The sequence below is a fragment of the Halanaerobium saccharolyticum genome (assembly GCF_004362045.1).
Classification (GTDB): domain Bacteria; phylum Bacillota; class Halanaerobiia; order Halanaerobiales; family Halanaerobiaceae; genus Halanaerobium; species Halanaerobium saccharolyticum_C.
On record NZ_SNWX01000002.1, the window covers coordinates 57672 to 115342 of the forward strand.

A 57671-nucleotide genomic window follows, 5' to 3' on the forward strand; every position below is an offset into this window, starting at 1 on the left:
AGGAGTTAGCAGTAAAATCAAAAGATTTTGAAGATGAAAATGAAGAAAGTATTGACTTAAAGGTAAATGTGCCTCTGAAAATAGAAAAGGGAAATTATGGTTTTGCTTTAACGGCAAAAAGCGAAAATGGCGAAGTGTTTAAGCTGCCCTTAGAAGTTAAAATAGCCGAAAGAGGGGTTTTCGAAACTGAGTTTACCGTTGATCAGAATAATATGGAAGGATATTCTGATTCAACCTTTACTTATGATACAACTTTAAGAAATAGAACTGCAGAGAAACAGCATTATGCCTTAAAGGCTGATGCACCCCGGGGTTGGGATGTGAGATTTAGAGAAGCAGGATCCTATGTTACTTCAGTTACAATTAAGTCCGGGGAAAGTAAAACAATTTCAGTCAAAGTTGATCCAGCAGTTAATGTCAAGGCTGGTACTTATAAATTCTCAGTTGAGGCAAACTCCGGTTCTACTTCTAAAAAAATAACGCTGGAGACAGTTATTAAAGGTAAATATGGATTGAATCTATCAACTCCTTCGGGTAGGTTAAGTAGAGAAATTGTCGCAGGAGAAAATAAGAGTATTGATTTAGAAATTAAGAATACAGGGACAATAACCTTAAGAGATATTAAATTGAGTGCCACTACTCCTTCTGGCTGGTCGGTGGACTTTGAAAAAGACGAGATTTCAAAACTAGAAGCAGGGGAGACAGCAGCTATAACTGCAGATGTAAAAGCCAGTGATCAGGCAATTGCTGGAGATTACCAGCTTACTTTAAAAGCCAATACACCTGAAGCTAGTTCTCAGGCTAACTTTAGAATTACAGTAAAAACCTCCATGATCTGGGGTTGGGCTGGAATTGTGATTATTCTGGCAGTAATTGCAGTTATCTTCTATTTTGTTAGAAGATATGGGAGGAGATAATAATGGCTGAAACAATTATCTCTACCCGTGAACTAACCAAAAAATATGGTGATTTAAAGGCCGTAAATGGGCTGGATTTAAATATTAAAAAGGGTGAGATTTATGGCCTGCTGGGGCCAAATGGAGCCGGTAAAACAACAACAATTTTAATGCTCCTGGGTTTGACTGAACCCAGCTCCGGTTCAGCAGAGATTAAAGGACTAAATACTACCCGGGATTCAATTGAGGTCAAAAAATTTACGGGTTATCTACCAGATCAGGTAGGATTTTATAATGACAGCAGTGGAAAAGAGAATTTAATTTATACTGCAAAGTTAAATGGACTTGATGCTGCAGCTGCAGCACAAAAAGCAGAAAAAATGATTAAGATGGTGGGTCTGGATAAGGTAATGAATGATAAAGTCGCTACCTATTCTAAAGGCATGAGACAGCGGCTGGGGCTGGCTGATGTTCTCATTAAAGATCCTGAAATAATTATTCTCGATGAGCCAACTATTGGGATTGACCCCACCGGGATTAATGAATTCTTAGATTTAATCTACAGATTGAGTAAAGAAAATGGAATTACTGTTCTGCTTTCTTCTCACCTTTTAAATCAAGTGCAGAAAATTTGTGATCGGGTTGGTATTTTTGTTAAAGGAGAGCTGCTGGCGGAAGGAAGCATCAAAGATCTGGCAGAACAGCTGCTGGAAGAGAAAGAAATCAATCTCAATGTTAAAATCAAAGATTATTCAGAACAGGCTGTTGAAAAGATTGCCGAACTGGATGAAGTTCTAGAAATCAAAGAACAGGAAAATCTTCTAGATGAAATTTATCAGAATTACTTTAAGGGAGGTGAGGTTGATGCCCGGTTATAATAATTCCTTTAGAGTGATGGTCAATAAAGAAATTTCAGATCACGTTAAAAGCTGGAAGTTCATTATAATTGTAGCTTTAATTCTGCTGACGACTTTTGCCTCTATTTATTCGATCTTAAATCTTATTAAAAATAATGCTGGGGCAATTAATCAGGGAAATAATTTTCTCTTTTTAAAGCTTTTTACGGCTACAACTGGCAGTATGCCGAATTTTATGACCCTGATCAGTTTTCTGGGTCCTATTCTGGGAATTGCACTCGGTTTTGATCTGGTAAATTCCGAGCAAAATAAGGGTACAATCAGTCGCGTATTAGCCCAACCAATTCCACGCGATTATTTTATTACAAGTAAATTTGTGGCAGCTATTTCGCTTGTCTTTTTGCTGATATTTTCAATCGGATTTCTGGTCATGGGAGCAGGTCTAATTTCTATTGGACTGCCGCCTACCCTGGGAGAATTTTTGAGGATATTTATCTTTTTGTTTCTAAGTGGAGTCTATATTGCATTCTGGCTTAATCTGGGCATTCTATTTTCAATTATTTTTAAGCAGTCTGCAACTTCAGCCCTGGCAAGTCTTGCTGTCTGGCTTTTCTTTACAGTATTTTATTCAATGCTGGTTAATATTACTGCCAGAGCGATAGCAGCAAATCCATTTGCATTAAGAAGTTTAACAGCAGCGCTTTCAAGGCTTTCTCCCAACTATTTATATAATGAATTAACAACTATTTTATTAACACCTTCAATTAGATCTCTGGGAGGCCTCAGCTTTGAGCAGCTGCAGGGAGCAATTCCCTCAACTTTATCTCTTGATCAGAGTCTAATTTTAGTCTGGCCTCATTTTACAGCTCTAATTGCAGCCTCTTTAATCTGTTTTGCAGTTTCTTATCTATCATTTATGAGAAAAGAGGTTAGAGCTTAAAATAAATTTAATAGAAGCACAAAAAATCCCACTTCTAAATTTAATTAGGAAGTGGGATTTGCATATTCAATTAGAAATAAAAAAAATAGAAATAAAAAAACCGCCTCGGGAAAAAGGCGGTTAAAACAAGGAGAAAAGTATCTATTACTTTATCTATGCTTAAAGCTGTCCTCTGCAACAGCTTCAAAAAGGGGATAACAAATCTCTATCTCTTTGCTACAATTATATAATATCAGTGAATTATTAAAAAAACTTTAAATAAAGATTAGAAAAAGATTAAAAAAGCTTTAAATTAGTAAATAAATTAATTTGATTTCAGCTGCTGTTTGCTGTTGAAAATAACTCAGTGAAATAGAAGAACTTTACAGGATTAATAATGCATAACAGCTATTAGTAATAATTATTAATAGCTGAATTGGCGGGGATCACAGGGATATTTTTTTAATTTTAATCTTGACAAAACAAATCAGTTTAGTTATAATTGAACTCGAACGAAATTGAGAATCATTTTCAAAAACAAAAAAATCTAGGAGGAATTAGGATGAGAAAATTAATTGTATTAACGGTTTTAATAGGTTTGGTTTTTAGTTTAGGAACTTCTGTGCTGGCAGCAGAAGAGGTGAATCTCTACACAAATCGTCATTATGATACAGATGAGGAGATTTTGGATCGTTTTACAGAAGAAACAGGAATCGAAGTCAATGTACTTAAAGGAGATTCTGATCAGTTAATTGAAAGAATTGCCAGAGAGGGAGAAAATACTCCTGCTGATCTTTTAATAACAGCTGATGCAGGTAGATTACATAGAGCCAAAACTCGTGGTATTCTGCAGTCCGTGAAAACTGAAACCCTGACTCAAAATGTACCAGTTAATTTAAAAGATCAGGATAACTACTGGTATGGTCTGACAATGAGAGGTAGAGTAATTGTTTATGCTAAAGATCGAGTTGATCCATCAGATTTAGCTGGCTATGCTGATTTAACATCAGATCAGTGGCAGGATGAAATTTTAGTAAGATCTTCAGCAAATATTTATAATCAATCTCTTTTAGCTTCACTAGTTTCGATTTATGGAGAAAAGTGGGCTGAAGAATGGGCCGCCGGAATAGTTGATAATATGGCCCGAAAGCCACAGGGTAATGATAGAGCACAGGCGACAGCTGTTGCTGCTGGTGAAGGAGATCTGGCGATTATAAACACTTATTATCTGGGTAAAATGATTAATTCTGATAATCCTGCCGAAGTAGAAGTAGCAAAAAGTCTCGGCATCCACTTTCCTGAAGGGAAATATGGAACCCATGTTAATGTCAGTGGAGCAGGTGTTACAAAATATGCTCCTAATAAAAAGAACGCAGTTAAATTACTGGAATACCTAAGTTCAGCTTCAGCTCAGAAGTACTTTGCTTCGGCAAATTATGAATATCCGGTTAATCCAGATGTAGAAGCATCAGAACTTCTGCAGTCCTGGGGAGACTTTAAGGCACAGGGCATTAACTTAACTGAACTTGGAGTTCATAATGAGGCAGCTGTTAAGATCTTTAACCGGGTTGGCTGGCAGTAAGCTTAAATGTTATTCTAATTGGATAAAATATTATGGATAAGCTTGAAGTTTAAATATGACTTAAGATTAAGGTTGGGATAATTATGCAGCTATTAAAAAAAATAAAGCAGGGTTCCCCGGGCTGGTTTCTGCTGACAGCAGGGATTATTCTCCTGCTTTTAATTCCAAATCTAAATATTATCATCAATTTATTTGGAAAAGCGGGTGAGAACTGGGAACATGTAAGAGATTATCTGCTTATTAACTACTTCCAAAACTCTCTGATATTAGTACTTGCTTCCGGTCTGCTGGCTGCTTTTTTAGGAGCAGGGCTGGCCTGGATAATAGCTGCCTATGATTTTCCGGGAAGAAATTTTTTGAGCTGGGGGCTAATTCTGCCTCTGGCCATCCCACCTTATATAGGAGCCTACGTTTATCAGGGTATGTTTAGCTATACCGGACCATTACAGACATTTTTAAGGAATGATTTTCAGCTGCAGCTTTCACAGCAGTATTTTGATTTTATGAACATCAGAGGTGCCATCTTTATCTATACAATTTTTCTTTTTCCCTATGTTTTTTTAATGACTAAGGCCTTTCTGTCCAGACAGTCAGCATCTCTGCTGGAAAGCTCAAGGCTTTTAGGTAAAAATGACAGCACTATCTTTTTCAAAATAATTCTCCCACTTTCCCGGGGGGCAGTAGTTGCCGGCAGCAGTCTGGTAATGATGGAAGTTTTAAATGATTATGGTGTAGTAAAATATTTTGGGATTAGCACTTTTACTACGGCAATTTTTAAAACCTGGTTTGGTATGGGAGATCTGGCAACTGCAGTCAGGCTGGCAGTGATGGCAATGCTGGTTATTTTTGTGCTTCTCTTTTTAGAAAAGCTGCTCAGAGGTGGCAGGAAATACAGCTATTCTACTTCCAATATCAGACCTTTAAGCAGGAGAAAATTGAAGGGCAGCAAAAAAGTTTTAGCTCAGTTTTTTTGCTATGGAGTTTTCTTTTTTGGTTTTTTACTCCCAACTATTCAGCTTTTATACTGGAGCTTTTTAAGTCGGGGAGGGGAGCTGCTGGGAACTCTAAACTTTGCCCTCACTTCCTTTTTAACCGGTGGTGGAGCCGCAGTTTTAATCTTAACAGGAGCGGTAATAGTTGCCACAACAGCCCGGATGAGTTCCAGTTTCATTTCTAATCTCCTGGCAAGAATTACAATTCTCGGTTATTCTATACCCGGGGCTGTAATTGCAGTTGGAGTTTTATTATTTATGCTGCAGCTTGACCAGATTTTTCTTTTTCTGCAGACAGGTTTTGGCATAGAGATTAATCTTGTTTTAAGCAGTACCTTAGTGATGCTAATTTTTGCCTATGCAGTTCGTTTTATGGGGATTGCTTTTAATTCCGTCAACAGCGGCTATCAAAAAATAGGAGAAAGTTATTTCGAAGCCTCACGAACTCTGGGTAAGGGAGTTACAGAAACATTTTTTAAGATTGACCTGCCAATGTTGAAACCGGCCTTAATGAGTGGATTTTTACTTATCTTTATAGAAATAATGAAAGAATTACCGCTGACCATGATTTTAAGACCCTTTAATTTTGACACTCTGGCAACTAAAGCCTTTGAATATGCTTCTGATGAAATGATTTATCGTGCAGCTGATCTATCACTGGTTCTAATTTTCTTTTCGACAGCTGCTATTTATTTAATTACTCATCACCGAAGGAGGAAAAATAATGCAGTTGAAAATTGATAATTTAACTTTTGCCTATAATAAAAAAGAAGGAAATATAGTCGAAAATTTTAACCTGGAAGTGCAAAAAGGTGAAGTTGTAGCTCTGGTCGGTGTCAGCGGAAGTGGTAAAAGTACAGTGCTGCGTTTAACTGCCGGTCTGGAAATACCTGACAGTGGAAAGATTTCAATTGCCGGCCAGACTGCAGCTGGAGACCATAAATTTAAAGCAGCAGAAAAAAGAAAAGTGGGAATGGTTTTTCAGGATTATGCACTTTTTCCTCATTTAAGTGTGGAAAAAAATATTGCATTTGGTATTGATCATTTAAGCAAAGCTAACAGAAAAGCCAGAGTCAGGAGGCTTTTAGAACTTGTCAACTTAGAAGGATTTGAAAAAAGATATCCCCATCAATTATCAGGAGGACAGCAGCAGCGAATTGCTCTGGCCAGAACCTTAGCTCCCGGCCCAGAACTATTACTTTTAGATGAACCTTTCAGCAATCTAGATGCTGAGTTAAAAGATAAAATCAGAAGAGATTTGAATGAAATTATTAAAGATGTTGGAGTTACAACTATTTTAGTTTCACATGATAGAGAAGATGCAGAATTTATGCAGGCCAGAGAGGTTTTGATGAGTTAGATAGTAATCTACTCCTTATTAATAATAGTTACTGATTATTGAGATGGCAGGAACGATAAAGCATTTTTTTAAAAAATATCTTGACAAAAACGATATACTTATATATAATTTTAATTGAAGTTGAGAACCGTTTTCAATTAAATACGGAGACAAATTATTTTTTTTGATATAATTTTAGGTTAACCTAAAAAATATAAATTTCATTCTACATAAGGAGGAATTTGGAAAATGACTTTAGCTGAAGTTCAGAAAGGTCAGAAGTTTATTATCAGTGATATAAGTGATGATAATATTAGAGTTCAGGCTTTAAGATTTGGTATTAGTGAGGATGCAGGTTTATTTTGTGAAGAAAAAATACCGGGAGGACCGGTTATTATTAAAAGACAGTATCAGGAAATTGCGATTGGAAGAAATCTAGCTAAAAACATAAAAGTGGAGTTGAGTCAATAAAATGGAATGCTGTGATATTAGTCATCAAATAGATATTCCTTCTGGGAGTCAGAAAATAGTTCTGGCAGGTAATCCAAATGTAGGAAAATCTATTTTCTTTAACAAATTCACTGGAATCTATGTAGCTGTTTCAAATTATCCTGGCACTACTCTTGATATTAGTTCAGGTATGTTTAATCCGGAAAATAAAGATAATGATTATGTTGTTCTCGATACTCCTGGAGTTTATGGAGTGTCTTCATTTAATGACGAAGAAGCAGTAGCACGTGATGTAATACTTGCTGCAGATGCAGTTGTCAATATAGTTGATGCGGTTCACTTAGAAAGAGATCTATTCTTAACCCAGCAGATTATTGATATGGGTATTCCGGTTATTGTAGCCTTGAATATGATGGATGAAGCTGAAAGAAATGGACTTAAAATTGATATTGACGAACTTAGTTCTGAACTTGGGGTACCTGTTATAACAACTACTGCTATTAAAGGTGAGGGACTGGAAGAGGTAAAGAACTCTGTAGATAAATCTAAAGTTGGTAATACTATTTTCAACAGTGATTTTTTAAAAGAGGAACTAGATTCACTGGCTGAAAAGATTAATAGTCGTGCTGAAGCCCTTTTAATAATGGAGGGGGATCCCAATGTTGCTGAAAAAAATAATAGGCAGGCTCTGCCGCATCGAGAAAAAATATATAAGAAACGCAGACATAGAATAAACAATATTATTGATAGTGTTATAAGTGAGAATGGAGAAAACAGCAGTCTGGGCAGCAAAATAGGACATTTAATGCTCAAACCACTTACAGGAATTCCGATGCTGCTGGCAACACTCTATCTTTTATATGAACTGGTAGGAGTATTTGTGGCTCAGACAGTTGTTGGGATCACAGAAGAAACTTTCTTTTTAGAAATATATGAACCCTTTATAAGAGGAATAGTGACTCCGATAATACCAATTGAATCATTTTTTGGTCAGCTTTTTGTGGGAGAATTTGGGCTATTTACAATGACTGTGACCTATACTTTTGGTTTGCTGCTGCCTCTTGTAGCTGGATTTTATTTCTTTCTGGCTATTTTAGAAGATTCGGGTTATATGCCGAGAATAGCTGCTCTTGTTGATAGGCTGCTGACTTCAATTGGTCTTAATGGAAGAGCAATTATTCCAATGTTATTAGGTTTTGGTTGTGTGACTATGGCCACAATTACTACCCGTTTGTTGGGCTCAAAAAGAGAAAGGATAATTGCTACTTTCCTGCTTGGTCTTGCTATTCCCTGTTCGGCTCAGCTTGGTGTAATTGCAGGCTTAATAGCCCCACTTGGGTTTGAATATTTTGCAATCTATGTTTTAACTATTTTTGTGGTATATGTTCTGGCAGGAACTATTTTAAATAAAGTTCTGCCTGGAAAATCGACTGATTTATTAATCGATATTCCACCATTAAGAATGCCCCGTTTGAGTAATGTCTTGCAGAAGACATATATGAAGTCAAAATCCTTTATTAAAGAAGCTGGACCGATCTTTGCTATTGGTGCTCTCATAATTACTGTTATGCAGGAAACTGGTATGCTGACAGCTATTCAGAATAGTTTAATTCCTTTAACAGTAGGCTGGCTGCAGTTACCTAAAGAAACAGCTACAGTATTTATTATGGGAATTATTAGAAGGGATTTTGGAGCAGCAGGTTTAAATTCTCTATCGCTGACAGCTATTCAAACAACAGTTTCTTTAGTTGTTATAACTTTATTTGTACCCTGTATAGCTGCTATGATGACTATGTTTAGAGAACGCAATTGGAAAGAAGCTTTATTTATCTGGTTTGGAAGTTGGTTTACTGCTTTTGGAGTGGGAGGTATTCTTGCCTATTTACTATAAGAACAGAGCTCTTCTGGTTATGAAATGATAGAAGTAAATTATAATTTATTTTTGCTAAGGGAAATGTTCTGAATGTGATAAATGTAGTTTTGTTTCGAAAAAAGCATAACTTTGTCTGCAGTATTAATTATTTATAAATATATCTTTCTTTTGTTTTCAGGTGAGACTAAAAAAATTGGGGGAATTAATTTGGAAGCTAAAATTACTTTATCAGAATCAATGGAAGATTATCTGGAAGCTATTTTCAATTTAATCAAAAAAAATGGCTCGGCCAGGGTAACAGATATCGCAAATTCACTGGGGATTGCAGCTTCTTCTGTCAATCAGGGTTTGAAAAAACTAAATCAGCAGGGGTTAATTAAACAGCAGAAATATGGTCCGATCAAATTAACACAAAGTGGTGTGCAGGCGGCAGAGAAAGTCAACTGCAAACATCAGATTTTATATCTTTTTTTACACAAAACTCTTGGAGTTAAGCCGGAAACCGCTGATCAGGATGCCTGCAGTATTGAACATGTCTTAAGTCAGGAAAGTTTCGAAAAAATGGTTGATTATCTAATCAAAAATAATTATATAGAAGAACAGAGTTGTGCTTTTAAATTCATGGAGAACGAGGAGGAAGAAAAAATGGCAGCTAAAGAATTGATGTTAGCTAGCATGAGTGTTGGGTCAAAAGCTGAAGTACTAAAAATTGAGTCTAAGGGTCGTCTGAAAAGAAAATTGATGGATATGGGTTTAAATAGAGGTGCCAGAGTGGAAGTTAAAGGAAAGGCACCAATGGGAGATCCAATAGAAATTAAGGTTAGAGGTTACAGTTTAAGTTTACGCCAGGATGAAGCAGCAGAGATTCTGGTAAAGGAGGTTTAAAGGTGATGCCTTTAGCAATGTTAAGGCAGGGTGAGACAGCCTGCATTAAAGAAATTGTTGGTGGGAGGACTGCAAGAGGTAAGCTGACGGATATGGGATTTGTAAGTGGTAAGACAGTAAAGATTCACCGCAGTTCTGGTGGACCATTAATTGTGGGACTTGGAGATAATAGAATTGCACTTGGTAGAGGAATGGCACATAAAATAATAGTAAATACAGGAGGATGTGAAAATTAATGGCTTTAAATAAAAGGGAAAGAAAAAATACAGAGCTCAAAGTTGCTTTAGCGGGAAACCCGAATTCCGGTAAAACCACAATGTTCAATGAATTGACAGGTTCCAGACAGCATGTCGGAAACTGGCCTGGAGTAACAGTAGAAAAGAAAACAGGTCGTGCATTTTATCAGGATTATTCACTGGAAGTAATTGATCTTCCCGGTACATATTCTCTGGGAGCATATTCGGAAGATGAAGTTGTCGCACGAGATTTTCTGACAGCCGGTGATTATGATGTAGTCTTAAATATTATCAACTCTGCTAACCTGGACCGGAATCTATACTTTACAGTTCAGTTATTAGAAATGGGAGTAGACTTAATTGCAGTTTTAAATATGGCTGATGAGGCTGAGAAAAAAGGAATTAAAATTGATAAAAACAAATTAAGTCAGATGCTGGGAACACCGGTAGTAGAAACTGTAGCCAGCCGGGGTAGAGGAATTGATAATCTTTTAGAGCAGACTGTTCAAAATAGAAATCTAACAGAAGCTTCTTTAAAAATTGACTACGGCAGTGAAGTTGAAGACCTGATTAGTGAAGTAGTAGAAATGCTTAAGCAGTATGATTTTTCTCAGCAGATCAATCAGCGCTGGGCAGCGGTCAAGTTAATTGAACATGATCCAGAAGCTGTAAAATTACTGGAAAGAGAAGTTGGAGCCTCAAAAGCGAAAAAAATAAAGAGTTTAATTGCCGAAAGAGAGCTTAAAGCTGAAGATGATTTTGATAATATCATTATTGATAAAAAATATGAATTTATAAATAAAATTATAGAAGAGAGTGTTAAAAGACCGGCTGCAGATGCAGAACTCGAAAATGTTTCTGACAAAATTGATGCAGTGGTAACTAATAAATATCTTGGTATTCCAATTTTTATGGCAGTTATGTGGGCAATTTTCAAATTCACATTTACTCTTGGTGACCCGCTGATTGGTTATATTGAAACCTTCTTTGAAATAGCCGGCGGCTGGATTGGAACTCAGCTTTTAGAAATCGGGGTTGCTCCACTAATTTCTTCTTTCATAACTGATGGGATTATTGGTGGTGTAGGTTCGGTACTGGTCTTTATTCCAAATATCTTTTTATTATTCCTGGCCATTGGTGTTTTAGAAGACAGTGGTTATATGTCCAGAGCCGCTTATGTAATGGATAAGGTAATGAGCAAGTTAGGACTGCATGGAAAGTCATTTATTCCGATGATTGTTGGTTTTGGCTGTAATGTTCCTGGAGTTATGGCTACCAGAACTTTGGACAGTAAACGGGATCGTATTATTTCAATCTTAATTAATCCACTGATGTCCTGTTCTGCAAGATTACCAGTTTATGTTGTTTTTGCAGGCGCCTTATTTTCCAGTCATGCAAGTACTGTGGTTTTCTCACTTTATATAATGGGTATTGTGATGGCAGTAATAATGGCGGGTATTTTCAATAAAATATTATTTAAAGGTGAGCGTTCTCACTTTGTAATGGAACTGCCTCCCTATCGTTTTCCAACTTTAAAGGGTGTAATTATTCATATGTGGGAAAAAGTAGGAGCCTTCCTCAAAAAAGCAGGAACAATTATTTTCTCAGTTGTTGTTTTAATCTGGGTTTTAGCTAATTTACCTTTAGGAGTAGAATATGCTTCTGCAGAAAGCTTTATTGGCCAGTTTGGGCAGTTAGTAGCTCCAATTTTTGCTCCACTAGGATTTGGCAGCTGGCAGGCAGCATCATCTCTGGTCTTTGGTATTTTAGCGAAAGAAGTTGTGGTTGGAACCTTAGGAGTTGTTTATGCGGCAGGAGAAGGCGGCTTAAGAACAGCCTTGCTGGCCAATTTTACTCCACTGGCAGCTTATTCCTTCCTGACAATGGTACTTTTATATACCCCGTGTATTGCAACTCTGGGAGCAATTAAATCTGAAACTCAGAGCTGGAAGTGGACCTTAATCACAGCTTCATATCTCTTTGTTTTAGCCTGGATAACAGCCTTCGTGATTTATCAGGGTGGAATGCTGCTTGGAATTGGTGTTTAATTTAGAACTGAATTTAAGCTGGATAGCTTAAGGAGGTTATTATGGAATATTTATTTTTGGGAGTTTTAGGACTGGGAAGTCTTTATTATATAGGCAAAAAAGTTTATGGTGGAATCAAGGGTACTGATAGTCCCTGTGCCGGCTGTAGTGATAGCGGCTGCCCGGTATCTGGTGGAAAAGAATATGATTTTGATGATATTAAGATAGATGATTAACAAACATATAGGATAGGTACCAGGTACAAATAGGCCTATTTGTACCTGGTACCTATAAATAAAGAGAGAAAGGAAGAATAATTATATTTTTTATTTTGATTGATAATGAGAATTGTTTTCATTTAATAATAAGGAGGAGAGTAGAATGTCGTTAATGATAGTTGGCGCAGATAATTTAGGATCGATTAGAGATAATGTCAAAGATTTAGGTTTTGAAGAGATTACCCACCTTAGTGGAAGAAAAAAATCTAAGTTCAGGAATTTTGAAATCCCTGCTGACACGGATTTTGTACTGGTGATGACTGATTACATAAACCATGCTGTAATGCGAAAAGTTAAAAGTGCAGCAAAAGAGCGTGGAGTCAGCGTTATTTATGCCCGCCGCAGCTGGTCTGCTATTTATAAAAAGCTGGAAAGAAGAGCAATTTGTGTTTAGACCATTCAAATTTATTCCAAAAATAAAGAGCTAAATTTACAAAAATAAATGCGAAAGGAAGATTATAATGAGTAAAATTGGAGTTTTTTATGGTAGTACTACAGGAGATACTGAGGAATTAGTTATGAGTCTGGCAGCATAATTTGTGGGTCAATATTCTGTTGAGAGTTATGACTTTAGCGAATCAAGAGCAGTAGTAGATGGGAAGCTAATTGGTTTAGCAATAGATAATACAAATCAGGCGGATCTAACTGCTGAGAGGCTTAGTGAGTGGAGTTCGGATCTATTTTAGAAATATGTTCTGTTTTAGATCTAATTTATTATTTTGGGCGATCAAAATTGTGTTGATGTAATTAAAGAAATTGATAAAAATAATCTAAAAGACTATACAGATGAAGAAAATTTTAGGCTGGGAATAATGCTGGGTTATGATAGATTAAAACAGTGTGAACACTATGTAAAAAGAAAAGCTGAGAAAAGTGAAATAAAAAACCGGATTCCTGGTTAAGATTAGAGGGAATCCGGTTTTATTATTTAATAAAGAGTGTTCATTTTGCTGAGTAGAATCTATTTCCAACATTTCCCAAGTACCCGGTACTAGTTACACTGCTTCTTTTTGAACCATAACTTCTTCTTCAAATTGAGTGCTGTTAATTTTGGCAATATAAATTCCCATAGTTATAACTGCGATAATGATTCCAGCAGTGACTGAGAAGGTATAAGGTAACTGGAAACCTTCTGGAGCATAGAGAATATAGGTCGAAGAAACACCTGTCATAAAGAAGGCTGGAATCGAGGCAATCCAGTGATTTTTACCGTGTTTGGCAAGCCAGACTGCACCGGCCCATAGAACAACCATGGCAACTGTCTGATTTGACCAGGCAAAATAGCGCCATAAAGCATCAAAGTTAATCTGAGATAGGGCTCCCCCAACGATAAAAATTGGAATCGCCAGCATTAGTCTATTTTTAACCGATTTTTGTTCTAAACCAAAGATATCAGATAAAGTTAAACGAACACTTCTAAAAGCAGTATCTCCGGAAGTGATTGGAGCTGCAATTACACCCAACATTGCCAGGACTCCACCAACAGCTCCCATCATTGTACCTGTAATTTCGTGGACAACACCGGCCGGTCCACCAAGCGAGCTCAGTGCACCATTAAGACCTCCAGTTCCCTGGAAAAATGTCATAGCTGCAGCTGCCCAGATTAAAGCAACAATACCTTCAGCTACCATTGCCCCATAAAAAATACGGCGGCCTTCTTTTTCATTGGTTGTACAGCGGGCCATAATCGGTGACTGGGTTGAGTGGAAACCACTGATTGCACCACAGGCGATTGTTACAAATAATAAAGGCCACATTGGTAATTCACCGGGATGCAGATTGTTTAGAGCTATATTTGGAATATTATAATCTCCAAAAATCAAGCCTCCCCCAACACCCAGGGCCATAATTAAAAGTGCCCCGCCAAAGATTGGATATAATTTACCGATAATTTGATCAACTGGTAAGAAAGTAGCAATAAAATAGTAGCCCAGAATAATAACTAACCAGATATTAACTCCCATAAAGCCTGGTGTCAAGTTAGCCAGCAGCATAGCCGGTCCGGTCATAAAAACAGTTCCTACTAAAACTAAAAGCACAATACTAAAAACTCTCATAATCTGTCTGATGGTTCCTCCAAGATTTTCCCCGATAATCTCAGAGATAGAGGCTCCTCCGGAACGAATAGAAAGCATTCCGGAAAGATAATCGTGGACCCCACCGGCAAAAATGGTACCAAGTACTATCCAGAGAAAAGCACTTGGCCCCCATAGAGCACCGGCAATTGCGCCAAAGATAGGTCCTAAACCGGCAATGTTTAAAAACTGGATCAGAAAAGCCTTTTTCCAGTCCATTGCTATGTAGTCTACACCATCTTCCATCGAAATTGCAGGAGTTTCCCGTTCAAACTGTGAACCAAAAATTTTGTCCACAATTTTTCCATAAGTAAAATAACCAATAATTAATACAGCTAAAGAAATAAGAAAAGATGTCATTAAATATAACCCCCTAATAAATTTTTATTACATTTTAATTATACATGGATTCAGAGGTTATAGAAGGATTTTTAACTGAATTGTAAAAATATTATACTCAATTGCATTATTTGAGATTTAAGAGTTTATTTATCTGATCAACCCGGGAACGACTGACGGGAATTTTATGTTCCGAAAAATCTTCCATTAACACCTGATATTTACCTTTAAACCAGGGTATAACTGCTTTAATATGTCTCAAATTAACAATATAGCTTTTATGAATCCGGAAAAACTGTTCCGGCAGCATCTTTTCTAATTCCTTAAGCTGAAATCCTGTCATATATGATTTTTTGTGGCAGTGAGCCCAGACTTTCTTTTCTTTAGTGGAAAAATAGTAAATATCCTCAAAATTGAGCATCAGATAATAATCTTTTTCCATCACTGCAATTTTATTCAGGCAGTCTTTTTGCTTTGAGCTATTGAAATTTGCAAATAAATTTTCCAGCTGTTGATTAAAATCAGTGCTTTTATTAATTTCGTTTTTTGCCCGTTCTAAACTTTCTTCCAGGCGCTGGTCACTGATTGGTTTTAATAAATAATCAACTGCAGATAGCCTAAAAGCTTCGACTGCATATTCATCATAGGCGGTAGTAAAAATAATATAAGGAGCAGTTTTTTGCTGTTTTAAAATTCGAGCAATTTCGATTCCACTTTTACCCGGGATCTGAATATCTAAAAAAAGCAGATCAATTTTATTTTTCTGTAAAATTTCAAATGCCCTTTTGCCATCTGCTATTTCGTAAAGAACTTCAAAGTCGGGATCTTCTTCAATTAAAAACTTTAACTCATCTCTAGCCAATTTTTCATCTTCGACAATCATTGTTTTGATCATCAGTTTGCTTTTCTCCTTTCAAAAAGAAACTCGGAAGGAATCTTGATTATATTTTGAGTACCCTGCCCGGCTGCAGATTTAATTTTGAAGTCTGCATTACTGCCGTAAACAGAATGTAATCTCTCTTTTATATTATTGATTCCTATGCGATCATTATTTCCATTTTCAATTTCAGCAATTTTTGCCTCGGTTATTCCCGGCCCGTTATCTTCAATACTGATCTGGAGCTGATCACCCTTTTTCTGGGCACTGACAATAATCTGGCCGCCTTCTTCCTGAGGGTAAATTCCATGTTTAATCGAATTTTCAACTAAAGGTTGAATAATAAATGGTGGTATAATAGTACCTTTTAATTCAGCCGGGATTTCCCACTTGACCTGAAGTCTTTTGTCCAGTCTTGCTTTTTCTATACTTAAATAATCCTGACAGAATTCAATTTCCTCCTCTAAGGTTATTTGATACACATCTCTCTTTAGAGTTCTGCGGAAGATGCCTGCCAGTTTTATCAGCAGTTCCCGGGCCTGCCGGGGCTGAGTTCTGCAGGAAGCAGCAATTGCATTAAGTGAGTTGAAAAGAAAATGTGGATTAACCTGAGCCTGGAGAGCTTTAAGTTCAGCTTCACTCTTAAGTTCAGCCTGTTTTGATAATTTGGCCAGCTTAATTTGAGTTGCCAGCAGGTTAGAAATTCCTTCTGCCAGTTTAATATCCAGCACAGTTATTTTTTGATTACAGCGGTATAATTTGAGAAGTCCATAAACACTATTTTCAATTTTTAAAGGAGTAATTACAGCATCAGTTAACTGACATCCCTGATGATTGCAGTTAATTTCTTTTTTATTATCAATCAGGATAGATTTTTTTTGCTCGATGGCTCTGCGGCTGGCTTCAGTTTTGATTTCCTCACCTGCAAGATGATGATCTTCTCCGGTACCGGTAAAAGCTAGAACCGTTTCTTTATCAGTTATAGAAACTGCATCAACCTGACTTTCTTTTTTGATCATCTTAATAATCTCTGCCGCAGCTTCCTGGTCAAGCCCATCTTGCAGCAGCGGTAATGAGCGATCAGCTATAGAAAGTACTTTCTCTGCCTGTAAAGCTCTTATTTTTTGATTATCTTCCTTAACTTTATTCAAAATGCTGATAAAAATTGCTATCCCCAGACTGTTGCTCAGGATCATTGGAATGGCAATGATTTTAACTAATTCTACTGCCTGAGCCAGGGGGCGGCTGAAAAGAACTACGATGATCATTTCCACCGTTAAGGCAAAAGCTCCAATTAAAAATCCATTTTTAAAATTTATTTCATTATTGCGATACTTTTTATAAAAAAGCCCCCCAATTAGGCCGCTGGTTGTTGTACCTATCGCACAGGCTAAAGCTGTAAAACCTCCCAGCGAAAAGCGGTGAAGACCTGCAATTAAACCTGCTGTAAGGCCGACAAGTGGGCCACCTAAAATCCCGCCCATCAGGGCACCGATAGCTCTAATATTGGCATAGGCATCCATAATAATGATTCCCAGAAATGTACCCAGAATTGATAAAACTGCAAAAAAGATTGTCAAAAATATTTTTTCGTATTTATTAAAATTATCAGCAAAAATATGTTTTACACTATTGAGACGGCTTAAAATATAGGCAAAAGTTACTATTACACTCATGCTTTTAAAAAGGGTAAATAATACTTCCAAAATTCTGCTGTTATACATAATCCTCTCCTTTAAAAAGTCTTAACCTTCTCTTGATTAAATAATACTACAATAGATTTACTTATTCAAATTCAATTTTTTTTGGTACCTGGTCCAGTAAAAAGATTTAGGTACCTGGTACCTGACGTTGATTGCTATTATTTAACTGAATTGATATACTAAATGGTATAGTATAAGATTAATTATAATTTAAATGTGGGAGAGAACAGTATTGCTCAAAATAGTAATTATCATAAATGATGTCATAGAAAAAAACAAAATAAAATCTCACCTCAATCGGGCTAAAAGGAAAATAAGAGATTTTGATTTTGAACTGGTTAAAGAATTTGATGATAACCGCCAGGCAGTCAATTATCTTTATCAGAATTCCGGGATAGATATCATAATAGTCGAAAATGCTATAGGTAAGGTGTTTTCTGGACTGGATTTAGTAATGCTGGCAGAGAAAGAATTTCCCGGGACAAGTTTAATACTTCTGAATGAGTCGGGTAATGAGCTTGAACTTGATTTTAGAAATGTCAGTAATCTGACTGCCATTTTAAATAAAAGGGAAAGTTATTCTACTTTTAGTAATCTGCTATTATTAACCATTTTGAAACAGAAACATAAAAATGAGGAATCCAGAAAAAAAGAAAAAAAGTTGAATGATTATCGGACAATTATTGATCATACTCATGATGCAATATTTTTGCTGGAGGTGGATTGTGACGAAAATTTTTATTATAAGCGAATTAATGCTACCCATCAGCGTTTAACAGCTCTGAGTAATGAGGAGATTCAGGGGAAGAGGACCGATGAAATTTTCGGAGAAGAAGTTGCAGCAGAATTGGAGAAAAATTACCGCAGATGTTTAAGAAAAAAAGGTCGGATTAACTATACGGAAAAACTGAAATTTCCGGCCGGTCAAAAATACTGGCAGACAACATTATATCCGGTTGTGCGAAATGGAAGAGTAGAAGAGATTGTGGGAGCCTCCTATGATATTACTGATATGGAGGCCAAACAGCAGAGGTTAGATTATATTAAAAGACATGATAGACTGACCGGGCTTTATAATAAAGAATATTTTAATCAGTTATTTGCTGAGCTTAATCAAAAACAGGAGGATGATCTGGCTTTAATTCTGCTTAATGTTGAAAATTTTCATCTGGTAAATAAGTTTTTTAGTTATCAAAAAGGTGATCAGATTTTAAAAGAAATTGCTTCTATTCTGGCTCAAGTTTCGGATAATAATAAAATTGCAGCTCATTTATGTGCAGATCATTTTGCTGTAATTTTAAAAAACCAGAGCAGTTTAGCAGTAGAAAAAACACTTAATTTTATTAAAAAAGAAGTGGGGCAGATTAATATTAAGGGGATTTACATTGATATTGGTGCAGTTTCTTTAAATAAAGTTAATAATAAAATAAATGCTCATGATTTTTTTAATGACGGGGTTTCAAAATTAATACTGCATAGATATAAAGCAAGTAAAAATAGTAAATTCTACTGCTCATTAATGAAGTATCTCGAGGAAAACAATTATAAAGAATTAAGGCGGTATAAACAACTTATCAAAATCACAAAAAAGACTGCCGCTTATTTTAAATTAAATAAAAAAGAAAAAACAAAACTGCTGCTGCTGGCCAGACACCATGATCTGGGTAAATTAGCTCTGGATAAAAACATTGTAAAAAAAGGAGAAAATTTAACAGCAGAAGAGTGGCACGAATATCAAAAACATGTCTTGATTTCTGCTAATTTTGCTGCCTACTATCATGATCTAGCTGGAATCCGCAATTTAATTTACTCCCAGCATGAACATTTTGATGGCAGCGGCTGGCCGGAAGGACTAAAAGGAAATAAAATACCATATCTAAGCAGACTTTTTGCAGTCATTAATTTTTACAGCAAGTTAAAATCAAATCTATATTTTCCTTTTTCCCAAAACGCCTATTATTTTGGAGCTCTGGAAGAGGAAGAAATTGTTAGAGAATTCAATCACTATCGTGCAAAAGTTTTTGACCCGCAAATTGTGGATAAATTTTTATCTTTTCTTAAAATTGAAAGTTAAGTGGATAAGTAGGTTTAAATAGATAGTTATCCACAAGTTACTCACAAAACAGGTGTTTTATCCACAGTTGTTAACAATTAATCAACAAAAATTGTGGATTAAAACCCATAGTTATCAACAATTTATCCACAAAATGTGGATATTAAAAATAATTACTAATAAAAAGAGGATTTAAAAAATCACTTTTCCAGGCGAAACTGGTAAAAAATAAATACTTTGTTAAAGGAGGAGCCAAATGAGAAAATTTTCGCGAGTTAAGTCAAGTGAAATCGGACATACTCCCGGTACTTTACACGGAATTGAAAAAGATATAGAGGCCGAAATTGAGTTAATTCAATTTAATGAAGACAATGTTAAGAAAAAAACAGTTGAAGATTTTTCGTTAGAATTACTGGAAGCAGATTATGTCAACTGGGTTAATATTACCGGAATTCACGATGTAGAATTGGTTAAAGAGGTGGGAAAAGCAATTGATTTACATCCTCTTACCCTGGAAGATATTACTAATACCCGGCAGCGGCCAAAAAAGGAAGAATTTGATGATTATATAATAACAATTCTGGATATGCTGAGTTATCAGGGAGAATACATCCAGTCAGAACAGGTGAGTTTGATTTTGCTGAAAAACACAGTTATTACTTTTCAGGAAGCCCGGGGTGATGATTTCAATCCGGTTCGAGTTAGAATTGAAGAAAATAAAGGACAGATTAGAAAAAAGAAAGCAGATTATTTATTTTATGCCCTACTGGATTCAATAGTAGATAATTATTTTCACATTTTAGAAAGAAACGAAGAGGTTTTAGAGGAGCTGGATGATTTAGTGGTTGCTGCTAAAACTGGTGCTGATACTTTAGAGACTATTCAGAATTTAAAACAGGAGATAGTCTTTTTACGGAAAACTATCTGGCCTTTAAATACAATTTTGGGTAATCTCTACCGGATTGAATCTCCACTCATCAAACAGGAAACAGATTACTACCTGCGTGATGTTTATGACCATATCGGCCAGCTGATGGATGAGATTGATGTCAGCCGGGACATGCTCTCGAGTATGCTGGATATTTATCTTTCCAATAAAAGCAACAAAATGAACGAAGTCATGCAGTTTTTAACAGTAATTTCTACAATTTTTATCCCCCTGACTTTTATTGCCGGAGTTTATGGAATGAATTTTGCCTACATGCCCGAACTGGAACACGAGCTTGCCTATCCTGCTGTGATGTTTTTGATGCTGGTAATTGCTGTAATCCAATTGATTTATTTTAAGAGGAAAAAATGGTTCTAGATCTATTAGCAATCATCTCAGCGGCAGGTACAGGAGCAGTTACCGGCTATTTAACCAATAACCTGGCATTAAAAATGATTTTCAAGGAGTACGGTCCACTTGGGGGAGTGGTAGTCAAAACTAAAGACGAGTTTATTGACAGTATTTCTGCACTGGTAGAAAGAGATCTGATCAATCATCATACTCTAGAAGAAGAGTTTTCTCGTCCAGAATTTAAGAAAAATTTCAATCAGAGTCTGGATGACTTTTTAAATATTTACCTGGAACAGCGCAGTGCTGATGTGAAACTGGGAGATATACCCGGCTGGGAAGAAAATTTTGGTCTTCTCAGTTCAGCTGCAGCAGAAACCGGAGTCGAGTTTCTGGCAGCAGGTAGTAAGGAATTAGAGGAGCAGCAGCTGAGTCAAATAATTTCGGAGTCCGGACAGCAAAAACTGCTGGAGGAAGTTTTTAGTAGAGTAATTAACAAAGCAGAAGCTGCAGAAAGTGGGGAAAATTTACTGCTCAGTTTTTACGAACAGTTGAGATCCCAGAAATTATCTCAACTTTTAAATGAAGAAAGTCAGCTGCAGCTGAAAAAACTGGTTAAAGAGCTTGCTCATTATTTTAGAGATAATTATCAGAATTTAGAAGCGCCCGCAAAGGAAGTTTTTAAAACAGAGATTAGTCAGCTCTTTAATTTAGAAAAAATTAGTCAGAATATAGTAACGGGAATTAAAGGACTTAAAATGTCTGATCTGATCAAAGACAGCAGTGAGTTGGAGAAAATTTTATCCAGATCAGATCTGCGTGATCTTTTAAAAGAAATAGTTGTCAATTTGAAAATTGAACTGGATAATTCGGAACTTCTTTTAGAAGAGTTTTTTACAGAAGAACTGGAAGCAGATTTAACTAAAGAATTTTCTGAACTGATTGATACTGCGGAATCAGAATTATTGGAATTCCTGGAGTCAGAAGAAGCCGAGTTGAATGACCTGATTCTGGAGGCAGTTGAGGAAGAGATCGAAGCAAGTACAGGCTTTAAAGCAATGAGTCGGCAGGGTATTTACAATAAATATCAGGAAAAGATAGAAGAATATGGTCTGCCGCTGACTCATCTTAAAGATTATTTAGCAGCAGATTTAAATTCTGACAATCAAAAACTGGCTGCTGAGCTGATAGCACAAATTAAAGAAATTAGAATGAGTAAAATCCTGCCGAAAATTGATCTGGATAAAGTTATAGAAAGTCTTGAAAAAACAGTGCTGAAGCTCTACCAGCAGTATGAAGATCAAAAAATAATTGAACTTTTTTCAGAAGAAATTTTTGCCGGGGAAATGCTGACAGATAAAATTGTTGAATTAATCTTTACTTCTCTGGAAAAAATAAGCAGTGATGCTGGCTCAATAGAGATTCTGATAGATTATTTAATGGAGCTGAAACTGGAAGATCTGCTCAGTCAGGAAAAAATTGCTCTAAAAAAGGATAAAATTGCCGGGGAAGTTTACCGGCTGCTGTCAGAACAGAATTTTCTGGCAGTAGAAGGAGCGGCTTATCTTAATCAAAATTTTTTCAGTCTTCTAAATAAGGAAGTTAATGATTCTGGACCAGAATTTAAAAATGGAATAGAAAATTATCTCAATCAGCTGCAGCCAGAGATGAGTGATAAAGAAATTAAATCTTTATATAGTTTTTTTCAGGATGATCCGGAGGCTGTTGCAGATTTAACTGAATCAATCACTGCCTTCTTTTATAATAATTTACCTCAGCTTCTGGAAGGTAAGGTGGCACAGGCGGCATCAGCAAATTTACATCAGCTTTCTGATCAGGAAGTACAGACAGCTATCGAAGATTTTATGGGGCAGGAATTAAAACCGATTACTTATTTAGGAGCCCTGCTGGGAGCGGCTGCAGGAATTATCTTTTCACTCAGTGGAGCTGAAACAGCAATTTTTAATGCCTCACCAGTCTGGGTTGATTATTTAAGTTCTGCTGTTTTATATGGTGGAGTGGGCTGGCTGACCAATGTTCTGGCAATCTGGATGATTTTTCATCCCTATCAGGAGAAGAATATTATGGGAGCCAGAATACCCTTTACTCCGGGAGTTGTTGCTAAAAACAGAAGTCGTTTTGCTGATTCTATGGGTAAGTTTGTGGAAAAAGAACTGCTTAAAGCCAATTCGGCAGCAGAAATTATAGAAAATAATCGCTCAGAAATAAAGGATAGAACACTGGAATATTTTGCGGCCGGTGATTATCAGCAGTTTTTTGAGCTGCTGAGAGATAAAAATGAAATACTGGCAGAGTCATTGCTAAATAACCTGGACCAGCTGTTATTGGAACTGGAGCCAGCTGATTTTAAAGCTTTAGTTGGAGCTTTAGAGCAGCAAATAAATAGCTCACTGACTCAAAAAGTGGACTCCTTTGATTTTAGAGCTGCAGTTGAGAAATATTTAAGTCAGGAAGAAAATTATCTTTCAAAACTGGAGTCCCGGATTGTTTCCGGATTCAGTCTGGAACAGCTGTCAGCTTTTGTAAATGGAAAATATAAAGTTAATCTAAACTCCAGCCAGCTGAAACAGCTGCTTAAAAATAGGGAATTTTATCCTTTCTTTAAATTCCTGGCACCACAGCTGCTGGATGGGAAAATGGAATTTGACTTAAAGAATTATTTTCTAAAATTATTGAAACAGGATTCTGATTACTATCTTGATCAAACTTTAAATATATTTTTTGAGCAGCAGGAGAAGATTGCCCGTTTAATTAATTTCAAAAAAGACGAAATTATAGAAAATGAGAAAGAAAAAGAGGGAGGTCTGCTTAAAAATACCCTGATCTCCAGTGCTCTCTACATGGCTGATCTGGATCAATTTGTGGATGCAGTAGTTGAGCGTGTTTTTAATAAACTTCAAAATGAATATTTTGTTGATCAAAGAGATAAATTAGAAGTACTTTATTCTAATTTGCTGGAAGAACTGGAATCTAAAGAGCTGTTTAAAACGGAAAGTCTAAAGCTGAATCAGATATTAAAGAACTTTGTTAGTACTGATCAGGGTTCTGAGCTGTTAACCGAAGTGCTTTATCTAAGTGATCAGCCGCTGGCTGAGCTGACCGATTTAGTCTTTAAAGAAGAAAAACAGGAATTGCTGTCTCTCAATTTGGAAATAAAAGCGGAGGCAGTGGAACAATTTATTAAGCAGCAGCTTAACCTGGAGCAAAAGTTGAAACTTCTGCTGTTATTAAAAGATCTATTTACAGCAGAAAATATTAAAAAAGAAATTCTGCAGCTGCTGAAGACAGCTGATCTAAAAGTATTAAATCAGGAATTAAAAAGTTTATTGAAAGAAATCAAGTTAATTGATTCAGATTCGTTTGATGCTGAATTATATACAGAAATTAAGGCTAATTTGGTTTCGTTATTAAAAACTGAAAAAATAAATAAACTGTTTGTTAATACAGGTGCAGAGGAAATTACAGAGTTAGCTGAGGCTCTGGAACGGGAAATGGACAGAGATAGTCTGGAATATTTGCTGGCCTTATTTGTAGAAGCTGGTGTTGACAGCTTTAAGGCTAATTCGGAAGCTCTGCTTAAAAGTCTGGAGTTAAAAGAGTTAACAGCTGCTGAAGTCAGGAAAATGAATCCGGCGGAAATAGAAGAAGTTTTTGATAGTTTTGCCGGCAAATATTTTGCTCACTTAAAACAGTATGGCTGGTTTGGCGGTGTTTTTGGAGTGCTTCAGTTACTGCTGAGAAATATTATTTAAAAAATATAAAGAGGTGATTTTTATGTGTTCGACCAGAAGAGTGTTTTTGCTTTTTATAATACTAATACTGCTCCTGGCAGGATCTTTTTCGGCTGCTGCAGCTGAAGCCACAGTTGCGGTAACAATTGTACCCCAGCTGGAAATGGTGAAGGCAATTGCTGGTGATAGAGTAGAGGTTGTAGAAATGATTCCCAGGGGATATAGTCCTGCTAATTATGCTCCTTCACCTGCAGAAATGCGGGCTTTTAATCAAGCCAGAATCTATTTTTCGATGGGAGTACCGGCAGATGTGCAGAATATTCTACCCAGAGCAGAAGAACAGTCCGGCTTAGAGGTGATAAAATTATTTGAAAGAATTGAATCAAAATATCCTCACCGTTATTTTGGAGAGGAAGAGACTGCACCCGATGTTGACGAGGAGCAGAAAGTGGGAGCTGATGATCACGGCCCCAGTCATCAGGAAGGCAGAGACCCTCATATCTGGCTTTCTCCAGCCAGAGTTAAACTGATGGTGAAAATAATGAGAGATCAGTTAATAGAAATTCTGCCTGCATATAAAGCAGAATTTAAAGAAAATACAGAGCAGTATTTAGAAAAACTGGCTGCTGCTGATCAGGAAAATCAGGAGTTATTAGCAGAATATCAGGGTCAGGAAATCCTGGTTTATCATCCGTCATTTGGATATTTCACTGAACATTATGGCTTAAATATGCTGGCAATAGAAGAAGAGGGTAAAGAGCCCGGACCCCGGCATCTGCAGGAAATTATAGAATATGCGCGTCAGCAGGGAATCAAGAATGTCTTTTATCAGGCAGAAATTGACAGCAGCAGGGCCAGAGCGGTTGCTGAAGAACTTGGTGGAGAAATCATTCAGCTCAATCCTTTAGCCCAGAATTATATCGATAACTTAAAAGTAATGGCGGAAAAAATAGCAGCTGTACTTGCAGAAAGAGATGATCAGTAGTGGCTTATGCAGTTGAATTGAAAGATGTTTCAGTTAAATATGGTAAGATAAATGCTTTAAAAGAAATTAGTATTCAGGTTGCAGAGGGTGCTTTTTTAGGGATTATTGGCCCCAATGGTGGAGGAAAGACCACACTTTTAAAAGTTATCCTGGGTTTAATTGAACCTGAGGCAGGAGAGGTCAAAATTTTTGGTAATCCTCTCAGCCGGGCGGTTGATAAAATTGGATATGTGCCTCAGATCTCTAATTTTGACCGTGATTTTCCGATTAGTGTGCTGGATGTAGTCCTGATGGCCAGGCTGGGCGGTAGAGTCAGATTTTTTCACCAGTATAAAAATGAAGATATTAAAAAAGCTGAGGCAGTTTTAGATCAGCTTAATCTGCTTCAGCTTAAAGATAGACAGATTGGTAAACTTTCGGGAGGCCAGCTGCAGCGGGTTTTAATCGCCCGAGGACTGGCCGTAGAACCTGAGATTTTACTGTTAGACGAGCCAACTGCAAATGTTGATGCCAGCTCCAGCTCCCAAATTTACGAATTGCTAAAGAATTTAAATGAGGATAAAACAATTATTGTTGCAACCCATGATATGGCAGCTGTATCTTCTTATTTTGATACTCTGGCCTGTTTAAACGAAAAACTCTATCATCATGGTGATAAGTATCTGGACCAGGAGACAACAGAACAGGTTTTTGGCTGTCCGGTAGATTTAATTGCCCACGGTCATCCTCACCATGTATTTGCCCCTCATGGAGAGGAGGAGAATAATGATTGATGCAATTTTAAACTATCAATTTATGCAGAATGCATTTTTTGCAGCAGTTCTGGCCAGTATTGCCTGTGGCCTAATTGGAACGATTATTGTGGAGAAAAAACTGGTGATGTTAAGTGGAGGAATTGCCCATACCTCCTTTGGAGGAATTGGGCTGGGTTATCTTCTGAATATTGAACCAATTTATGGAGCTTTTGGCTTTGCCGTTGCCGCCTCCCTGGCTATTGCCTCTATTCGCCGCAAAATCGGGACTGGCTCAGATACCCTAATTGGAATGTTCTGGTCTTTAGGAATGGCTCTCGGTGTCTTATTTATTGGTTTTACTCCGGGATATCCACCTGATATTTCTTCCTATTTATTTGGAGATATTTTAACAGTCCGCAGAATGGACGTCTGGCTGATGGGAGCCTTAACTGTATTTATGATTTTAGCTATCACCAGTCTTTTTAATTACTGGAAAGCCTATTTATTTGATGAGGAATTTTTGCGGGTGCTTGGTGTTAAGTCCACTCTTTTAGAAAATTTCTTATTTGTGATGATTGCTCTGGCAATAGTGATTTTAATTAGAGTTGTCGGGATAGTACTGGTTATTGCCCTGCTGACAGCACCTCCGGCAGCAGCCCGCTTATATACAGATAATCTGAAAAAAATTATGGGACTGGCTGTTGTTTTCGGGCTTTTATTTTCTTTTAGCGGCTTAACTTTTTCCTATTATTATGATCTGCCATCTGGAGCGGTGATTATTATTACAGCAGTTTTATTTTATTTTGGTTCTGTAGTAATCAAAGGACGTAATGAGTAAATATTTAATTTGATTCTGCTGATCAGCAGAAAAAAAAGTGAGTATTTTAGAGAAAAATTATCTTTAATTAGAGCTCAGCTTGAAATTTGTTTGTAGATTCGCATTGTGATATTTGTGATTTTTCGGCAGATGTATTAAGATAAAAATAGTTAATTAAAAATTGAATAGTTTTAAATAAGGGTTTCAGTCACTATTTTGGCGTTAATAGCGAAAATAACTGATTGAATTAAAATGGGAAAGAGGTTAAAAACCTCTGCGGTCCCGCCGCCGTAAGGTTTAAAGATAATCAAAATTGCCACTGGGAAACTGGGAAGGCTGATTATTAACTGAACCGAGCCGGAAGACCTGCCTTTATTTATAAACACCATAAACTCACGGGTCATGAGGGGTGTTAGAGCAGATTTTATTTAAGTTTGATTTATTTAACTGCTGGCAGCAGTAATTTTTTTAAAAGCCTTTAGCTAAATTGGAGGAGACTGCAGCTTATTCTGGCTTAAGAATAACGAGCTGATTTTAAATAAAATTCTGACAACTAACTTTAATTATTAATCCCTTTCGTGAGCAGCAAGCGAAGGGGATTTTTTATTGCTCATTTTATTAGCAGTTTTTCTAAATTCTATTTTTCAAAGCAGGATTATTTAAATGAGTCGAGAAATAGTTAAATATAAGCAAACATTAGTTCGAAAATAGGAGGCAGGAAATGACTTTAGATTATGTAAAAAAAAGAGACGGCAAAAAAGTTGAATTTAAAGCAGAAAAGATCAAAAGTGCGGTAGCAAAAGCCGCTGAGGCAGTTGACCAGGAAAATGATGAGGTGGCAGAAGAAATAACAGCTGAGGTTTTATCTTATTTGAAAATCTTTTTTAAAAATGGTGGAACTGTAGAAGTAGAACAGATTCAGGACTTAGTCGAGAAAATTTTAATTGAAAAAGGCTATGCTGAAATTGCAAAGGCTTATATTCTCTATCGGGAACAGCGCAGCAAGCTTCGGGACAGCAAAAAATTATTTGCAGATGCGGTTAACATTATGGACGATTATTTAGACCGCAGTGACTGGAAGGTAAATGAAAACTCCAATATGAGTTATTCGCTCCAGGGCTTAAATAATTATATTGCCTCTGAGGTTACAGGTCAATACTGGCTGCAGGAAATTTATCCGGAAGAAACTGCCAAACTGCACAGCAGTGGTGACTTACATATTCATGATCTGGGTAACTTGAGTGTTTACTGCTGTGGGTGGGATTTAGAGGAGTTACTGCGGACTGGTTTTAGAGGAGTTCCAACCAAAATTGAAAGTGCTCCCCCAAAACATTTAAAGACAGCACTTGGACAAATTGTAAATTTCATGTATACATTACAGGGAGAGGCTTCAGGCGCAATGGCTTTTTCCAATTTTGACACCTATCTGGCACCATTTATTGCCTATGATAACCTAGATTACGAAGAAGTTAAGCAGGCAATGCAGGAATTTTTATTTAATATGAATGTGCCGACCCGAGTTGGATTTCAGAGTCCTTTTACAAATATCACCATGGACCTCGAGATTCCCAATTATTTAAAAGATCAGGCGGTTATAATTGGTGGCCAGTATCAGGAAAAATGCTATGGAGAATTTCAGCAGGAGATGGATATGCTTAACCAAGCCTTTGCTGAATTGATGATGGAGGGTGATGCCAAGGGCAGAATGTTTTCTTTTCCGATTCCTACTTACAACATAACTGAGGACTTTGAGTGGGAAAATGAAAAACTGGATCCGGTCTGGGAAATGACAGCAAAATTCGGGATAGCATATTTTTCCAATTTCGTCAATTCGGATATGGATCCTGAAGATGCAAGGAGTATGTGCTGTCGCCTGCGTCTAAATAACAAAGAGCTCCGCAAAAGAGGAGGAGGCTTATTTGGGGCTAACCCGATGACAGGCAGCATAGGTGTGGTAACTTTAAATATGCCCCGAATTGGTTATCAGGCTCAAACTAAAGAAGAGTTTATGGAGAGAGTCTATTATCTGATGGATCAGGCAAAAGAAAGTTTAGAAGTTAAGCGTAAAGTTTTGGAAACCCTAACTGAGCAGGGATTATATCCCTACGCAAAATTTTATTTAAGAGATATTAAAAAGCGCTTTGATCAGTACTGGAAAAATCACTTTAATACAATTGGTCTCAACGGAATGAATGAGGCTCTCCTCAATTTTATTGGTAAGGATATTTCAACTCCAGAAGGCCAGCAGTTTTCTAAAGAAGTAATGGAAAAGATGAGAGAGCTCCTGCAGCAGTATCAGGAAGAAACAGATAATCTGTATAATCTGGAAGCAACTCCGGCTGAAAGTACAGCCTATCGTTTTGCCCGCCTGGACAGAGAAAAGTTTGGTAATCAGATAATTGCTGCCAATCAGGAGCGAGTAGTAAAAGAAGATGCAGATCCCTATTATACTAATTCAACTCAGCTGCCAGTGGGACTGACTGATGATATTTTTACAGCCTTAGAGCTGCAGGATGAACTGCAGTCACTGTATAGTGGAGGAACGGTACTTCATGGATTTCTGGGAGAAAAAATAGACTCCATTAAAGCCACTAAAAAGCTGGTTAAAAGAATTGCTGAAAATTTTAAACTTCCTTATTATACCCTGACTCCATCCTTCAGCATCTGTCCGGTTCATGGTTATCTGCCGGGAGAGCATCAGTACTGCCCTAAATGTGAAGCAGAATCAGAAGTTAAAAAAAATAATAAAGAAAAAATTAAAGCAGAAAGTGGTGTCAATTAGATGCGGCTGGCAGGACTGCAGAAAACTTCGGTTATTGATTTTCCGGACCAGATATCAGCTGTTGTTTTTACTCAGGGCTGTAATTTTCACTGTTCCTACTGTCATAACAGTCAGCTGATTCCGCTGAAACTTCCCTCTGGAAAAGAATTGATGCCGGAATCATATTTTTTCGGTTTTCTGGAGCAGCGGCAAAATCTGCTGGATGGAGTAACTATCACCGGAGGAGAACCGCTGCTGCAGTCTGATTTAAAAGATTTTCTCTTTAAAATCAAAAATGATTATAATTTGTTAATCAAACTGGATACTAATGGCAGCAATTCTTCAGAACTGAAGAAGTTAATGGAGGCAGATTTAATAGATTATCTGGCAGTTGATCTCAAATTTAGCTGGTCTAATTACAAACAGCTGGCTCCAGAAGCTTTGGTCTCAGAAATTAAAAGTTCAGTTGAGCTGATAATTGATTCCAATCTGGACTATGAATTTAGAACCACTGTTGTTCCCAGTTTACACGACAAAGAGGAGCTAGAAAAAATTGCTCAGCAGATTAAAGGAGCAGAGAAATATTTTGTTCAGAACTTCAGGCCAGTTAATACACTCGATCCTGGACTAAAAGATCAGCGAAGTTTTGCACCATCAGAACTGGAAAAATTCAAGTTAGCTGCAGAAAAATATCTTAAAAATGTTCAAATAAGAGACTAATTATATAGCTGGCACTGCTGCCGGCAGCTGTCTATTTTCAATGCAGAAAAGGAGACAGTAAATTTTAATAGGTAAAGATTATTTGATTTAATTTCTTTTTGGAAACATTAAAATGGAATCGAAAGGAGGTTTGAAAATGGCTAAAAAACAAAAATGTGAGGTTTATTCTCGTGTTGTTGGTTACCTGTCACCAGTTTCGGAATGGAATAAAGGAAAAAAAGAAGAATTTAAAGACCGCAAGACTTTTAAATACAAAAAAAACAACACTTAATTAAAGATTATAAACTACAAATTTTTTTGATTATAACTATTGACTATTACTAAGGAACTATCATAATGATAGTTCCTTTATTTTTTTCCTAATTTGCAGGAACTTGTAAATAAAGAGAGAAATCAATTAAGTGTAGGTAATTTTTTAAATACTGAAATAATTTTTAAAAGATAAAGACTATTTGGTGGAAGGGTGTAAAAATTGCAGGTAGAAACAATACAAAGTCAGAGTCTACATGAACTAATTAATTTTTTTAAAACAGTTAAAGATTCACCTGCTCAGGTTGTACAGGTTTTTTCAGCTAAATCTGAATCGGTGAATAAAAGGATAATATCTGCTTTTAATCGCTATTTACCCCTATCCACTTTAATTGGGGTTAGTGCAGAAGAAGTAATTTTTGAAAATGAAGTAAATGTAAAAACTATAACTGCAGTGGCTCTTCTTTTTGAAAAAAGCAGTTTTAAACTGCTGAAAAGTGAGTTGAGCAGTCGGGAAAACGCAAAAAAAATAATGAAAGAAATAGAAAGTGATACTAAAGCAATAATAATTTTTTCTGATAATCAATATAATAATGGTGATAATCTGGTTGAAGAACTGAACAAATATAATTCTGAATTTTTAATTGCTGGTGGGCAGGCAGTAACTGCAGAAGGAAGTGATTCAGGCTATGTATTTGATAAAGGTGGAATAATAAAAAAGGGTAGTCTGGCTCTGATTCTTAATGGCAGCCAGCTGAAAGCTAAATGGAATTACAGTATGGGCTGGGACAGTATCAGCCGAGAAATGGAAATTACTAAGGTTGAAGATCAGGTCGTTTATGAACTTGATGGTAGAAATATTTTTCAGGTTTATTCTGAATATCTGGGAGAAGATATTAAAAAGGAGCTGTCATCTTCAGAATTTACTAAATTCCCTTTGGTTTTCAACCACGGCTTTAAAAATGCGCGTTCTCCTATGAAGTTGGTAGGAAATGGGGTTAAATTTTCAGGTGAATTGAAGGTAGGGGATCGAGTTAAAATTTCTTATGGAAGTTTAAATAAAATCTTAACTAATTCGATGCGTCTGCAGAAAAATCTTGATTTTCACCCTGAGTTTTCATTTATTTATTCTTGTTCCGGGAGAAGTAAGCATTTAAAATATCTAAATTCCAATTTAAGTGAAGAAATTAAAGTTATTCCTTCTCGCAAGGCAGGTTTTTGTACTCATGGAGAATATGGAATTATAGATAATCGATTTGAATATTTAAATATTACAACTACTGTTCTGTATTTAAGCGAAAAGAATGAGGTTGTACATCAGAAAATAGAATTTGATACAGAAAAACCAGATGTAAAAACTGAGCATCTTTTTTACTTATCCAAAAAAGTAGTTTCTGAGCTGGAAATGATCAATGATAAAATGAGGAAAGCCAATCAGGCAACTGGTAATCATAAGGTGGAGGAAACTGCTGCCATCCTTTTTAAGATGATTTTTGAGGAGCAGAATTATACCGGAGGAATAATAATTCAGGAGGCTGAAAATTTAAACAAAATTTATCTTGATGATAATCTGGGAGCAAAAGCCTATGATGTATTTAAAGAATTCTGGCAGCAGCGGCCGACAAAGATCAGCAGCAGGAAAAATATTCTGGGTTTTAAAAATGCATTTTTAATTCCTCTGGCTGAAGAAGTAGAAGCTTTAATGGTGATTTTGAGCAATGAAGTGGATCTCTATGATATTAAGAAAAATCATCTTTTTATAGAGCAGATTCCAAATTATCTAAAAAAAGCCATTTTATATGAGAGTCTGGAACGAAACTTAGCCAGCCTCTCAACTCTGGAGCAGACTTCCGACTTCCTTTATTCAACTCTGGATTTAGATCTGCTTTATGAGCGGATACTTGATATAATTGTTGGCACAATGGGGATGTCAGCTGCAGTAATTTTTAAACAGGAAGATAATAAGCTAAAGATGATGAAAAATATAAATGTAGAAGCAGAGAGTGAATTATATTATTACTTAAAAGGTCACTATAAAGATATTGCGGCTTCAGAACAAATATTGATAGAAAATGAGATTAATGTTTTTGAAAATATTGAGACTTTAATTGCAATTCCCATTAATTTAAATGATTACCAGGGAATTCTCTATGCAATGCAGTCCAAGTATCAGCAGTTAATTAATGAAAATCAGAAGAAGTTTATCAGGACTCTGGCCAATCAGATTCGGGTCAGTATTCGAAATGCACTAAATCATCATAAGGTAAAAAGACTATCGGTTACTGACGGTCTGACCAATCTTTATAATCATTCCTATTTTCATAACCAGCTGCAGCAAAAAGATGGAGAAAAATATTCAGTTGCCATAATGGATATTGATAACTTTAAAGATTTTAATGATCAGTACGGCCACCAGGCAGGAGATCAGGTTTTAAGAGAATTATCAAAAGTTTTACAGTCAGAAATTAGAGAAAACGACATTGTGGCTCGCTATGGCGGGGAAGAATTTGTAATTTATTTTAAGGTAGTTGATCAGAATATTTTATCCAGAGTAATCAGCCGTTTAATGAATAAAATACGAAATTTGGAAGTTAATTTTGAAGGTGAAAAATTAAAAATAACTGTTTCGATAGGAGTGGCGGTTAATCAGGAAGGAAAACATTCTGCTGAGAGGTTAATTAAACAGGCAGATACGGCCCTTTATATTGCCAAAGGTGCAGGCAGAGATATGGTTAAATTTTATAGAAACCTGGATTGAAATATTTTCAATATAAAATAAATTGTCAGAAACAAACCCTTGAAATGGTTTTTTGCTTATGGTATAATCACTATCGATGGGTGAAGTTTTAACTGAACGAACCCCAAATATAGAATTATTCCTAGGGGGAATGAATTAATATGATTTACACAGGTAAAGTAAAATGGTTTGACGCGAAAAAAGGTTATGGTTTTATTGAAAGAGAAGATGGCGATGATGTATTTGTACACTTCTCAGCTATTGAGGACGAAGGTTTCAAGACACTTGAAGACGATCAGGAAGTAGAATTCGAAATCGTTGAAGGCGACCGCGGTCCACAAGCTGAAAACGTTGTGAAGTTATAGAGTTTAAAACTGTATAAACTGAGACAACTTACCCCGTCCAGGGTTCTGGGCGGGGTTTTATTTTTATCTGCATCTTTTACAGCTTTACACCTTCCGTTTATTTGTCGAAATTTGTCAAAATATATAAAAGAATTTGTTCTAAATCTCCTGTAGAGGGGATTTTTTCTTTTTAGAATTGAAATTAATGTAAAAAAGCTTCAATTTATGATAAAATAAATAACAAGTCAAAGATTAAACTTAAAACTATTAGACAATTAGAACATAAATAGAACATAAAATATTTGAGCTAATTATTATTTCTTGAGGAGGATTAACATTGGAGAATCCTGTTATTTTACAGACTTTTTACTGGGAGATGAATACTGGCAAATATGCAGAAGAATATCCGGAAGAGGCTAATTTATGGCAGCTGCTGGCTAATCAGGCTGAAGAGATTGCGGAGGCAGGTTTTGATTTACTCTGGTTTCCTCCAGCAAACAAGGGAGCTGCAGGGGTTGATGATGTTGGTTATGGCACCTATGACCTCTGGGATCTGGGAGAATTTGAGCAAAAGGGTTCTAAAAGAACAAAATATGGAACAAAAGAAGAACTGCTCAATGCTGTAGAAGAACTGCATAAATGTGATTTAAAATTATTATATGATGCAGTACTGGACCACCGAATGGGTGCTGATAAAAAAGAAAAAGTTAAGTTAAAGGATTGTTCTGAGGCAGAAGTCTGGACTAAATTTAATTTCCCCGGTCGGAATAACAAATACAGTTCTTTAAAGTTAGACTGGAATTGTTTTGATGGTACAGACTGGAACGAATTAACTCAAGAAGCAGGTAAACTGCTTTTTAATACAAAAGAATGGGATGATTCTTTTGCTGATGATTATCTAATGGGGGCCAATCTGGATTATCAAAATCAGGATGTGCGAGCAGATACTATTAACTGGGGTAAATGGATAATTAATGAGATAGGGTTTGATGGTTTTCGTTTTGATGCCAGCAAACATGTAGCCAATTCTATGATTTATGATTTTATTGAAGAGACGAATCAGTCTTCAGAGAAAGAATTATTTTATATTGGGGAAGCCTGGATTAATGATGTTGATACTTTAGTTAATTATTTAGAGTCAATAAATCATCCTAAATTACATGTTTTTGATTTTCCCTTAAGAGAGAGATTTATAGAGCTGATGCATGGTAATTTAGATCTGCGCTGGCTGGGAGAAAAAGGGCTCGTTAACAGAAAAAATTATAAACACCGGGCTATAACTTTTATTGAAAATCATGATACAGAAAGAGATGAAGCCAGTGAATATCATACAGAAGCTGTGGCCCAACGAAAGCTGCAGGCTTACTGCTATATTTTAATGCGCAGGGATGGTGTTCCGAAAGTGTTCTGGAAGGATTATCATCATTTTGGCTTAAAAGAGGTAATTAATAACTTAATTGAGGCCCGCAAAAAATTTGCCTATGGGGAAGCTTATGAGAGTGAATCTAATGATCAAAATACTTATTCCTATATTCGCAGTGGTGATCAGGATCATCCCGGCAGTGGACTGGTAATGATGATCACTAAACATGAAAATGGAAAAATTATAGAAAAAACGGTTAACTCAGGTAAGGCAGATACAGAGTATTATGACTATACAGGAAATATTGAAGAAAAAGTTAAAACTGATGGTGAGGCAAATGGGCAATTTAAAGTAAAAGGTACAGCAGAAAAAGGCTATTCTGTCTGGGTACCGGTGGAGTCTTAATTATGCTGACAGCAGTTATCCTGGCAGCTGGAGAAGCGAAAAGAATGGGTCAATTAAAGCAGCTTCTGGACTGGGAAGCAGAGAACACCATACTTGGTAAAACTATTGATAATTTGCTGACAGCAGAAATTGTGGATGAGCAGCTGAAGGTTGTAGTTGGTGCTGAAAAGGAAAAAATAAAAAAATATTTGCTGGAAAAATACAGGTCTGAGTTGAAAAAGGGCATTCTTAAAATTGTGGAAAATGATGATTATCAAAAGGGAATGATGTCTTCAATTAAAAAGGCTCTAACCCAGCTGCCAGCAGACAATCAATATCTGCTTTTTACCCTGGCTGATAAACCATTTATTGGCCCTGAGATATACAGTGAATTTTATCAAAAATGTTTAGAACTTGAAGCAGAAATTTTTCTACCTGAGTACAGGGGACAAAAAGGTCATCCGGTAATCATAAAAAATAAATTTAGAAAAATTATTTTAAAACTTGAAGGTCAAGCTGGACTGCGTAATTTATTTGAGATAGTGCCAGAAAAAATATATCGTTACCCTTCTGGCTATCAGGAGATTACTGTTGATCTTGATTTTAAAGAGCTATATCAAAAATATAGAGATAATAATTTTAAACTAAAATAATTGGCATGGACCATAGGAAAACAAATTTTTAAACCGGATAGAGATTGATATTTTCCGGAAAGAAAAATAGTTTGGCTGGTGGATACAGGAATAATTAGCTTTTGATGCAGGAAAAATATTATTTAATGGAGAAATTAATAATAAAGATAGGCAAAAACAATTCCCTGATTTAGAACTACCGATCATTATTTAAATAACTAATGTTTTAAACTTTCGTAATGAAAGGACGTGGCAGAAATGGAAGATTTCTTCAAAAAAGTTTTTGATGAATTACAGGGAAATAAAAAAATACTGACAGCGGTTTTAACAGATATTGATAGTGAAGAAATATCACAAAATTTGCTGGGAGAGATGTTTTTATTTGATGAGGAAGGAATAATTGAATTTTCTTCTGATCAGCTGGAAACTGAACTGGAGAAGTTCTTTTTAAATGCAGATTTGAAAAATCAGATCCTGGCGCTTAGTGAAAAAAAGAATAAAGACTCTCAGCTGAAAGAAATCAATTTAGATCCGGATAATAAACTGGAGGTTTTTCTGGAGCCGGTAGTTGATCAGCCGCACTTAACAGTATTTGGTGCCGGCCATATTGCTGAACCGCTGGTTAAAATTTGCAGTCTTCTGGATTTTACAATTACAGTGGTCGATGATCGGGAAGAATTTTTAAATTATGATAAATTTCCAACAGCTGATCAGCTGCTGCTTTTAGATTATACTGATTATTTTGCCAGTGCTAAAATTAAAGAAAACGATTATTTAGTGATTATTACCAGGGGACATCAGCATGATTATCAGGTTTTAAAAAATGTTATTAATTCTGAAGCAGCTTATCTGGGTATGATTGGCAGTTCTCGCAAGATCAAAACGGTTTATAATCAACTGCGAGATGATGGAATAACTGAGGAAAAACTGGAAGCAGTTCATGCTCCAATAGGACTGGATATCGGCAGTGAAACACCAGCAGAGATAGCTGTGGCGATTGCGGCAGAGATCATTGCCGTCAGGAGGGATAAGTAGTGAAGAAAGAAATTCTAAAAAAAATTATTGAACTAAAAAAAGAAAATCTTAAACTGGCCAGAGCCTTTATAATCCAGGCTAAGAGTTCTTCTCCCCGTAATACTGGAACTGAAATGATAATTAGCGAAGAGGGGGAAACTTTCGGCAGTATTGGTGGAGATCAGGACGAAAAAAAGGTGATAGAAAAAGCTATGGATTTAATAGAAAAGGGTAAATCCGAAAAGTTGAAACTGACTTTAACTCGTAAAGAAGCAGCAGAAATCGGATGGGTCTGTGGTGGTCAGATAGATATTTTCATTCAGACAATTTACTAATTAGTTTCAAACTGTTAGAAAACTCAAAGTTGACAATATTACTAAAGATTGATATAATTTTTCATATAAAATGTCCATCTAAAAATTTAAACAGAAGTGGATATTCAAAAAATATAAATTTGGATGGAGGAAAAATATGTACCCAAAAATTTTAATTATATCTTTTAAAATTCCCACAGAAAAAATGGGAGAACAGTATGAACTTGAGGGAGTAGACTTTTCTCTGGTAACTCAGGATTATTCAGAATCATTGAGTATGGCAGGTGCTATACCTTTGATTATGCCCTATCTTGAGTCAAGAAGAGAAGATGATCAATATATTAAGGAGTTTCTGGCTGAAGCTGATGGTGTTGTTTTACCTGGAGGCAGTGATATTGATCCTGCTTTATATAATTCTTATCCGCAAAAGTATCTGGGGAATATTTCGCCTGAGCGTGATCGCTGGGAGCTTAAAATTCTGCAGATGGCAATGGAAATGAAAAAACCTATTCTCGGGATTTGCCGGGGTTTTCAGCTGATAAATATTCATTATGGTGGTTCTTTAAAGGTTGATGTTTGTGGAAACAATGCTGACAGTAAAATACCGCATATGGCTCTAATGGTTCCCAAGTATTATAAAACTCACCAGGTTGATATACAGGAAAATACCCGCCTGGCTAAAATTTTCGCTGGTGATGAAGTTGCGGTAAATTCCTATCACCATCAGGCAGTTGATAAAGTTGGTGAAGGGTTAAAAGTATCGGCGGTGGCTCCGGATGGTTTTGTAGAAGGAGTTGAAGATCCTGATTACCCTTATTTAGTCGGGGTACAGTGGCATCCAGAGATGATGGCAGCTAAAGATCCAATTCAGTTAAAATTATTTAAAGATTTTGTGGAATTTGTTGAGCAGGCTAAAAAATAAGCAAGTAATATTATAAGTATTAGTATGATACGAGGAGGAAGTAGAATGAAAAATAAGTTTTTAGTTTTATTATTGGTTTCTTTATTTATGGTTTCCGTTTTTTCTGCTGTTCAGGCACAGGAAAAGGTGACGGAAGAGTTTGTTATGGGGATAGAGGATGAAGTGAGCAATCTTGATCCCGGGGAGACTACTATTTCTGTTAATGAAAGAGTAGCTTCCTTGATTTTTGATGGTTTAGTGAGATATGGTAAGGCAAATAAGATTGTTCCAGGAATTGCTAAAGACTGGACGATTTCTGAGAATGAAATGGAATATACATTTGAGTTAAGAGAAGGTGTATTATTCCATAATGGTCAGGAGTTGACTGCTGAAGATGTAGAATATACTTATCAGCGGATTCTGAATCCGGAATATGGTTCCGGTTTGAGAGCTAAAATTGAATCAATTAAATCAATTGAGGTAATTGATGATTATACAATTAAGTTTACTTTAAATGAACCATATGCTCCTTTTATGCTGGGTATGACTTTTGGAATTATCCCCAAAGAATACGCAGAAAAAATAGGGAATGAAGAATTAGGAAGAAATCCAATTGGTACAGGTCCTTTTAAATTGGAAGAATGGTCTCCTGGAAATCAGATAGTTTTATCTGCTTATCAGGATTACTGGGATAAAGTTCCTAACATTAAAAAATTGGTCATCAGATCTATTCCGGAATCTGCAACTCAGGCAATGGAACTTCGCAGTGGGGGTATTGATTTTGGAGTAAACCTTGATGTAGGTCAGCTGGAATCATTTAGAAACAATCCTGATTTTAAAGTTAAAACAGCTGCGGGAGCAGGTATTAATTTCTTAGGTTTTAATTTTGATATGGCACCAACTAATGAACGCAAATTTAGAGAAGCTGTACTGCAGGCTGTTCCGTTTGACCAGATGATCCCTCAGATTTTTGGAATCCTGGGAGAAAGGGCCTATTCCATGCTGCCTCCAACACTCTGGCCGGAAGAGAGAGAATATTTGAAAGAAAATGCAGTTGGTTTTGATCCAGAAGCAGCAGCACAGAAATTTGAGGAATTAAAAGCAGCGGGCGTGATTCCAGAAGACTATGTTGCTCGAGTATATGTTTCAAATAGTCGTCCTAATCAGGTCAAGACTGCAGAAGCTATGGTAACAGCATTAAACCAGGCAGGTTTAAGAGCAGAAGTAAAAGCTATGGAATTTGGTACAATGTGGGATATGCTGGGACGTGGAGAAATAGGCATGTTCTTCTTACGTTTTGTCTCAGATCCCGATCCTGATTACTGGTTATATAGATTCTTTAAATCTGATGGTTCTTTAAACAGGGCTTTTTATGAGAATGATCAGGTAGATCAGTGGCTGGAAAAAGCAAGATCAATTTCCAATCAGGCCGAAAGAGAAGATTTATATCAAAAAGTATTAAGAAAAGTATTAATTGAAGATCTGGTCTTCCATCCGCTTGCCCATTCCAATCAAATTTATGTCATGCAGGATGAAGTTCAGGAATTAAACCCTGGTAATTCACTGATAATTCCCTTAGTTACTCCAACAGCAAATGTTTATAAGGAATAGCTGCGGAATTAGCTTTAAAGTGAATTAACATTTTAACAGGTTAGAAAGAGATTAAAAGATTAATTATCTTAAACTACTATGCAGATAGCTGAGACTATCTGCATAGTCTTTTTAGAAAGAGGTGAACAATTTGTTTGCTTATATTATTAAAAGACTGCTCTGGTTAATTCCGGTTGTCATTGGAGTTTCCTTAATTTTATTTGGAATTATGCAGCTGGTGCCGGGTAATCCGGCTGCAATTATGCTGGGTACAAATGCAACACCAGCGGCAATAAAAGCACTTAATGAGAAATTTGGTTTTAATGAACCATTTCATATTAGATATTTTTTAATGCTTAAAAATTTTATAACAGGAGAACTTGATTCAATCTATTATGGGGATGAAGTAATAAATATTATCAGTAATAGACTTATTCCAACAATAGAACTGGGTCTACTTTCTCTGATTATTGCAGTTTTAGTGGCAATTCCAACAGGGGTTATTGCTGCGGTTAAAAAGAATTCTTTATTTGATCTTATAAGTATGTTTATTGCAACTATTGGTATTTCTGTGCCAGCTTTTTTTACAGGTATTATTTTCATCTACATATTTTCTGTTTATTTTCCGTTTTTTCCTTCTTCGGGCTATGGAGGACGGATCTGGACTTTAAGTGGGCTGCGGCACTTAGTTTTACCAGCTTTTGCTTTAAGTACAGTAATGATTGCTTCCACCAGTCGGATAACCAGATCCTCAATGCTTGATATTATGAAAGAAGATTATCTGGTTACAGCACGCTCTAAAGGAGTTGCCGAAAAAGTTATTATTTTAAAACATGCTTTTCGCAATGCTTTGATTCCAATTATAACTAATATTGGTAATCAATTAGCTATGATGTTTGGTGGAGCAATTTTAATCGAATCAGTTTTTGCCTGGCCGGGTGTAGGAAGACTTGCAGTCAGTGCTGTTGAAGCCAGAGACCAACCGCTGGTTTTTGGTTCAATCTTAATTTTATCTATTCTTTTTGTCCTGGTCAATTTGCTGGTTGATATTATTTATGTTTTTATTAATCCCCAGATTAGCTATAAATAGCAGTAGAAATGAGGTGTTGAAATTTGAAAAAGAAAATTATTTTATTTATACTATTAGTAATCCAAATTTATATTAGTTATCAAAATTGGCTGGTGGAGGGAAAGATCTGGAGCAGTCTGGAATATAAATTTGCCACAGCTTTTTCTGTGCTCTTAATTGTTTTGCTATTATTATTATTATTTAAAAAAAGTATTTTTCTTAAATTTAAAGAAAATGCTCTTTATGCAAAAATGTTTAAAGAATTTAATAAAGGTTATGGAGGTAAAATTGCAGTTGTCATGCTGGCTCTGATTTTTTATGCTGCCTTTATGGCACCTTTTATTGCCCCCTATTCTCCGACTAAAATTGATTACAGCAATATGACCTATTCAGCACCTTCCCTGGAGCACTGGTTTGGCACAGATGATTTTGGTAGAGACATGTTTTCGCGAGTGCTTTATGGTGCACGAATTGCTCTGGGCGTTGGTTTTTCAGCTGTTTTAGTTAATGCCAGTCTGGGTGTTAGTTTAGGTCTGCTGGCCGGTTATTATGGTGGTAAAGCGGATATGATAATTATGCGGCTGGTAGAAATCTGGAATTCAATTCCTTTCATTCTGCTGGCTCTGGCTATAATTTCTGCTCTGGGAACAGGAATATTCAATATAATAATTGCTGTGGGGATTACCGGTTTAATTAATTTTTCTCGTCTGACTCGTTCTATAGTTTTTCAAATCAAAGAAAAAGAATATGTTACTTCGGCTAAGGCTCTGGGAGCAAGTGATTTGCGAATCTTATATAATCATATCTTACCAAATTCAATTTCATCATTAATAGTACTTGGAACTTTAAGAATTGGGATCTCGATTCTGGTTGTTGCCGGTCTCAGCTTTTTGGGGCTGGGAATTCAGCCGCCAACTGCTGCCTGGGGAACAATGTTAAATCGGGGTCAGGAATATTTAATTCAGGCACCCTGGATGTCAATTTTTCCGGGACTGGCAATTATTATTACAGTATTGAGCTTTAATTTACTCGGGGATGCTTTAAGAGATGCGCTTGATCCCAGACAGCTGGACTAACGTGTCCTTACCGTTTACCGAACCAGTTTTTTCCAGTAAATGATTTAATTTTTAAAGGAGTAGATCAGACTTATGCAGCAGAGCGAAGAGAGTATAACTAAAGAGAATAAATTAACTGCTAAATTGAATGATTCAAGTTTAAAAGATGGAGTCAAAGATGCCCTGCCAATTATTTTGGGATATCTGCCAATTGGTATTGCTTATGGAATGCTGGCTGTAAATAAAGGCTTAACACCCCTGCAGGCTACTGCAATGTCACTTTTTGTTTTTGCTGGTTCTGCTCAGCTAGTATCGATTGAGATGATAGCTGCCGGAGCAGCAGTGGCGGCCATAGTTGTAATGACTTTTCTGGTGAATCTACGCCATCTGTTGTTATCAGCTTCTTTAAGCCTTCATTTAAGAAATCTGCCGTTCTATTATTATCCGTTTTTGGGTTTTTTAATAACAGATGAGTCTTTTGCAGTTGCTATGAGCAAAATAGAGAGCCAGAAGAATAAACAGCGATATTTCCTCGGCCTTGGTTTCACCGCTTATCTGGGCTGGGTTTTTAGTTCTGCCGTAGGGGCTTTCTTAACCGAATTTATTGATTTAGGTAGTGGAGGGGCACTGGATTTTGTTTTACCGGCAATGTTTGTAGTCCTGCTGGTAATGCAGATTAGCTCCAGAACTGAAATAATTGTTGCTCTTTTTTCTGTCTTTGCATCACTTTTTTTTGCCCTGACGATTAATGGCAGCTGGAATATTATTCTGGCCACAGTTCTGGCTGCATTTTTAGGGGTGTATATCGATGGAAATAGTTAAGTTTATGCTGATGATTGGGGGAATGGTGCTTGTAACTTTTATTCCCAGAGTTTTACCACTGGCTCTGCTGGGTAAAAAAGAACTTCCCGAAAAGGTAGTGCTCTGGCTGAGTTTTATCCCGGCGGCTGTGCTGGCAGCTTTACTGGCACCATCAATACTGCTTAAAAATGGAAATCTTTATTTAAGTCTGGAAAATACAGCTTTAATTGCTTTTTTTCCAACTCTGCTGGTTGCATATAAGACAAAAAATATATTTTATACAGTTAGTGGAGGTTTGATTTTCTATTTATTAATATCACTTTTATTTTAGAATGTTTTTTTCTATTAGGTTTAGATAATATCAGGCAGCTATAGCTAATGATTTATTGTGGATGTCATTTTAGTTCATTTACTTAGTGTCTTTTTAAAAAACAGATTACAGCATAATTTAACTGGGGGAATTTAAAAATGGAAATCAAAGTTGATTTATTTAGTGATACGGGGACAAGACCTTCCCAGGATATGAGAAGATTTATGTCTGAGGCAGAAGTTGGGGATGAGCAGCTGGGAGAAGATCCAAGTGTAAATCGTCTCTGTCGAATGACTGCCGAAATGCTGGGCAAAGATGATGCAGTATATTTACCTTCTGGTTTAATGGCAAATCAGATTTCTTTTGCTGTCCATACAGACCAGGGAGATGAAATAATAATGGATCAGACAGCACATCCTATTCATTATGAGAGTGCTGCCCTGGCTGTTATTTCTGGAGCCTCAATTAAGCCGCTGGCGGGAGAGGGTGGAATTTTTACTGCTGAGCAGGTAAAGGAAGCTATCAGAGAGAAGGATTATCACAGTCCCCAGACAAAGGTTATTTCTATTGAACAGACAACTAATCTAGGTGGTGGGCGAATCTGGCCCCTGCAGAGAATTAAGGAAATAGCAGAAGTTGCGGTAGAAAATGGACTAAAAATGCATATGGATGGGGCCCGGATGCTTAATGCTGCAGTTGAGGCAGAAGTTGATCCAGCAGAATACGGCCAGTATTTTGATTCGATCTGGATCGATCTGAGTAAGGGTCTGGGAGCACCGGTTGGTTCAGTTCTGGCTGGATCAGCAGAATTTATAGAAAAGGCTCGCTTCTGGAAACAGAGGCTGGGTGGAGCCATGAGGCAGGCAGGAATTATTGCAGCTGGCGGAATTTTTGCTTTAGAGCACAATGTTGCTCGTCTAAAAGAAGATCACAAACATGCTAAGATGCTGGCAGAAACTATTGCCGATCAGAAAGGGCTGGAAATTGATCCAGACACAGTTGAAACCAACATAGTTCTTTTTTCTGTGGCAGATGGAAAGACAGATTTATTTGCAGATCAACTGCTCAAAAAAGGAATTAGAGTCAGCAGACTGGAAGGAAAACTGCGTGCTGTTACTCACTTAGACTTAAGTTTAGAAGATATTCGCTATGCTGTCAAACATATTGAAAAGACAGCTCGAGAAATTTTTGCTTAAATTAAATTATTAAATAGGAAGGATTTTAGTCTTCTGTCAAGAATATTTTAATATGAGCTAATTAATCTATCAATAAACTTAACTTTATTAAATTTAAAAGAGGAGAGTGAGTCCAATGGAACAGGTGTATGAAAAAAAGCGTGAACAGCTTCTTAGTGATCTCAGTGATATGAGTGAAGTTGCAGAGGAAATGCTGCAGAATGTTATTAAAGCAATGGATGATTTGAATGTGGAGAAAGCTCATGAAATTATTGAAAGAGATGATGTGCTGGATAACTATTTAATTACAATAGAAGAAGAAGTTTCGCGCTTGTTAACCCTGGATCAACCCCTGGCAGCTGATACCTGGTTTAGTATTGCAATGATCAAAATTGCAAATGACCTGGAAAGAATAGGAGATCAGGCAACCAATATAGCTGAGATTTTACTTGAATTAAAACATGATGGAATTATGAAACCTTTAGTTATGATTCCAGAACTCGCTGATATTGTCACTGATATGCTGGATGTAGTATTAGAGTCATTTTCCACCAAAAATTCGGATCTTGCAGAAGCGGCCTGCCGAATGGACGAAAAAGCAGATAATCTTTATGAAGATATTTATTCTAAAGCTATTAAAATGATTAGCGAAAAAGAAGATAAGGAAACAGTAAAACAGATAGTTCAACACATCAATTTAGCTAAAGCACTGGAGCGGGTAGGAGATCATGCAACTAATATTGGTGAGGAAACTATCTTTATTGTTACTGGTAAAAGAGTTAAGTATTAAATATATAATTTAATTTTATGTAAGGTATATAAAAGAAGTGAAAATATTTTTGGAAATTTAGTATAAATTAAGAAAACGGCCTATAAAAATAGGCCGTTTTTTGCTGTATAAATCTATTTATTAAGTTTAAAGATCGTCTTCGTAAAATAAAAATCCACCAGGTCCAATTGGCAAATTGAAGATAAGCCAGTTAGGATCTGCGAGATTATTATTCTTAAAATTAGTTTTAGAATGCTGAATTTAAAATTGCTTCTTTAACTACCCGGGCAGCCAGAATACCGACCTGATTAATATCAGCTTTAATCTGATTTGAGGCTAAAGTAAAGACACTATCCCCATCTAAGAGGGTGTGCACAGGATAAATTGTCCGGCTCAGACCGCTGTGGGCCATCATAGATACTCGATTTGCCTCTGATTTATTCAAAAAAGCATTAGTTGCTACTACAATTAGAGTTGTATTTTGTCGTAAAAATCCGAGATTTATCTCTGGCTGATTAATAATGGTTTCTTCTGTGTTAATAAAATTCCCGGCCTGATCCTGAGCTCCAGCAATAATTTTTCCGCTCTCCGGATCTTTGAGATCACCGAAAGCATTGACCACTGCCAGGGCAGAAACAATAAGCTCACCACTCTGGCGGGCAGCATGACCGAGTCCTGTTTTGCTTGCGTTTTCTATCCCCTTGATTTTACCACAGGTAGAACCTGCAGCAGCACCAATACTTTTGTTTTCCTGAATAGAACTGTCAGCAGCAAGACAGGCCTGATAGGCCATTTCCTGATCCGGATAGTCATTACTTTTGTATTCTAAATCGTAGATGACAGCTGCAGGAACAATCGGGACCACTCCCCCGCCAGTCTGAAAGCCAATATCCTTTTCTCTTAAATACCGCATAACTCCTCCGGCAGCGTCAAGTCCATAAGCACTACCTCCGGTTAAAAAGACAGCATTAGCTTTGTCAACTGCAGCCCGGCTGTCAGTCAGAGCAAATTCTCTGCTGCCAGGTGCTCCACCGCGCACTTCTGCCCCCACTGTAAAATCTGCTTCAGTTAAAACCACTGAACAACCGGTACCTGATTTTTGATTATCAGCATGGCCAACTTTAATTCCCTTGATAGCTGTTAGATCATTATTCATTTTCTCCCTCCTAATGTGCTCTTTTGCTTTTATAGTAGCCTGAATTTAGAGTTTTAACTTTTAAAACAAGATCTGCTAATTTAAATTATAACATTTCTGAGCAGAAAATTTTAGTCCCGGAAGGAAAATCAAAATTATGAACAGAAAAGAAGCTGCAGCTTAAAAGTATTTAAGTAAAATATACTTACTTAATTTAGAAAATATTTCTTTTTAGAGGCAGGAAAATCAATTTTTATATCAAATAATATATAGTATAAGAGAAGAAACAATTTTCAAAAAAATATGGAGGTGGAATTTGTGAATTTTAAGAAATTATCGATTGCTTTATTAACTCTGGTTTTAGTGATGACTCTATCTTTTACTGTGCTGGCAGAAGAAGTTGAACTGAGAATTTATCATGTAAATGATGTTCACTCAAGAGTAGAAGAAGATGACTATGCTGGTAGTATGGGTTATGCTAAAATGGAAACCCTGATTAAACAGGGTAGAAAAGAAAAAGAAAATGTAATGTTTTTAGATGCCGGAGATACTTTCCACGGTCAGACTATTGCTAATATAAATGAAGGGGAAGCAATCAGCCATATTCTGGATTTGATGGATCTGGATGCCTTAACCTTAGGTAATCATGATTTTAATTATGGTCAGGATAGATTAAAAGAATTAGCTCAGATGAGTAACTTCCCATTTTTAGCTGCTAATTTGAGCAGAAAAGATGGTGAAGAAATTCCATATACTCAGGATTATATTATCAAAGAATATAATGGAGTTAAAGTGGGAGTTTTTGGTTTAGCAACTCCAGAGACAAGTTATAAAACTCATCCTAAAAATGTGGAGGGATTGGTCTTCAATAATCCAATTATTACTGCTAATGCTGTAGTAAATGAACTGGAAAGCAAAGTAGATGTAGTTATTGCCCTAACTCACCTGGGGATTAGTGAGGGTAGTAAATATACAAGTAAAATGGTAGCAGAAGAAGTCCCTGGTATTGATTTAATTGTTGACGGTCACAGCCATAATGTAATAGAAGGTGGAATGATGGTTAACGATACAATGATTGTTATGGCAGGTGAATATTCTAAATATCTGGGCTATGTAGATCTCACAATCGAAAATGGTGAAGTTTCAAATATAGATGCTAATTTAATTCCCAGAGAAGATACTAAGAATGTAGAAAAAGATTATATTATTTCAACAGTTGTAGATAGAATTAACAGAGCCAATCAGGCAATTACTTCTCAGGTAGTTGGAAGAACAGCAGTTGAATTAAATGGTGCCAGAGGAAGTGTAAGAACTGGTGAAACTAATCTTGGTAACTTAATCACAGATGCCATGAGAGCAAAACTGGATACTGATGCTGCTATAACTAATGGTGGCGGAATTAGAGCTTCTATTGATCAGGGCGAAATTACTCAGGGGGAAGTTATCACGGTTCTACCTTTTGGTAATACAGCAATGGCAATAAAGTTAAGTGGTGCTGATCTGAAAGCTGCTTTAGAGCATGGAGTTTCTAAATATCCTGCAACTGAGGGTCTTTTCCCACAGGTATCCGGAATTAAGTTTACCTTTGATGGTGATGCTGAAGCTGGAAATAGAGTCCAGCAGGTCTGGGTTGGTGGCGAAAAACTTGATCCAGATGCAGTGTATACTGTAGCTACCAATGACTTTATGAAAGCCGGTGGAGATGGCTACACAATGTTTAAAGAGGCTCCAATTGTAAAAGAAGCTGGAGGCCTGGAAGAAGTATTAATGGATTACATTGCAGCTAATTCTCCTGTAGCTCCAGAAACAGAAGCAAGAATATTAATTAAGTAAAAGGTGCAGCTGCCGTTTACTTCCCGATATAGGTCGAAAAATGTCGAATATACAACAAAAACCCCCTCTATTGATTTTTCAGTAGAGGGTTTTTTTCGGTTATATCATTAAAAGAGAACATCTGCTTTACAATTGTCAAAAAATTAGATAAAATCAAGCTGTAATTTAAGCTAGTGAAGTAATAAAATAACAAAGAGGAGGTAATTATTATTAGTGGAGAAACAGTTGGATTTTTATCAATAATTCCACCCCTGCTGGCTATTTTGCTGGCAATGTATACCAGGGAGGTACTTATTTCTTTATTTGCTGGAGTCTGGTCTGCGGCTTTGATTATTAGCAGCTGGAATCCGATTTCGGCAACTGCATTGTCTTTACGCTGGATTGTTAGTACAGTTAATGATCCCTGGAATGCTAAATTTTTGATTTTGATTATGCTGATGGGAGCGGGAGCAGCCTTGATTTACAAGTCGGGAAGTGTGCTGGCCCTGGAAAATTGGATGGGTAATGCCGTCAGGACTTCAAGAGATTCGCAGATCTTAACCTGGATGATTGGAATGTTTATCTTTATCGACTCTTATACCAGTACAATTGTAACTGGAAATGCAACCCGGGATGTGAGTAGCAAAAATAAAACATCCAGAGAAGCACATTCCTATATCTTAGATTCCACAACTGCTCCGGTGACAACCTTTGGTCCGGTTTCCAACTGGATTGGTTATCAGGTTTCGATGATTGCAGCAGGATTTACGGCTGCTGGAATAACTGCTGAGCAGATTGGAGTTACACCTTATGCCGTATTTTTGCGTTCTATTCCCTGGAATTTTTACTGTCTTTTAGCATTTTTTATGGTTGGTTTTGTAGCCATAACTCAGAGATATTATGGGCCAATGCTTGATGCAGAATGGCGGGCACGTAAAGAGGGGAAGTTAATGAAAGATGGCGCAGAGGCTTTATCAGATATTAGTACTGATGTAGGTGAACAGAGTCAGTTGAATCCAAAATTGATGAACTTCTTTTTACCAATTATTTCATTATTAGTGGTCAGTGTATTTTCTATGTGGTGGCTTGGTGATGGGTATCAGGCCGGAGTTAGTATTGCTCAGGCATTTCAGGAGACTGATATAGCACTGGCCCTGCTTTATGGTTCCTTTGCCTTTGTCTTTTTTGCTCTTGTCGGAGCCCTGGCTTATAAAACGATGTCCTTAAGTGAAGCCAGTGATGCAGTAATTGATGGTTTTAAAACTATGATTATTGCAGCTGCGATTATAATTTTAGCCTGGACAATTGGCTATGCAACTGATCAGGTTGGGACTGCAGACTATGTAGTAAATATTTTAATGAACATTGGCTTACCGGGTAGGGCACTGCCGATAATTATCTTTTTAGCGGCAATGTTTATTTCCTTTACTACCGGGACTTCCTGGGGAACAATGGCTATTTTAACACCAATTGCTGTTTCTACAGGTTATGAATTAGTAGGATTTAGTATTGTACCGGTTCTGATGGGTATTTTATTTGGAGGAGCTATTTTTGGAGACCATGTATCTCCAATTTCTGACACTACTGTCATGTCTTCAATCTTTGCCGGTTCTGATCATATTGACCATGTAAGTTCACAGATTCCTTTTGCTTTAACAGCTGCTGGAGTTACAATTTTTACTTTAATACTCTATGCTTTAGGAATTGATTCTGTAGTTATTCTATTAACTGTAGCTTTTGGGCTGACCATAGTTTTAACAGTTCTCTTAAATAAATATGATGCAAAAAGAAAAGGACTGCCTGAGGTAATGCCGACTGTTGAAGAAATTAAAGCCGGGAGCACTTCCGGTAGTAAAATGAAGATTTTTAACAGAATTGCTGCTGCAGCTGCAGCTTTTTATCTAATCTATATGATCAGCATTTTCCTCTTTGCAAATCTGGCATCGTAGTTTACTCAGAAATTCGAATTAGAAAATAATTTAGTTATAAAAATGAAATAATTTTATTTCCCCTGAGTCTTTTAAGTTGCATTAACAGGCAGCTTAAATTCTCAGGGGATTTATTATTGAAGCAGCCAGAAGATGTGAAATTAATCATTTGTCCGCAAATTCGATTTAGTAGTATTTTTCTGCTATAATAGTGAATAGATTGCCTTGATAAAAATGAGATGGAATTTTAGTCTTATAAGAACTATAAAAATTACTTTTAGGACAAATGTCCTTATTTATAAAATTTTAAAAATAATTTTTTGAACTCAGGAATAATAAAGGAGTTACTGATAAATTAAATGGAAAAGAAAAAGCAGGATTTAAAGCAGAAAGAAAATGAAGAAAAATTTGAAAATCCAAGAGATCAGTTTATGGTAATTTCAAAAGATGATATGCGAAAAAGAGGCTGGGAAGAGCTTGATTTTATTATTGTCAGCGGTGATGCCTATCTGGATCACCCTTCTTTTGGCACAGCGATTATTGCCCGGGTCTTAGAAGATGCCGGGTTTAAAGTGGGGATAATTGCTCAACCTGACTGGAGATCAACAGCAGATTTTAAAAAGCTGGGTAAACCAAAGTTTGGATTTCTGGTAACTGCCGGCAACATGGATTCGATGGTTAACCACTATTCAGTTTCCAGACACCGCCGCAGCTATGATAATTATTCTCCCGGTGGAGAAAGTGGTCAGCGTCCGGATCGGGCAACTATAGTTTACAGTAATCGTCTGCGGGAAGCCTATGGAGAGATCCCAATAATCATTGGTGGGATTGAGGCCAGTCTGCGCCGTTTTGCCTACTTTGACTACTGGGATGACAGTGTTCGCCGCTCCCTGCTTTTTGACAGCAGAGCTGATCTTTTAGTTTATGGAATGGGAGAAAAACAGATTTTAAAAATTGCAGAAAATTTAGAAGCTGGACTGGAAATTAAATATATTAATTATCTGCCGGGGACAGCCTTTATTGCTGATGAGCTGGAATCTTTATATGATTATGAACTTTTACCATCCTATGAGGAAGTAAAAAGCAGCAAGAAGCAGTATGCTTATGCTTATAAAATTGAATATCTAGAACAGGATCCAATTAGAGGTCAGCAGCTGGTACAGCAGCATGGAAACCGTTATTTAGTTCAAAACCCACCTGTTGAGCCCCTAAGTCAGGAAGAACTGGATCATATTTATACACTGCCCTATCAGCGGGATTATCACCCTGCTTACGAAAGAGATGGTGGGGTCCCGGCGATTAAAGAAGTTAAATTCAGTCTGGTTAGTTCCCGCGGTTGTTTTGGTGCCTGTTCATTTTGTGCCATATCTTTTCATCAGGGAAAAATGATGACAGCCCGCAGTAAAGAATCACTGCTGGAAGAGGCCAGGCAGATAATTGCTCTGGATGATTTTAAAGGCTATATCCATGATGTAGGAGGACCAACTGCTAATTTTCGTAAGCCTTCCTGCACAGATCAGCTTTCGCGGGGGATGTGTAAGGGCAAAGAATGTATGTTTCCTGATCCCTGCAGCAAATTAGAGGTGGATCACGAAGAATATTTTGAGATTTTGAGAGAATTAAGGAAGCTGCCGGAAGTGAAAAAGGTTTTTGTTCGCTCCGGTATTCGCTTTGATTATCTTTTAGAAGACGAAGGAAGCCGTAAATATTTAAAAGAGCTGGCAGCCCATCATGTAAGTGGTCAGCTTAAAGTGGCTCCGGAACATGTTTCAGATAAAGTTTTAAGCTATATGGGTAAACCCGGAATAGAAGTTTTTGATAAATTTAGAAAGGCCTTTTATCAGGTTAATCAAGAAATTGGTTTAGAACAATATCTAATCCCCTATTTTATTTCCAGCCACCCGGGCAGCCGCCTGGAAGATGCGGTAGAGCTGGCAGAATACTTAAGGGATATTAATCATCACCCTGATCAGGTGCAGGATTTTTATCCAACTCCAGGAACAATGGCTACTGCAATGTATTACAGCGGCTATGATCCCCGGACAATGGAGGAAGTTTATGTAGCCAGGTCTAGAGAAGCCAAAAAAATGCAGAGGGCCTTACTGCAGTATCACAAAAAGGAAAATCAGCAAATAGTGCGTAAAGCTTTAAAAATGGCCGGTCGTAAAGATTTAATTGGTTATGATAAAAAATCACTTGTACCACCTACTCATTAGTAATTTGAAATAAACCAGCAGGAGGTATTTTAATGTCTACAGTAACCACAGCTGACAAATACAACTTATTATTAGATAACCTAAAAGAGCTTGAACCTTTTGTAATTGCCTTTTCGGGAGGAGTTGACAGCACCTTTTTAACTGCTGCAGCTCAAAAAGCCGGAGCCGAATTTGAAGCGGTAACGGTTAACACTCCTTTTGTCCCGGATAGAGAAATTAGGGAAGTTGCTGAACTGGTAGAGGAATTAAATTTTGAACATCAGCAAATAGAAATAGAGCTTTCAGAACTGAAAAAAGCAGCAGCAAACACGGCTGAGCGCTGTTATCACTGCAAAAAAGTAATTTTTAATCAGATTCTTGATTATGCTGCTGGTAAAACAGTGGTCGAAGGTTCTAATCTTGATGACACCGGTGATTATCGCCCGGGACGTAAAGCCTTACAGGAACTGGGAGTTAAAAGCCCGCTGCTTGCAGCCCAGCTGACAAAAAAAGAAATTAGAATGCTCTCAAAAGATCTAGGGCTGGTGACCTGGAATAAGCCAACATTATCCTGTCTGGCTACCCGGGTTTCCTATAACAATCCGATTACAGCAGAGAGACTGGAAAAAATAGAAATTGCCGAGGAGCTGCTTCGCCGAAATGGATTTAAGCAGTTCAGGGTTCGAGACCACAACAATCTGGCCCGAATAGAATTATCGGAAGCTGACAGAGAAAAAATTATGGATTTAAATTTAATGGATAAACTGTCTGACAAATTACAGAAATTAGGGTTTCAATATGTTACCCTGGATCTGTCGGCCTATCAAAGTGGAAGTATGAATAAAGAAATTCTGGAGGGAAAAGATGAATAAAGAAGATGTTACAGCTATCTTAGAAAAAGTTAAAAATGGAGAAGTGGAGGTAGATGCAGCAGCTGCTTTTTTAAAGGATCTGCCGTTTAAAGATCTGGGATTTGCTAAAGTAGATAATCACCGCAGTCTGCGCAATGGTTATCCTGAGGTGATTTACTGTGAGGGGAAATCTTTAGCCGAAATTGAAGGTATAGTTAAAGAAATGTTGAAACACGAGAATAATATACTGGCCAGCAGAGCCAGCAAAAAAGTCTATGAGCGAATTAAAGAAATTGCACCTGAGGCGGTTTATCATGAGCGGCCGCAGATGATTTTTATAGAAAAACAAAAGCTGGAGAAGACTAAGAGCAAAATTCTGGTTGTCAGTGGTGGAACTTCGGATATCCCGGTGGCAGAAGAAGCTGTAGTAACTGCCGAAGCTCTGGGAAATTCTGTTGAGCGCCTCTATGATGTTGGAGTAGCCGGGATTCACCGTCTGCTGGGCAATCTGGATAAATTTAATGAGGCCCAGGTAATTATAACAGTAGCTGGAATGGAAGGAGCTCTGGCCAGTGTAGTCGGCGGCTTAGTTGACAAACCAGTAATTGCTGTTCCAACCAGTGTTGGTTACGGAACTAATTTTGGCGGAGTTTCTGCCCTGCTGACAATGCTCAACAGCTGTGCCAGCGGCATTGGAGTAGTCAATATAGATAATGGATTTGGTGCTGCCTATCTGGCCAGTACAATTAACTTACAGATAGAAAAAGCAAGAGAGGAAGGATAAGATGGAAAAAATATTATACTTTGATTTACTTTCCGGAATCAGTGGAGATATGACAATTGCATCTCTGCTTGATCTGGGAGTGGATCAGGATAGATTTTTAAAAGAATTAAAAAAGTTAAATCTTGCCGGTTATGAGATTGAAATTTCTACTGTGCAGAAAAATGGAATTACTGCCACCGATTTTAAAGTTGTTTTAGAGGATGAGATTCACCCTGATCATGTGTCGACTGGAAATGACAAAGCTGCTGAGGGTCATCATTCTGGACACCATGAACATCATGAAGACCATGAACAGAGTAAACAATCTCATGAGCACCAGCATCAGGCTGGCTGTAATGGCTGTGGCAACCATGGTAACCATGGTGACCACGATCATGGCGCTGGTGAACATAAACACTCTCAGTCTGAACACGGCTGTGGAGAGCATCAGCATGAGAGTCAGCATCAGGATAAGCATCACCACAATCATGAGGAAGGACATTCTCACAACCACAGCAGCAATAATCATGTCCATCGTAATTTTAATGATATCAAAGAGTTAATCAACCAGAGCCAGCTCAACCAGAAAGTAAAAGAGCTGAGTATTGATATTTTTGCAAAAGTAGCAGAGGCTGAGGCAAAAGTCCATAATAAGTCGATTGATGAAGTTCATTTTCACGAAGTAGGAGCTGTTGATTCTATAGTGGATATTGTAGGTACAGCTATTTTAGTTGAAATGCTTAATCCAGATCACATCTATGCTGCTGCCGTGCCTTTAGGTACCGGCTTTGTGGATGCCGCCCATGGTAGAATTCCAATCCCGGCACCAGCAGCAATTGAAATTTTAAAAGGAGTACCTGTTTACTCAACAGGAGTTAGGGGAGAACTGGTTACTCCAACCGGGGCTGCTATCATTAAAACTCTGGCAGAAGAATTTATTGAAATGCCAGAAGTTGAGATAGAGAAAATCGCTTATGGAGCTGGCAAAAAGGATTTTGAAATCACAAATTTACTGCGGGTTTATCAGGCTAAAAAAAAAGTAAAGAAAAGCTCTTAATTTTAGAAACAAATATTGATGATATGAGTGGAGAAATTTATTCTTATCTTTTTCCCAAATTGCTCAAAGCAGGTGCTAAGGATGTCTATCTCACAAATATTATGATGAAAAAGAATAGACCCGGTCAAAAACTGACTGTACTTACAGCTGCAGATAAACGAAAAGAACTGGAAGAAATTATTTATAGAGAAACAACCACCCTGGGTATTAGGCACCGGGAAGTTGAGCGCAGCTGTCTGGAGCGCCGGTATTTTGACTTAAATTCTTCCTTAGGAAAGGTAACCATTAAGGCCGGTTATTATGAGGGGGAGTTAATAAAATATTCTCCGGAATATGAAGAATGTCAGGAAATTGCTGAGAGAGAGAATATTGGACTGCAGAAAGTTTATGATCTCTTAAAAAAAGAGGCAGCAGAAAAATTATTTGCTTAAAAATTTTGACTTAACAGAGGTGAGAGCTGATATGATAAAATTTACTGTAATCGGAAAAGTTAGAAGTAAATTTAAAAAGCCGGTAGGCCCGGAAGAGATGAAAAATAATGAAAGTATTATTAAAATTGAAGCTCAATATAAAGATGGCCTTTATAAAATAGAGGATTACGAATATCTAGAGATAGTTTATTACCTGCATCAGACAGAAGGTTATGATTTAATCTCCGAATGGAGAGTAGGGCCCAAAAGAGGTGTTTTTTCTTCCCGGAGTCCCAGACGCCCCAATCCAATTGGAGTTACCACAGTTAAATTATTAAAAAAAGAAGATAATAAACTCTTTGTCTACGGACTGGATGCAATCGATGGGACTCCGGTTTTAGATATCAAGGTTCACTCAGAATTAATGGATGAAACCTCTTCTCTGGAATTTGATATTTAGTTTTAGTCGCTTATTTTAGTTAGAAAATAAGCAGCTAAATTAAATCCTGAAGATTATTATGTTTACTGTTCTTTTAGCAAAATATTTGAATCCTGGTTAATCTGAAAAATTAATTACTGCTAGTAATTTAAAGAGAATAATCAGGATAGAGATACCGGCAGTGATTATTACAGCCATAACAGGCATCTGATAACTTAGCTGAGCACCGATAATTCCAGTATAAGCCCAGACAACTACCAGAGCAAAGGCAATATTTTTGTATTTATCCAGTATTTTAACTGTAATTGCCAGCCCCAGCAAAATTCCTATCACTGCTGCAATATTGAGGAAATTAGCCGGCCAGTCTGATTTAAAATAGACCAGAACTGCCATCAGGTTTGCAATAGAAGCTACTATAACCCAGGCGGTATAAATACTGAAGGGGAATTTAAGTCCCAGGTATTCAGTCAGAGAATAATTTTGATAATTATGCAGTCTTTTAAAAATTTGAAACAATGAGAAAGGTAAAATTAAAATAACCAGCATCGAAAGATAAAGCCTCTGATGATGCCAGAGATAAAGCCAGCTCATATTGGCTAAAGAAGCTATAATAAAATAGGGGCCAGTTGAAAATCTTTTTATAATTTCACCTTTTCCTGTAAACTGATAAATAATAAAGATTGTTAAAAAAAGATAGATTACGCCCCAGATTGAAAAGGTGAATCCCGCTGGTGTAAAAGGATTTTGATATAAATCAGATACTTCTCCACTGGAAATCCCATTAATCGGCAGATAATTTGCCAGAAAGTTAACAAAGATTGTGAGGAGTAAAAAGATCAGGTTAGTAATTTTAAGACCAAGTTTATTTTTTTGCATTAGTTCACCTCTTTTAGTTTTTATCCAGAATTGAATTATATAAAACAGCAGCAGAAAAGGCTGTGATTATAATCATATTATGACTATAGTTTATATTTCTTTTTAAGTCTGATAAATCCTGCAAACAGCTTATTAAATTAGTACATTATCATGCTAAAGTACAAAAGAAATAATTTTGAAAAAATTCTCACAAAACTCTTGCCAAAGTGTTTTTAAAGTAGTATAATCTAATTGAACCGACAGAGAGTGAGTAGCGGAGTTATTATTAGGTCGGTGGACTTATTTCTTGGAACAAAGTAGATGTGCAGCGAGTATGTTCCCTAACAAAATTATTAAGGGGGCATTACTAATGAAGAACATTTTTAAGCACAAGCGCACTCACAAGGATCGGGTTAAGGCTAACGAGCAGTCTGATGCTGATCAGAGACATGACAACTTAAAAAATAGCGCCTTGATGGAATATTATATGATGGGCGGCTACTAAAAATCAGAAATTAACATTAAACCTAAACCCTGGAGCTTTTAGCTTCAGGGTTTTTGTCAGCATAATAGTAAAAATTATTTTCAAAAAATTTATTAAATTGTTTGACTTTTTTTAAAACTACTGCTATAATTATTTTTGGAAGCGATTCCATTTTATTTTTAAGTTTTTTGGAAGCGGTTCCAAAACAAAAATTCAGAGGGGGATTTATTAAATGAAATCTTTACATCCAATTATTTCAATTTTACTTGCAGTATTTATGGTTGTTGGTCTTGGGGCAGTCAGTTTTGCTCAGGAAGTTGAACTGGAGTTTTTCCAGAATAAGCGAGAAGCTGTAGAAACTTTTGATCGGTTAATTGAAAAATTTGAAAAAGAAAATCCGGAGATCAATATTACTCAGAATCATGTGCCAGATGCAGAAACAGTTTTAAGATCAAGACTGGCCAGAAATAATATACCTGATATTATGGGTCTCGGAGGAAATTTTACTTATGGTCAAATTGCAGACGCAGGAATTTTTAAAAACTTCGATAATGCTTCCTATTTAAAAGATATTCAACCAGCATATAAAGAAATGCTGCAGGATTTACA

The 57671-nt window shown here is 36.7% G+C and carries 50 protein-coding genes, 2 pseudogenes and 1 riboswitch (2 of these 53 cut by a window edge); of the genes and pseudogenes, 47 read left to right on the top strand and 5 right to left on the bottom strand.

The window, feature by feature from the left end:
* From DFR79_RS01710 to DFR79_RS01770, 15 genes are all read left to right on the top strand, one after another.
* Positions 1–917: the 3' portion of a COG1470 family protein gene (locus tag DFR79_RS01710; protein WP_133513777.1), read on the top strand. Its footprint begins 256 nt before the window's first position; only the last 917 of its 1173 coding nucleotides appear in the window; its start codon lies off the left edge, out of view; it ends in the stop codon at positions 915–917.
* A 2-nt stretch (positions 918–919) separates the two neighbouring features.
* A complete protein-coding gene (locus tag DFR79_RS01715; protein WP_133513778.1) occupies positions 920–1774 on the top strand; it encodes an ABC transporter ATP-binding protein in 855 nt (284 codons plus the stop codon).
* The gene (locus DFR79_RS01720) at positions 1761–2693 is read left to right on the top strand and encodes an ABC transporter permease (protein WP_133513779.1); all 933 of its coding nucleotides are present in this window, start codon (positions 1761–1763) and stop codon (positions 2691–2693) included. Before DFR79_RS01715 ends, DFR79_RS01720 begins: the two co-directional genes overlap by 14 nt.
* A 541-nt stretch (positions 2694–3234) precedes the next feature.
* Positions 3235–4254, top strand: coding sequence for a Fe(3+) ABC transporter substrate-binding protein (locus tag DFR79_RS01725; RefSeq protein ID WP_133513780.1), 1020 nt, complete (start codon positions 3235–3237; stop codon positions 4252–4254).
* 83 nt (positions 4255–4337) lie between these two features.
* The gene (locus DFR79_RS01730; RefSeq protein ID WP_133513781.1) at positions 4338–5987 is read left to right on the top strand and encodes an ABC transporter permease; all 1650 of its coding nucleotides are present in this window, start codon (positions 4338–4340) and stop codon (positions 5985–5987) included.
* Positions 5971–6606, top strand: a complete 636-nt coding sequence (locus DFR79_RS01735; RefSeq protein WP_208107474.1) for an ABC transporter ATP-binding protein — start codon at positions 5971–5973, stop codon at positions 6604–6606. The genes DFR79_RS01730 and DFR79_RS01735 overlap by 17 nt, the downstream gene beginning before the upstream one ends.
* A 228-nt stretch (positions 6607–6834) precedes the next feature.
* Complete coding sequence (locus tag DFR79_RS01740) at positions 6835–7056, top strand: FeoA family protein (protein ID WP_133513783.1); 222 nt, start codon at positions 6835–6837, stop codon at positions 7054–7056.
* Position 7057: 1 nt separating this feature from the next.
* Entirely contained in the window at positions 7058–8926 is a 1869-nt protein-coding gene (gene feoB, locus DFR79_RS01745) for a ferrous iron transport protein B (protein WP_133513784.1), read from the top strand.
* 189 nt (positions 8927–9115) lie between these two features.
* Positions 9116–9793, top strand: coding sequence for a DtxR family transcriptional regulator (locus tag DFR79_RS01750; RefSeq protein ID WP_133513785.1), 678 nt, complete (start codon positions 9116–9118; stop codon positions 9791–9793).
* Positions 9794–9798: 5 nt separating this feature from the next.
* On the top strand, positions 9799–10029 hold the full coding sequence (locus DFR79_RS01755; protein WP_133513786.1) for a FeoA family protein: 231 nt from the start codon (positions 9799–9801) through the stop codon (positions 10027–10029).
* Positions 10029–12077 (top strand): ferrous iron transport protein B, encoded by a 2049-nt coding sequence (gene feoB / locus DFR79_RS01760; protein ID WP_133513787.1) that lies wholly within the window; start codon positions 10029–10031, stop codon positions 12075–12077. Before DFR79_RS01755 ends, feoB (DFR79_RS01760) begins: the two co-directional genes overlap by 1 nt.
* Positions 12078–12118: 41 nt before the next feature.
* On the top strand, positions 12119–12292 hold the full coding sequence (locus DFR79_RS16050; protein WP_166637937.1) for a hypothetical protein: 174 nt from the start codon (positions 12119–12121) through the stop codon (positions 12290–12292).
* Between the two features lie 145 nt (positions 12293–12437).
* On the top strand, positions 12438–12728 hold the full coding sequence (locus tag DFR79_RS01765; RefSeq protein WP_133513788.1) for a DUF2325 domain-containing protein: 291 nt from the start codon (positions 12438–12440) through the stop codon (positions 12726–12728).
* A 145-nt stretch (positions 12729–12873) separates the two neighbouring features.
* Entirely contained in the window at positions 12874–13020 is a 147-nt protein-coding gene (locus DFR79_RS16055; RefSeq protein WP_166637938.1) for a hypothetical protein, read from the top strand.
* 33 nt (positions 13021–13053) lie between these two features.
* On the top strand, positions 13054–13236 hold the full coding sequence (locus DFR79_RS01770) for a DUF2023 family protein (RefSeq protein WP_243727682.1): 183 nt from the start codon (positions 13054–13056) through the stop codon (positions 13234–13236).
* A 93-nt stretch (positions 13237–13329) separates the two neighbouring features.
* On the opposite strand, the gene DFR79_RS01775 is transcribed toward DFR79_RS01770, so the two are convergent.
* From DFR79_RS01775 to DFR79_RS01785, 3 genes are all read right to left on the bottom strand, one after another.
* Positions 13330–14769: a carbon starvation CstA family protein gene (locus DFR79_RS01775; protein WP_133513790.1), complete on the bottom strand. Its 1440-nt coding sequence runs from the start codon at positions 14767–14769 to the stop codon at positions 13330–13332.
* A gap of 106 nt (positions 14770–14875) precedes the next feature.
* Positions 14876–15643 carry a LytR/AlgR family response regulator transcription factor gene (locus tag DFR79_RS01780; RefSeq protein ID WP_133513791.1) on the bottom strand — a complete coding sequence of 256 codons (768 nt, stop codon included), beginning with the start codon at positions 15641–15643 and terminating at the stop codon, positions 14876–14878.
* Positions 15643–17349 carry a LytS/YhcK type 5TM receptor domain-containing protein gene (locus tag DFR79_RS01785; RefSeq protein ID WP_133513792.1) on the bottom strand — a complete coding sequence of 569 codons (1707 nt, stop codon included), beginning with the start codon at positions 17347–17349 and terminating at the stop codon, positions 15643–15645. The genes DFR79_RS01780 and DFR79_RS01785 overlap by 1 nt, the downstream gene beginning before the upstream one ends.
* Positions 17350–17560: 211 nt before the next feature.
* Between DFR79_RS01785 and DFR79_RS01790 the strand changes: the two genes are divergently transcribed.
* The 23 genes and pseudogenes from DFR79_RS01790 (at position 17561) to phoU (ending at position 45154) form a co-directional block, all read left to right on the top strand.
* Positions 17561–19402, top strand: a complete 1842-nt coding sequence (locus DFR79_RS01790; protein WP_166637939.1) for an HD domain-containing phosphohydrolase — start codon at positions 17561–17563, stop codon at positions 19400–19402.
* A gap of 235 nt (positions 19403–19637) precedes the next feature.
* Positions 19638–20687: a magnesium/cobalt transporter CorA gene (gene corA, locus DFR79_RS01795; RefSeq protein WP_133513794.1), complete on the top strand. Its 1050-nt coding sequence runs from the start codon at positions 19638–19640 to the stop codon at positions 20685–20687.
* Positions 20678–24430 (top strand): DUF445 family protein, encoded by a 3753-nt coding sequence (locus DFR79_RS01800; RefSeq protein ID WP_133513795.1) that lies wholly within the window; start codon positions 20678–20680, stop codon positions 24428–24430. The genes corA and DFR79_RS01800 overlap by 10 nt, the downstream gene beginning before the upstream one ends.
* Positions 24431–24470: 40 nt before the next feature.
* Positions 24471–25394: a metal ABC transporter solute-binding protein, Zn/Mn family gene (locus DFR79_RS01805; RefSeq protein WP_243727689.1), complete on the top strand. Its 924-nt coding sequence runs from the start codon at positions 24471–24473 to the stop codon at positions 25392–25394.
* Positions 25394–26167 carry a metal ABC transporter ATP-binding protein gene (locus DFR79_RS01810; protein WP_133513797.1) on the top strand — a complete coding sequence of 258 codons (774 nt, stop codon included), beginning with the start codon at positions 25394–25396 and terminating at the stop codon, positions 26165–26167. The genes DFR79_RS01805 and DFR79_RS01810 overlap by 1 nt, the downstream gene beginning before the upstream one ends.
* The gene (locus DFR79_RS01815) at positions 26160–26966 is read left to right on the top strand and encodes a metal ABC transporter permease (protein ID WP_133513798.1); all 807 of its coding nucleotides are present in this window, start codon (positions 26160–26162) and stop codon (positions 26964–26966) included. Before DFR79_RS01810 ends, DFR79_RS01815 begins: the two co-directional genes overlap by 8 nt.
* 161 nt (positions 26967–27127) lie before the next feature.
* Positions 27128–27333: riboswitch (cobalamin riboswitch) on the top strand.
* A 333-nt stretch (positions 27334–27666) separates the two neighbouring features.
* The gene (locus DFR79_RS01820; protein WP_133513799.1) at positions 27667–29727 is read left to right on the top strand and encodes a ribonucleoside triphosphate reductase; all 2061 of its coding nucleotides are present in this window, start codon (positions 27667–27669) and stop codon (positions 29725–29727) included.
* Positions 29728–30426: an anaerobic ribonucleoside-triphosphate reductase activating protein gene (locus DFR79_RS01825; RefSeq protein ID WP_133513800.1), complete on the top strand. Its 699-nt coding sequence runs from the start codon at positions 29728–29730 to the stop codon at positions 30424–30426.
* Positions 30427–30574: 148 nt separating this feature from the next.
* A pseudogene (nrdD, locus tag DFR79_RS01830) lies at positions 30575–30697 on the top strand (anaerobic ribonucleoside-triphosphate reductase); the annotation flags it as partial.
* A gap of 201 nt (positions 30698–30898) precedes the next feature.
* Positions 30899–33433 (top strand): sensor domain-containing diguanylate cyclase, encoded by a 2535-nt coding sequence (locus tag DFR79_RS01835; protein WP_133513802.1) that lies wholly within the window; start codon positions 30899–30901, stop codon positions 33431–33433.
* 143 nt (positions 33434–33576) lie between these two features.
* The gene (locus tag DFR79_RS01840) at positions 33577–33777 is read left to right on the top strand and encodes a cold-shock protein (protein ID WP_208107479.1); all 201 of its coding nucleotides are present in this window, start codon (positions 33577–33579) and stop codon (positions 33775–33777) included.
* A gap of 316 nt (positions 33778–34093) precedes the next feature.
* Positions 34094–35524, top strand: a complete 1431-nt coding sequence (locus tag DFR79_RS01845; protein WP_133513803.1) for an alpha-amylase — start codon at positions 34094–34096, stop codon at positions 35522–35524.
* A 2-nt stretch (positions 35525–35526) separates the two neighbouring features.
* Positions 35527–36156, top strand: a complete 630-nt coding sequence (locus DFR79_RS01850) for a nucleotidyltransferase family protein (RefSeq protein WP_133513804.1) — start codon at positions 35527–35529, stop codon at positions 36154–36156.
* A gap of 237 nt (positions 36157–36393) precedes the next feature.
* Positions 36394–37170, top strand: coding sequence for an XdhC family protein (locus tag DFR79_RS01855; protein ID WP_133513805.1), 777 nt, complete (start codon positions 36394–36396; stop codon positions 37168–37170).
* Positions 37170–37484, top strand: a complete 315-nt coding sequence (locus tag DFR79_RS01860; RefSeq protein ID WP_133513806.1) for an XdhC family protein — start codon at positions 37170–37172, stop codon at positions 37482–37484. The genes DFR79_RS01855 and DFR79_RS01860 overlap by 1 nt, the downstream gene beginning before the upstream one ends.
* A gap of 136 nt (positions 37485–37620) precedes the next feature.
* Positions 37621–38385, top strand: coding sequence for a gamma-glutamyl-gamma-aminobutyrate hydrolase family protein (locus DFR79_RS01865; RefSeq protein WP_133513807.1), 765 nt, complete (start codon positions 37621–37623; stop codon positions 38383–38385).
* Positions 38386–38430: 45 nt separating this feature from the next.
* The gene (locus DFR79_RS01870) at positions 38431–39975 is read left to right on the top strand and encodes an ABC transporter substrate-binding protein (RefSeq protein ID WP_133513808.1); all 1545 of its coding nucleotides are present in this window, start codon (positions 38431–38433) and stop codon (positions 39973–39975) included.
* A 121-nt stretch (positions 39976–40096) separates the two neighbouring features.
* Positions 40097–41044 carry an ABC transporter permease gene (locus DFR79_RS01875; protein WP_243727683.1) on the top strand — a complete coding sequence of 316 codons (948 nt, stop codon included), beginning with the start codon at positions 40097–40099 and terminating at the stop codon, positions 41042–41044.
* A gap of 23 nt (positions 41045–41067) precedes the next feature.
* Positions 41068–42099, top strand: coding sequence for an ABC transporter permease (locus DFR79_RS01880; protein WP_133513810.1), 1032 nt, complete (start codon positions 41068–41070; stop codon positions 42097–42099).
* Between the two features lie 72 nt (positions 42100–42171).
* Positions 42172–42900: an AzlC family ABC transporter permease gene (locus DFR79_RS01885; RefSeq protein WP_133513811.1), complete on the top strand. Its 729-nt coding sequence runs from the start codon at positions 42172–42174 to the stop codon at positions 42898–42900.
* Complete coding sequence (locus DFR79_RS01890) at positions 42887–43210, top strand: AzlD domain-containing protein (RefSeq protein ID WP_133513812.1); 324 nt, start codon at positions 42887–42889, stop codon at positions 43208–43210. The genes DFR79_RS01885 and DFR79_RS01890 overlap by 14 nt, the downstream gene beginning before the upstream one ends.
* A gap of 137 nt (positions 43211–43347) precedes the next feature.
* On the top strand, positions 43348–44385 hold the full coding sequence (locus DFR79_RS01895; protein WP_133513813.1) for a threonine aldolase family protein: 1038 nt from the start codon (positions 43348–43350) through the stop codon (positions 44383–44385).
* Between the two features lie 115 nt (positions 44386–44500).
* On the top strand, positions 44501–45154 hold the full coding sequence (phoU, locus tag DFR79_RS01900; RefSeq protein WP_133513814.1) for a phosphate signaling complex protein PhoU: 654 nt from the start codon (positions 44501–44503) through the stop codon (positions 45152–45154).
* A gap of 226 nt (positions 45155–45380) precedes the next feature.
* Here phoU and DFR79_RS01905 read toward each other — a convergent pair whose 3' ends face one another.
* A complete protein-coding gene (locus tag DFR79_RS01905; RefSeq protein ID WP_133513815.1) occupies positions 45381–46289 on the bottom strand; it encodes a P1 family peptidase in 909 nt (302 codons plus the stop codon).
* A gap of 297 nt (positions 46290–46586) precedes the next feature.
* Here DFR79_RS01905 and DFR79_RS01910 point away from each other — a divergent pair, with 297 nt between their 5' ends.
* The 7 genes and pseudogenes from DFR79_RS01910 to tsaA all read left to right on the top strand — a co-directional run bounded on the left by DFR79_RS01910 (position 46587) and on the right by tsaA (position 55744).
* Positions 46587–48101, top strand: coding sequence for a bifunctional metallophosphatase/5'-nucleotidase (locus DFR79_RS01910; RefSeq protein ID WP_133513816.1), 1515 nt, complete (start codon positions 46587–46589; stop codon positions 48099–48101).
* 272 nt (positions 48102–48373) lie between these two features.
* Positions 48374–50029: a Na+/H+ antiporter NhaC family protein gene (locus DFR79_RS01915; protein WP_133513959.1), complete on the top strand. Its 1656-nt coding sequence runs from the start codon at positions 48374–48376 to the stop codon at positions 50027–50029.
* A gap of 338 nt (positions 50030–50367) precedes the next feature.
* Complete coding sequence (locus DFR79_RS01920; protein ID WP_133513817.1) at positions 50368–52224, top strand: YgiQ family radical SAM protein; 1857 nt, start codon at positions 50368–50370, stop codon at positions 52222–52224.
* 32 nt (positions 52225–52256) lie between these two features.
* On the top strand, positions 52257–53075 hold the full coding sequence (gene larE, locus DFR79_RS01925; protein ID WP_133513818.1) for an ATP-dependent sacrificial sulfur transferase LarE: 819 nt from the start codon (positions 52257–52259) through the stop codon (positions 53073–53075).
* Positions 53068–53838: a nickel pincer cofactor biosynthesis protein LarB gene (gene larB / locus DFR79_RS01930; RefSeq protein WP_133513819.1), complete on the top strand. Its 771-nt coding sequence runs from the start codon at positions 53068–53070 to the stop codon at positions 53836–53838. The genes larE and larB overlap by 8 nt, the downstream gene beginning before the upstream one ends.
* A gap of 49 nt (positions 53839–53887) precedes the next feature.
* Positions 53888–55305 (top strand): annotated as a pseudogene (larC, locus tag DFR79_RS01935) (nickel pincer cofactor biosynthesis protein LarC).
* A 31-nt stretch (positions 55306–55336) separates the two neighbouring features.
* Entirely contained in the window at positions 55337–55744 is a 408-nt protein-coding gene (tsaA, locus tag DFR79_RS01940; protein WP_243727684.1) for a tRNA (N6-threonylcarbamoyladenosine(37)-N6)-methyltransferase TrmO, read from the top strand.
* Positions 55745–55840: 96 nt separating this feature from the next.
* Here the strand turns inward: tsaA and DFR79_RS01945 are convergent, their stop codons facing one another.
* Entirely contained in the window at positions 55841–56599 is a 759-nt protein-coding gene (locus tag DFR79_RS01945; protein WP_133513820.1) for a tryptophan-rich sensory protein, read from the bottom strand.
* Positions 56600–56948: 349 nt separating this feature from the next.
* On the opposite strand from DFR79_RS01945, the gene DFR79_RS16365 reads away from it, so the two are divergent.
* Both DFR79_RS16365 and DFR79_RS01950 read left to right on the top strand, forming a co-directional pair.
* Positions 56949–57083 (top strand): hypothetical protein, encoded by a 135-nt coding sequence (locus DFR79_RS16365; protein WP_279512858.1) that lies wholly within the window; start codon positions 56949–56951, stop codon positions 57081–57083.
* Between the two features lie 211 nt (positions 57084–57294).
* Positions 57295–57671: the start of an ABC transporter substrate-binding protein gene (locus DFR79_RS01950; protein WP_133513821.1), read on the top strand. Its footprint extends 841 nt past the window's final position; only the first 377 of its 1218 coding nucleotides appear in the window; it begins with the start codon at positions 57295–57297; its stop codon lies beyond the right edge, outside the window.

Excerpts from the sequence above, each read along its gene's own strand:
- DFR79_RS01715 (WP_133513778.1), top strand. The coding sequence starts at position 920 with ATGGCTGAAACAATTATCTCTACCCGTGAACTAACCAAAAAATATGGT.
- DFR79_RS01740 (WP_133513783.1), top strand. The coding sequence starts at position 6,835 with ATGACTTTAGCTGAAGTTCAGAAAGGTCAGAAGTTTATTATCAGTGAT.
- DFR79_RS01730 (WP_133513781.1), top strand. The coding sequence starts at position 4,338 with ATGCAGCTATTAAAAAAAATAAAGCAGGGTTCCCCGGGCTGGTTTCTG.
- DFR79_RS01890 (WP_133513812.1), top strand. The coding sequence starts at position 42,887 with ATGGAAATAGTTAAGTTTATGCTGATGATTGGGGGAATGGTGCTTGTA.
- DFR79_RS01905 (WP_133513815.1), bottom strand. The coding sequence starts at position 46,289 with ATGAATAATGATCTAACAGCTATCAAGGGAATTAAAGTTGGCCATGCT.
- corA (WP_133513794.1), top strand. The coding sequence starts at position 19,638 with ATGAGAAAATTTTCGCGAGTTAAGTCAAGTGAAATCGGACATACTCCC.
- DFR79_RS01945 (WP_133513820.1), bottom strand. The coding sequence starts at position 56,599 with ATGCAAAAAAATAAACTTGGTCTTAAAATTACTAACCTGATCTTTTTA.
- tsaA (WP_243727684.1), top strand. The coding sequence starts at position 55,337 with ATGATAAAATTTACTGTAATCGGAAAAGTTAGAAGTAAATTTAAAAAG.
- DFR79_RS01915 (WP_133513959.1), top strand. The coding sequence starts at position 48,374 with ATGTATACCAGGGAGGTACTTATTTCTTTATTTGCTGGAGTCTGGTCT.
- DFR79_RS01735 (WP_208107474.1), top strand. The coding sequence starts at position 5,971 with ATGCAGTTGAAAATTGATAATTTAACTTTTGCCTATAATAAAAAAGAA.
- DFR79_RS01920 (WP_133513817.1), top strand. The coding sequence starts at position 50,368 with ATGGAAAAGAAAAAGCAGGATTTAAAGCAGAAAGAAAATGAAGAAAAA.
- larE (WP_133513818.1), top strand. The coding sequence starts at position 52,257 with ATGTCTACAGTAACCACAGCTGACAAATACAACTTATTATTAGATAAC.
- DFR79_RS01720 (WP_133513779.1), top strand. The coding sequence starts at position 1,761 with ATGCCCGGTTATAATAATTCCTTTAGAGTGATGGTCAATAAAGAAATT.
- feoB (WP_133513784.1), top strand. The coding sequence starts at position 7,058 with ATGGAATGCTGTGATATTAGTCATCAAATAGATATTCCTTCTGGGAGT.
- feoB (WP_133513787.1), top strand. The coding sequence starts at position 10,029 with ATGGCTTTAAATAAAAGGGAAAGAAAAAATACAGAGCTCAAAGTTGCT.
- DFR79_RS01780 (WP_133513791.1), bottom strand. The coding sequence starts at position 15,643 with ATGATCAAAACAATGATTGTCGAAGATGAAAAATTGGCTAGAGATGAG.
- DFR79_RS16365 (WP_279512858.1), top strand. The coding sequence starts at position 56,949 with ATGAAGAACATTTTTAAGCACAAGCGCACTCACAAGGATCGGGTTAAG.
- DFR79_RS01820 (WP_133513799.1), top strand. The coding sequence starts at position 27,667 with ATGACTTTAGATTATGTAAAAAAAAGAGACGGCAAAAAAGTTGAATTT.
- DFR79_RS16050 (WP_166637937.1), top strand. The coding sequence starts at position 12,119 with ATGGAATATTTATTTTTGGGAGTTTTAGGACTGGGAAGTCTTTATTAT.
- DFR79_RS01785 (WP_133513792.1), bottom strand. The coding sequence starts at position 17,349 with ATGTATAACAGCAGAATTTTGGAAGTATTATTTACCCTTTTTAAAAGC.
- DFR79_RS01895 (WP_133513813.1), top strand. The coding sequence starts at position 43,348 with ATGGAAATCAAAGTTGATTTATTTAGTGATACGGGGACAAGACCTTCC.
- DFR79_RS01765 (WP_133513788.1), top strand. The coding sequence starts at position 12,438 with ATGTCGTTAATGATAGTTGGCGCAGATAATTTAGGATCGATTAGAGAT.
- DFR79_RS01850 (WP_133513804.1), top strand. The coding sequence starts at position 35,527 with ATGCTGACAGCAGTTATCCTGGCAGCTGGAGAAGCGAAAAGAATGGGT.
- DFR79_RS01755 (WP_133513786.1), top strand. The coding sequence starts at position 9,799 with ATGCCTTTAGCAATGTTAAGGCAGGGTGAGACAGCCTGCATTAAAGAA.
- larB (WP_133513819.1), top strand. The coding sequence starts at position 53,068 with ATGAATAAAGAAGATGTTACAGCTATCTTAGAAAAAGTTAAAAATGGA.
- DFR79_RS01885 (WP_133513811.1), top strand. The coding sequence starts at position 42,172 with ATGCAGCAGAGCGAAGAGAGTATAACTAAAGAGAATAAATTAACTGCT.
- DFR79_RS01725 (WP_133513780.1), top strand. The coding sequence starts at position 3,235 with ATGAGAAAATTAATTGTATTAACGGTTTTAATAGGTTTGGTTTTTAGT.
- DFR79_RS01870 (WP_133513808.1), top strand. The coding sequence starts at position 38,431 with ATGAAAAATAAGTTTTTAGTTTTATTATTGGTTTCTTTATTTATGGTT.
- DFR79_RS01775 (WP_133513790.1), bottom strand. The coding sequence starts at position 14,769 with ATGACATCTTTTCTTATTTCTTTAGCTGTATTAATTATTGGTTATTTT.
- DFR79_RS01865 (WP_133513807.1), top strand. The coding sequence starts at position 37,621 with ATGTACCCAAAAATTTTAATTATATCTTTTAAAATTCCCACAGAAAAA.
- DFR79_RS01815 (WP_133513798.1), top strand. The coding sequence starts at position 26,160 with ATGATTGATGCAATTTTAAACTATCAATTTATGCAGAATGCATTTTTT.
- DFR79_RS01855 (WP_133513805.1), top strand. The coding sequence starts at position 36,394 with ATGGAAGATTTCTTCAAAAAAGTTTTTGATGAATTACAGGGAAATAAA.
- DFR79_RS01800 (WP_133513795.1), top strand. The coding sequence starts at position 20,678 with ATGGTTCTAGATCTATTAGCAATCATCTCAGCGGCAGGTACAGGAGCA.
- phoU (WP_133513814.1), top strand. The coding sequence starts at position 44,501 with ATGGAACAGGTGTATGAAAAAAAGCGTGAACAGCTTCTTAGTGATCTC.
- DFR79_RS01825 (WP_133513800.1), top strand. The coding sequence starts at position 29,728 with ATGCGGCTGGCAGGACTGCAGAAAACTTCGGTTATTGATTTTCCGGAC.